Source organism: Kitasatospora sp. NPDC053308 (genome assembly GCF_055585785.1).
On record NZ_JBVJJY010000023.1, the window covers coordinates 57,672 to 111,849 of the forward strand.

General features: G+C 74.5%; 55 protein-coding genes, 1 tRNA gene and 3 pseudogenes (2 of these 59 only partly in view). 28 read left to right on the forward strand and 31 right to left on the reverse strand.

The window, feature by feature from the left end:
• The 4 genes from ACZ6Y7_RS33215 to ACZ6Y7_RS33230 all read left to right on the forward strand — a co-directional run.
• Window positions 1-1,019, forward strand: partial view of a CYTH and CHAD domain-containing protein gene (locus tag ACZ6Y7_RS33215; RefSeq protein ID WP_465761661.1) — the 3' portion only. The gene continues 640 nt to the left of window position 1, outside the view; 1,019 of the gene's 1,659 nt are visible here — the last part of the coding sequence; its start codon lies beyond the left edge, outside the window; it ends in the stop codon at window positions 1,017-1,019.
• A gap of 349 nt (window positions 1,020-1,368) precedes the next feature.
• Window positions 1,369-1,442: transfer RNA gene (locus ACZ6Y7_RS33220), tRNA-Trp, on the forward strand.
• A 49-nt stretch (window positions 1,443-1,491) separates the two neighbouring features.
• The gene (locus ACZ6Y7_RS33225) at window positions 1,492-1,620 is read left to right on the forward strand and encodes a hypothetical protein (protein WP_465761662.1); all 129 of its coding nucleotides are present in this window, start codon (window positions 1,492-1,494) and stop codon (window positions 1,618-1,620) included.
• Window positions 1,621-1,998: 378 nt separating this feature from the next.
• Entirely contained in the window at window positions 1,999-2,538 is a 540-nt protein-coding gene (locus ACZ6Y7_RS33230; RefSeq protein WP_465761663.1) for a hypothetical protein, read from the forward strand.
• A 111-nt stretch (window positions 2,539-2,649) separates the two neighbouring features.
• Here the strand turns inward: ACZ6Y7_RS33230 and ACZ6Y7_RS33235 are convergent, their stop codons facing one another.
• On the reverse strand, window positions 2,650-2,826 hold the full coding sequence (locus tag ACZ6Y7_RS33235; protein WP_465761718.1) for a tautomerase family protein: 177 nt from the start codon (window positions 2,824-2,826) through the stop codon (window positions 2,650-2,652).
• Between ACZ6Y7_RS33235 and ACZ6Y7_RS33240 the strand changes: the two are divergent.
• A pseudogene (locus tag ACZ6Y7_RS33240) lies at window positions 2,788-2,928 on the forward strand (transcriptional regulator); the annotation flags it as partial. The gene ACZ6Y7_RS33235 and the pseudogene ACZ6Y7_RS33240 sit on opposite strands and share 39 nt — an antisense overlap.
• 69 nt (window positions 2,929-2,997) lie before the next feature.
• On the opposite strand, the gene ACZ6Y7_RS33245 reads toward ACZ6Y7_RS33240, so the two are convergent.
• The 12 genes from ACZ6Y7_RS33245 to ACZ6Y7_RS33300 form a co-directional block, all read right to left on the reverse strand.
• Window positions 2,998-3,183 (reverse strand): hypothetical protein, encoded by a 186-nt coding sequence (locus ACZ6Y7_RS33245; RefSeq protein WP_465761664.1) that lies wholly within the window; start codon window positions 3,181-3,183, stop codon window positions 2,998-3,000.
• A 53-nt stretch (window positions 3,184-3,236) separates the two neighbouring features.
• Window positions 3,237-3,788: a TetR/AcrR family transcriptional regulator gene (locus tag ACZ6Y7_RS33250; protein WP_465761665.1), complete on the reverse strand. Its 552-nt coding sequence runs from the start codon at window positions 3,786-3,788 to the stop codon at window positions 3,237-3,239.
• Window positions 3,789-3,856: 68 nt separating this feature from the next.
• Window positions 3,857-4,615 (reverse strand): MBL fold metallo-hydrolase, encoded by a 759-nt coding sequence (locus ACZ6Y7_RS33255; protein WP_465761666.1) that lies wholly within the window; start codon window positions 4,613-4,615, stop codon window positions 3,857-3,859.
• 8 nt (window positions 4,616-4,623) lie between these two features.
• Entirely contained in the window at window positions 4,624-6,012 is a 1,389-nt protein-coding gene (locus ACZ6Y7_RS33260; RefSeq protein ID WP_465761667.1) for an aldehyde dehydrogenase family protein, read from the reverse strand.
• A complete protein-coding gene (gene bcpA / locus ACZ6Y7_RS33265) occupies window positions 6,002-6,892 on the reverse strand; it encodes a carboxyvinyl-carboxyphosphonate phosphorylmutase (RefSeq protein ID WP_465761668.1) in 891 nt (296 codons plus the stop codon). Before bcpA ends, ACZ6Y7_RS33260 begins: the two co-directional genes overlap by 11 nt.
• Window positions 6,876-8,126: an enolase-like domain-containing protein gene (locus ACZ6Y7_RS33270; RefSeq protein ID WP_465761669.1), complete on the reverse strand. Its 1,251-nt coding sequence runs from the start codon at window positions 8,124-8,126 to the stop codon at window positions 6,876-6,878. Before ACZ6Y7_RS33270 ends, bcpA begins: the two co-directional genes overlap by 17 nt.
• Complete coding sequence (locus ACZ6Y7_RS33275; protein WP_465761670.1) at window positions 8,120-9,406, reverse strand: CMP-5'-phosphonoformate--3-phosphoglycerate phosphonoformyl transferase; 1,287 nt, start codon at window positions 9,404-9,406, stop codon at window positions 8,120-8,122. The genes ACZ6Y7_RS33270 and ACZ6Y7_RS33275 overlap by 7 nt, the downstream gene beginning before the upstream one ends.
• The gene (locus ACZ6Y7_RS33280) at window positions 9,378-9,932 is read right to left on the reverse strand and encodes an adenylyltransferase/cytidyltransferase family protein (RefSeq protein ID WP_465761671.1); all 555 of its coding nucleotides are present in this window, start codon (window positions 9,930-9,932) and stop codon (window positions 9,378-9,380) included. The genes ACZ6Y7_RS33275 and ACZ6Y7_RS33280 overlap by 29 nt, the downstream gene beginning before the upstream one ends.
• A complete protein-coding gene (gene aepY, locus ACZ6Y7_RS33285) occupies window positions 9,929-11,074 on the reverse strand; it encodes a phosphonopyruvate decarboxylase (RefSeq protein WP_465761672.1) in 1,146 nt (381 codons plus the stop codon). The genes ACZ6Y7_RS33280 and aepY overlap by 4 nt, the downstream gene beginning before the upstream one ends.
• Window positions 11,074-12,090, reverse strand: a complete 1,017-nt coding sequence (locus ACZ6Y7_RS33290; protein ID WP_465761673.1) for a C-terminal binding protein — start codon at window positions 12,088-12,090, stop codon at window positions 11,074-11,076. The genes aepY and ACZ6Y7_RS33290 overlap by 1 nt, the downstream gene beginning before the upstream one ends.
• Window positions 12,091-12,100: 10 nt before the next feature.
• Complete coding sequence (locus tag ACZ6Y7_RS33295) at window positions 12,101-13,417, reverse strand: cupin domain-containing protein (RefSeq protein ID WP_465761674.1); 1,317 nt, start codon at window positions 13,415-13,417, stop codon at window positions 12,101-12,103.
• Complete coding sequence (locus tag ACZ6Y7_RS33300; protein ID WP_465761675.1) at window positions 13,414-14,574, reverse strand: phosphonoacetaldehyde reductase; 1,161 nt, start codon at window positions 14,572-14,574, stop codon at window positions 13,414-13,416. The genes ACZ6Y7_RS33295 and ACZ6Y7_RS33300 overlap by 4 nt, the downstream gene beginning before the upstream one ends.
• A 448-nt stretch (window positions 14,575-15,022) precedes the next feature.
• Between ACZ6Y7_RS33300 and ACZ6Y7_RS33305 the strand changes: the two genes are divergently transcribed.
• The 11 genes from ACZ6Y7_RS33305 (at window position 15,023) to ACZ6Y7_RS33355 (ending at window position 26,054) form a co-directional block, all read left to right on the forward strand.
• Window positions 15,023-16,234, forward strand: coding sequence for an aminotransferase class I/II-fold pyridoxal phosphate-dependent enzyme (locus ACZ6Y7_RS33305; RefSeq protein WP_465761676.1), 1,212 nt, complete (start codon window positions 15,023-15,025; stop codon window positions 16,232-16,234).
• Window positions 16,231-17,637: an aspartate aminotransferase family protein gene (locus ACZ6Y7_RS33310; RefSeq protein WP_465761677.1), complete on the forward strand. Its 1,407-nt coding sequence runs from the start codon at window positions 16,231-16,233 to the stop codon at window positions 17,635-17,637. The genes ACZ6Y7_RS33305 and ACZ6Y7_RS33310 overlap by 4 nt, the downstream gene beginning before the upstream one ends.
• Window positions 17,609-18,463: an SDR family oxidoreductase gene (locus ACZ6Y7_RS33315; protein ID WP_465761678.1), complete on the forward strand. Its 855-nt coding sequence runs from the start codon at window positions 17,609-17,611 to the stop codon at window positions 18,461-18,463. The genes ACZ6Y7_RS33310 and ACZ6Y7_RS33315 overlap by 29 nt, the downstream gene beginning before the upstream one ends.
• A 3-nt stretch (window positions 18,464-18,466) precedes the next feature.
• Complete coding sequence (locus ACZ6Y7_RS33320; protein WP_465761679.1) at window positions 18,467-19,546, forward strand: amidohydrolase family protein; 1,080 nt, start codon at window positions 18,467-18,469, stop codon at window positions 19,544-19,546.
• A gap of 4 nt (window positions 19,547-19,550) precedes the next feature.
• The gene (locus ACZ6Y7_RS33325; protein WP_465761680.1) at window positions 19,551-19,931 is read left to right on the forward strand and encodes a Rieske (2Fe-2S) protein; all 381 of its coding nucleotides are present in this window, start codon (window positions 19,551-19,553) and stop codon (window positions 19,929-19,931) included.
• A gap of 25 nt (window positions 19,932-19,956) precedes the next feature.
• Complete coding sequence (gene aepX / locus ACZ6Y7_RS33330; protein WP_465761681.1) at window positions 19,957-20,850, forward strand: phosphoenolpyruvate mutase; 894 nt, start codon at window positions 19,957-19,959, stop codon at window positions 20,848-20,850.
• Between the two features lie 194 nt (window positions 20,851-21,044).
• Window positions 21,045-22,217: an Nramp family divalent metal transporter gene (locus ACZ6Y7_RS33335; protein WP_465761682.1), complete on the forward strand. Its 1,173-nt coding sequence runs from the start codon at window positions 21,045-21,047 to the stop codon at window positions 22,215-22,217.
• A gap of 65 nt (window positions 22,218-22,282) precedes the next feature.
• Entirely contained in the window at window positions 22,283-23,932 is a 1,650-nt protein-coding gene (locus tag ACZ6Y7_RS33340; RefSeq protein WP_465761683.1) for an AMP-binding protein, read from the forward strand.
• 42 nt (window positions 23,933-23,974) lie between these two features.
• Complete coding sequence (locus ACZ6Y7_RS33345) at window positions 23,975-24,244, forward strand: acyl carrier protein (RefSeq protein ID WP_465761684.1); 270 nt, start codon at window positions 23,975-23,977, stop codon at window positions 24,242-24,244.
• A complete protein-coding gene (locus ACZ6Y7_RS33350) occupies window positions 24,241-24,903 on the forward strand; it encodes a 4'-phosphopantetheinyl transferase superfamily protein (protein ID WP_465761685.1) in 663 nt (220 codons plus the stop codon). Before ACZ6Y7_RS33345 ends, ACZ6Y7_RS33350 begins: the two co-directional genes overlap by 4 nt.
• Window positions 24,904-24,971: 68 nt before the next feature.
• A complete protein-coding gene (locus ACZ6Y7_RS33355; protein ID WP_465761686.1) occupies window positions 24,972-26,054 on the forward strand; it encodes an NAD(P)-dependent oxidoreductase in 1,083 nt (360 codons plus the stop codon).
• 58 nt (window positions 26,055-26,112) lie between these two features.
• Here the strand turns inward: ACZ6Y7_RS33355 and ACZ6Y7_RS33360 are convergent, their stop codons facing one another.
• The 3 genes from ACZ6Y7_RS33360 to ACZ6Y7_RS33370 form a co-directional block, all read right to left on the reverse strand.
• Window positions 26,113-26,892 carry an ABC transporter permease gene (locus ACZ6Y7_RS33360; protein WP_465761687.1) on the reverse strand — a complete coding sequence of 260 codons (780 nt, stop codon included), beginning with the start codon at window positions 26,890-26,892 and terminating at the stop codon, window positions 26,113-26,115.
• The gene (locus ACZ6Y7_RS33365) at window positions 26,882-27,853 is read right to left on the reverse strand and encodes an ABC transporter ATP-binding protein (RefSeq protein WP_465761688.1); all 972 of its coding nucleotides are present in this window, start codon (window positions 27,851-27,853) and stop codon (window positions 26,882-26,884) included. Before ACZ6Y7_RS33365 ends, ACZ6Y7_RS33360 begins: the two co-directional genes overlap by 11 nt.
• Window positions 27,854-27,970: 117 nt before the next feature.
• Entirely contained in the window at window positions 27,971-28,891 is a 921-nt protein-coding gene (locus tag ACZ6Y7_RS33370; RefSeq protein WP_465761689.1) for a LysR family transcriptional regulator, read from the reverse strand.
• 382 nt (window positions 28,892-29,273) lie between these two features.
• Between ACZ6Y7_RS33370 and ACZ6Y7_RS33375 the strand changes: the two genes are divergently transcribed.
• A complete protein-coding gene (locus ACZ6Y7_RS33375; protein ID WP_465761690.1) occupies window positions 29,274-30,767 on the forward strand; it encodes an amino acid permease in 1,494 nt (497 codons plus the stop codon).
• Here ACZ6Y7_RS33375 and ACZ6Y7_RS33380 read toward each other — a convergent pair.
• The 3 genes from ACZ6Y7_RS33380 to ACZ6Y7_RS33390 form a co-directional block, all read right to left on the reverse strand.
• On the reverse strand, window positions 30,718-31,392 hold the full coding sequence (locus ACZ6Y7_RS33380; protein ID WP_465761691.1) for a TetR/AcrR family transcriptional regulator: 675 nt from the start codon (window positions 31,390-31,392) through the stop codon (window positions 30,718-30,720). The genes ACZ6Y7_RS33375 and ACZ6Y7_RS33380 overlap by 50 nt on opposite strands.
• 138 nt (window positions 31,393-31,530) lie before the next feature.
• Entirely contained in the window at window positions 31,531-32,745 is a 1,215-nt protein-coding gene (locus ACZ6Y7_RS33385) for an MFS transporter (RefSeq protein ID WP_465761692.1), read from the reverse strand.
• Complete coding sequence (locus tag ACZ6Y7_RS33390; RefSeq protein WP_465761693.1) at window positions 32,742-33,635, reverse strand: pirin family protein; 894 nt, start codon at window positions 33,633-33,635, stop codon at window positions 32,742-32,744. The genes ACZ6Y7_RS33385 and ACZ6Y7_RS33390 overlap by 4 nt, the downstream gene beginning before the upstream one ends.
• A gap of 209 nt (window positions 33,636-33,844) precedes the next feature.
• On the opposite strand from ACZ6Y7_RS33390, the gene ACZ6Y7_RS33395 reads away from it, so the two are divergent.
• Window positions 33,845-34,417: an NADPH-dependent FMN reductase gene (locus tag ACZ6Y7_RS33395; protein WP_465761694.1), complete on the forward strand. Its 573-nt coding sequence runs from the start codon at window positions 33,845-33,847 to the stop codon at window positions 34,415-34,417.
• Window positions 34,418-34,612: 195 nt separating this feature from the next.
• Here ACZ6Y7_RS33395 and ACZ6Y7_RS33400 read toward each other — a convergent pair whose 3' ends face one another.
• Window positions 34,613-35,374: a hypothetical protein gene (locus tag ACZ6Y7_RS33400; protein WP_465761695.1), complete on the reverse strand. Its 762-nt coding sequence runs from the start codon at window positions 35,372-35,374 to the stop codon at window positions 34,613-34,615.
• 438 nt (window positions 35,375-35,812) lie between these two features.
• Entirely contained in the window at window positions 35,813-36,208 is a 396-nt protein-coding gene (locus tag ACZ6Y7_RS33405) for a nuclear transport factor 2 family protein (RefSeq protein WP_465761696.1), read from the reverse strand.
• Between the two features lie 117 nt (window positions 36,209-36,325).
• Between ACZ6Y7_RS33405 and ACZ6Y7_RS33410 the strand changes: the two genes are divergently transcribed.
• The 3 genes from ACZ6Y7_RS33410 to ACZ6Y7_RS33420 all read left to right on the forward strand — a co-directional run bounded on the left by ACZ6Y7_RS33410 (window position 36,326) and on the right by ACZ6Y7_RS33420 (window position 38,610).
• The gene (locus ACZ6Y7_RS33410; protein ID WP_465761697.1) at window positions 36,326-36,781 is read left to right on the forward strand and encodes a MarR family winged helix-turn-helix transcriptional regulator; all 456 of its coding nucleotides are present in this window, start codon (window positions 36,326-36,328) and stop codon (window positions 36,779-36,781) included.
• A 110-nt stretch (window positions 36,782-36,891) separates the two neighbouring features.
• Window positions 36,892-37,128, forward strand: coding sequence for a hypothetical protein (locus ACZ6Y7_RS33415; RefSeq protein ID WP_465761698.1), 237 nt, complete (start codon window positions 36,892-36,894; stop codon window positions 37,126-37,128).
• A 117-nt stretch (window positions 37,129-37,245) separates the two neighbouring features.
• On the forward strand, window positions 37,246-38,610 hold the full coding sequence (locus tag ACZ6Y7_RS33420) for a hypothetical protein (protein ID WP_465761699.1): 1,365 nt from the start codon (window positions 37,246-37,248) through the stop codon (window positions 38,608-38,610).
• Between the two features lie 141 nt (window positions 38,611-38,751).
• Here the strand turns inward: ACZ6Y7_RS33420 and ACZ6Y7_RS33425 are convergent, their stop codons facing one another.
• The 3 genes from ACZ6Y7_RS33425 to ACZ6Y7_RS33435 form a co-directional block, all read right to left on the reverse strand.
• The gene (locus ACZ6Y7_RS33425; protein ID WP_465761700.1) at window positions 38,752-40,362 is read right to left on the reverse strand and encodes a hypothetical protein; all 1,611 of its coding nucleotides are present in this window, start codon (window positions 40,360-40,362) and stop codon (window positions 38,752-38,754) included.
• A gap of 123 nt (window positions 40,363-40,485) precedes the next feature.
• A complete protein-coding gene (locus tag ACZ6Y7_RS33430; RefSeq protein WP_465761701.1) occupies window positions 40,486-41,295 on the reverse strand; it encodes a DedA family protein in 810 nt (269 codons plus the stop codon).
• A gap of 204 nt (window positions 41,296-41,499) precedes the next feature.
• Entirely contained in the window at window positions 41,500-42,690 is a 1,191-nt protein-coding gene (locus ACZ6Y7_RS33435; RefSeq protein ID WP_465761702.1) for a glycosyltransferase, read from the reverse strand.
• A gap of 320 nt (window positions 42,691-43,010) precedes the next feature.
• Between ACZ6Y7_RS33435 and ACZ6Y7_RS33440 the strand changes: the two genes are divergently transcribed.
• A complete protein-coding gene (locus ACZ6Y7_RS33440; protein ID WP_465761703.1) occupies window positions 43,011-44,663 on the forward strand; it encodes an immunity 49 family protein in 1,653 nt (550 codons plus the stop codon).
• 49 nt (window positions 44,664-44,712) lie between these two features.
• On the opposite strand, the gene ACZ6Y7_RS33445 is transcribed toward ACZ6Y7_RS33440, so the two are convergent.
• From ACZ6Y7_RS33445 to ACZ6Y7_RS33455, 3 genes are all read right to left on the reverse strand, one after another.
• Complete coding sequence (locus ACZ6Y7_RS33445) at window positions 44,713-45,234, reverse strand: GNAT family N-acetyltransferase (protein ID WP_465761704.1); 522 nt, start codon at window positions 45,232-45,234, stop codon at window positions 44,713-44,715.
• A 170-nt stretch (window positions 45,235-45,404) separates the two neighbouring features.
• Complete coding sequence (locus tag ACZ6Y7_RS33450) at window positions 45,405-46,007, reverse strand: hypothetical protein (RefSeq protein ID WP_465761705.1); 603 nt, start codon at window positions 46,005-46,007, stop codon at window positions 45,405-45,407.
• A 74-nt stretch (window positions 46,008-46,081) separates the two neighbouring features.
• On the reverse strand, window positions 46,082-47,245 hold the full coding sequence (locus ACZ6Y7_RS33455; RefSeq protein ID WP_465761706.1) for an alpha/beta hydrolase: 1,164 nt from the start codon (window positions 47,243-47,245) through the stop codon (window positions 46,082-46,084).
• A gap of 204 nt (window positions 47,246-47,449) precedes the next feature.
• Here ACZ6Y7_RS33455 and ACZ6Y7_RS33460 point away from each other — a divergent pair.
• Both ACZ6Y7_RS33460 and ACZ6Y7_RS33465 read left to right on the forward strand, forming a co-directional pair.
• A pseudogene (locus ACZ6Y7_RS33460) lies at window positions 47,450-47,593 on the forward strand (phytanoyl-CoA dioxygenase); the annotation flags it as partial.
• A 168-nt stretch (window positions 47,594-47,761) separates the two neighbouring features.
• Window positions 47,762-48,280: a hypothetical protein gene (locus tag ACZ6Y7_RS33465; RefSeq protein ID WP_465761707.1), complete on the forward strand. Its 519-nt coding sequence runs from the start codon at window positions 47,762-47,764 to the stop codon at window positions 48,278-48,280.
• A gap of 76 nt (window positions 48,281-48,356) precedes the next feature.
• On the opposite strand, the gene ACZ6Y7_RS33470 is transcribed toward ACZ6Y7_RS33465, so the two are convergent.
• Both ACZ6Y7_RS33470 and ACZ6Y7_RS33475 read right to left on the reverse strand, forming a co-directional pair.
• Complete coding sequence (locus ACZ6Y7_RS33470) at window positions 48,357-48,827, reverse strand: rhodanese-like domain-containing protein (RefSeq protein ID WP_465761708.1); 471 nt, start codon at window positions 48,825-48,827, stop codon at window positions 48,357-48,359.
• Between the two features lie 179 nt (window positions 48,828-49,006).
• Entirely contained in the window at window positions 49,007-50,278 is a 1,272-nt protein-coding gene (locus ACZ6Y7_RS33475; protein ID WP_465761709.1) for an ATP-binding protein, read from the reverse strand.
• 377 nt (window positions 50,279-50,655) lie between these two features.
• On the opposite strand from ACZ6Y7_RS33475, the gene ACZ6Y7_RS33480 reads away from it, so the two are divergent.
• On the forward strand, window positions 50,656-51,291 hold the full coding sequence (locus ACZ6Y7_RS33480; RefSeq protein WP_465761710.1) for a dihydrofolate reductase family protein: 636 nt from the start codon (window positions 50,656-50,658) through the stop codon (window positions 51,289-51,291).
• Window positions 51,292-51,366: 75 nt separating this feature from the next.
• Here ACZ6Y7_RS33480 and ACZ6Y7_RS33485 read toward each other — a convergent pair.
• A pseudogene (locus ACZ6Y7_RS33485) lies at window positions 51,367-51,465 on the reverse strand (RidA family protein); the annotation flags it as partial.
• Between the two features lie 171 nt (window positions 51,466-51,636).
• On the opposite strand from ACZ6Y7_RS33485, the gene ACZ6Y7_RS33490 reads away from it, so the two are divergent.
• On the forward strand, window positions 51,637-52,089 hold the full coding sequence (locus ACZ6Y7_RS33490; protein ID WP_465761711.1) for an SRPBCC family protein: 453 nt from the start codon (window positions 51,637-51,639) through the stop codon (window positions 52,087-52,089).
• 48 nt (window positions 52,090-52,137) lie between these two features.
• Here the strand turns inward: ACZ6Y7_RS33490 and ACZ6Y7_RS33495 are convergent, their stop codons facing one another.
• Window positions 52,138-52,728: a GNAT family N-acetyltransferase gene (locus tag ACZ6Y7_RS33495; RefSeq protein ID WP_465761712.1), complete on the reverse strand. Its 591-nt coding sequence runs from the start codon at window positions 52,726-52,728 to the stop codon at window positions 52,138-52,140.
• A 57-nt stretch (window positions 52,729-52,785) separates the two neighbouring features.
• Between ACZ6Y7_RS33495 and ACZ6Y7_RS33500 the strand changes: the two genes are divergently transcribed.
• The gene (locus ACZ6Y7_RS33500; protein ID WP_465761713.1) at window positions 52,786-53,538 is read left to right on the forward strand and encodes a hypothetical protein; all 753 of its coding nucleotides are present in this window, start codon (window positions 52,786-52,788) and stop codon (window positions 53,536-53,538) included.
• Window positions 53,539-53,582: 44 nt separating this feature from the next.
• Window positions 53,583-54,178, forward strand: partial view of an alpha/beta fold hydrolase gene (locus ACZ6Y7_RS33505; protein WP_465761714.1) — the 5' portion only. Its footprint extends 106 nt past the window's final position; only the first 596 of its 702 coding nucleotides appear in the window; it begins with the start codon at window positions 53,583-53,585; the stop codon falls past the right edge of the window.

Below are 54,178 nucleotides of genomic sequence, written 5' to 3' on the forward strand. Positions count from 1 at the left end.
CCGACGCGGGGCTGACCCGGTCGCCGTGGCCCTCGAAGCTCTCCCGGGCCCTCGGCGAGCACCTCGTCCAGGCCCCGACCGGGTCGGCCTCCGTCCAGGCCCCGACCGGGTCGGCCCGCGCCCAGGCCCCGGGGACGGCCGGAGCCCTCGTCATGGACGGCTTCCGGGACCAGCTGGAGGCGCTCCTCGCCCTCGATGCGGCCGTACGCCGCGGCCAGGAGGACTCCGTCCACCGCATGCGGGTCACCGCACGGCGGCTGCGCAGCCTGCTCAAGGCCCACCGGCGGCTCTTCCGGGGCGGCCGGGCCGAGGCGCTGGCCGCCGAACTGCGCTGGCTCGGGCGGCTCCTGGGCGGGGCCCGCGACCAGGAGGTGCTGGGCGAGGAACTGGTGGGACAGCTGGACGCGCTGCCCGCCCACCTGCGGAGCGCTCTGCGCGGCCGGCTCACCGAGCGCTACGCCCAGGGCTACCGACGCGCTTGGCAGCGGGCGGTCGCCGAACTCGACAGCGCACGCTACTTCGCCCTGCTGGAGCGGCTCGACGCCTTCGCCGCCGACCCGCCCCTGCGCCGTCGGGCCCGCCGCAAGGCGCGCGGGTACCTGCCCGGCGTCCTGCGGCACGAGCAGCAGCGGACCGTCAAGCGGCTCGACCGCGCCCTGCGCACCCCGCCGGGCCCGCAGAGCGACCAGGCGCTGCACCGCGCCCGTAAGGCCGCCAAACGCGCCCGGTACACCGCGGACCACGCGCAGGCGCACCTCCCGCACCGCACGGCCAAGCGCGTGGCGCGGTTCGGCGCCCGGATGAGGAAACTGCACAAGGTGCTGGGCACGCACCAGGACGCCGTGGTGGCCCGGCACGAGCTGGTCGGCCTCGACGGCGAGGACACCGGCGGCGAGCGGCACGGCTTCGCGTACGGGGTGCTCTACGAACGCCAGCGGCACATCGCCGCCGCCGCGCGCGAACGCCTGCCGAAGTTGCGCCGCCGGGCGGGTCGCCGCAAGCTCACCCGGCTGCCCTGAACTCGCCGTCCCTGCCCGCCGCGCAGGCCCCGGAAGGGGAGCTCGGGCCCGTCGGCCGAACGGGCGAACGGGCGAACGGGCGAACGGGCGAACGGGCGGCGCAGCCGCCCGCGCCGGCCGCCCCGGTCCACGGCGGGGCAGTGCGGCCCCCACCGGCATCCACTGCGCGCTCGTCGCGGGAGGCCGGCGGCTCGCGGTGGTCGCGGCAGGCGCGAAAACCTGATGACCCGCAGCCGTTCCGTACGGAAGGATCAGGTCTGCGGCCGGGAGGCCGCCGGCCCGTGGCTCGGGTTGCCGGGACGCCGTCCGTTGGACGGTGCGCGCCGGTTGCCCGGCCTGTGCGGGCGCTGCGGGTGTAGCTCAACCGGCCAGAGCAGCCGTCTCCAAAACGGCAGGCTGGGGGTTCAAGTCCCTCCACCCGTGCTGCAGTTCCGGCTCCGCACCGGCCGCGGTCAGGACGACACTGCGGCTGTTGCGGACCAGCAGACCGGCCGAGGTCCGCCTCCAGTCGGCGGATCCGGGCGCCGAGCGCGGCTGGGCGATGCCGATCCGGGCGGCCGCGCGGGTGAAGCCCGACTCCCGGGCCGGCACCAGGAAGTAGCGCCACGGGTATCCGGCGGCACGCCCCCCCGGCCGATTGATGACGATTCGTTCTGAGCCCGTCCCGTACCGGTCTTTCCCCCCGCCGCGTGTCCGGGCCCAGCCTGCGGACATGGCGGTTCCGGCGGCCGCGGTGCGGGCGCCGGAAGCGGTCGATCCGCGGGTCCTTCGCGGCGTCGGACGTGTCCGACGGCCGAACGCAGGCGTCGACTGACGCGGGATGAGCCCGGGGCGGCCCCGGGCGGGGGCGGCGCGTCTTCTCCTCCCGGGCTTTCCCGCATCGGTCGTGGGCGTCCTGTCCGGGGCTGACGGCACCGGTTTGTGCCGGGTGGGGCGTCCCGGCCATGATGTGCCCCCCCTTACGAACAAAGGAACGAACGTGAACGTCCAGGTGGAGTACGACGCGGCACCTGAGGAACTCGCCGCCGCGGTGCGAGCCAATTTCCCCGCACCGCCCGTGCGCTGGGCCATCGCCGGCGCCTGGTTGCTGCTCGCGCTGCTCTGCCTCGCGGCGGGCGGTGTCCTCTTCGCGATCGCCGCGCTCATCGCCTGCCTGCTCCAGGTCCAGAACATCACCGTGGCCGCCAAGAAGATCGCGGCTCGTGCCGCCCAGCGCCAGGCCGGTCCCACCTCGGTCGCGATGACCGATCAGGAGGCCGTCGTCCGCACGGCGTCCGGCGAGCTGAGGTTCCCGTGGAGCGCGGTCGCCCGGGCCACGGACACTCCCCTGGCCTGGTCGATCCTGGTGAAGAGGCCGGCCGGAGCGCCCGTGGCCGCGACCATCCTCAAGGCGGCCTTCACCGACGCCCAGGCGGCCGAGGTCACGGCGGCGCTCACGCGGCTGACCAAGACCAAGGTCAAGGTGCGCGGTTCGAAGGCCCCCGGCGTCGCCTCCGGAGCCCCGGCCCGGGCCCGGTAGCGGGGGGCCCTTCCCCTTCGGGTCGCACCCGACGGCCCTTCGGCCGGTACGAGGTCGAGCGGGCGGCGACTCCCGCCGCCCGCTCGACCCGGCGCCGCGCGGGGGTCGGTGTCAGGCCTCGCCGTTGAGCGCGGCGGCGGTCAGGACGCGGCCGGCGACGCCCCAGCCGCCGTCCGCGACCTCGTCGACGAGGACGACGGTGGTGGGACGGGCCCGCTCACCGTAGATCTCCGCGTACAGTCCGGCCTGGTCGACTGCCTCAACCTGTTCAGTGAGGACGGCCGGCAGCGCCTGCTGTGGTTCACTCCCGTGGCCGGCACGGACAGCGCCGGCCCGCTCGACCTTCTCGCTGTCGTCGGCACCCAGGACGTCACCGAACCGGCACCGTGACGCCACGGGCGCCGTCGTGCCGGCGGTCAGGCGGGAGCCTGGGCCTGCGGCGCGCCGTCGTGCCGGCGGTCAGGCGGGAGCCTGGGCCTGCGGCGCGCCGTCGTGCGGCGCCCCGGCGGGCGCGGGTGCGGCCGGAGGCGCCACCAGGGCCTGGACCCGGGCCTCCTGGGCGGCGCGTGCCGCGAGCGGGTCGATGTCGGTGCGACGCCTCCGCTGCATGGCGGTCAGCCGGGTGACCACCGTGATCGCCGCCACCGCCGCCACCAGGCGCAGCGCCGCTGCGGCGGTCTCGACCCGCAGGGGGGTGGTCAGGGAACGAGCATCCGGCGCAGCGCGTCCGTGGCGTAGGCGAACTCGGCGTCGGCGTCGATGTTTTCGAACCGTCCGGCGGCTTCGGAGGAGGCGAATCCGAAGACGAACGTCGACAGCATCCGTTCGGCCCGCTCGACGTCCGTTTCGTCGAGGCCCGCCTCCCGCAGCGCGCTGTAGGCGGCGTCTCGCGGGCGCCGGGCGGATTCCGTCATCGCGGCGCGGGAGAACAGCAGCGGGAACAGGTCGGGGTGCGCCCGTGCCACGGTCCTTACGCCCTGGGCGAGTTGTGCCAGTCGCTCGGACCACGGCAGTTCCGGGTCCGGCAGCGGGATCTCTCCGAGCAGTCGTTCCACCAGTCCGTCCAGCAGTCCCTGTTTGTCTCCGACGTGCCGGTAGAGCGCCATCGGTGTGACGCCCAGGCGGTCGGCCACGGCGCGCATGGTGACGGCTGCCAGGCCTTTGTCGGCGGCCAGGGCCCAGGTCTCGTCGATGATGCGGGCGCGGCCCAGTGGCTGACGGCGGGGCGGGGTGGCGTTTCTCGCGGTCATGTATACATCGTAGAGAATATCGCCTGGCCGTACATCCGCCGACGGCGGGCATCAGGAGGGGCGGGGATTCACCGTACGGCCCCGGAATCCAGGTCGACGGCCATTCCGTCCCAGGCCAATTCGTATGGCAGCAGTTCTTCTTTCCCAAGGACGTCAGGTGAAGGATGGGTAAGAATCAGTCGCCCGCCGGCCACGGTCGCACGGTTGTCGATCAGGTCGACCACGTCCATGTGGCCCGGCACCCGGCGTCCCCAGGTGTAGCCCTCGCAGAGGAAGAGGTCCGCGCCCGCCGCCACGGCCGTCAGTTCCGGCGTCCAGGCGGTGTCACCGGAGAACGCCAGGATCCGGCCCTCGACGGCCAGGCGCAGGGAGAGGGCCGGTGCTCCGGCCGAGTGGTCGGCGCGGCGGGCCTCGACGCCGATTCCGTGGTCCGCGACCGGTGCGGTTCGGCCCGGTGCGATCTCGTCGACGAGGATCTGGAACCGCCGGGTCACGGCGGACGATCCGGGGAACAGGACGTCCATGGCCTCGGCGAGGCGGCGGCGGGTGCCGGGAGGGCCGATGACGGTCAGGTCCGTGGTGCGGCGGCGGAACTGACCGTCCAGGATGAGGAAGGGCAGCCCGGCGAAGTGGTCCCCGTGCAGGTGTGTGACGGCGACCAGGCCGACCCGGTTCGGGTCGAGGCCGAACGTGCGAAGGGCTGTCAGCGAGGTGGCGCCGCAGTCGACGAGGATCGCCGGCCCGTGCGACGGCTCGATGTGCGTGCAGGCCTGGAAGCGGCCGCCGCTGCCGAACGCGTCGCCGGAGCCGGCGATCGTCACGCGCATGGTGCTCCTCACACGTACGGGAGTGTCACCGTCTTGACGGAGGTCATCTCCGCTATCGCGTACCGGATGCCCTCGCGGCCCACTCCGCTGGCCTTCACACCGCCGAACGGGATGTGCGGCGAATCGTAGTGCGGCCCGGCCCCCAGGTTCACCGCGCCGACCCGCAGTCGGGCCGCGAGTTCCCAGAACACCGCGCTGTCGTTGGTGAGCACGCCGGCCTGGAGCCCGTACGGGGTGCCGTTGGCGATCCGTACGGCCGCGTCGGTGTCCGCGACGCGCAGGACCGGTGCGACCGGGCCGAACGTCTCCTCGCGGACCAGGTCGGAGCCGGGCCGTACCCGGTCGAGGACGGTGGGCGCGACGAGGGGGCCGGTGCGGGTACCGCCGACGGTCACCACCGCTCCGTCCTTCTCCGCGCCCGCGACGCGTTCGGTCACCAGGCGGGCCGCGTCCTCGCTGATCAGCGGTCCGACGTCGGTGTCCGCGGCTCGCGGGTCGCCGGCCCGTTTCGCCGCGACCGCGGCGGTGAGCAGGGGCACGAACTCGTCGGCGACGGATTCCCACACGATGATCCGCTTCACACCGCGGCAGGACTGCCCGGCGGTGGCGCAGGCTCCGTCGGCGGCCAGCCGGGCCGCGGCCGCCAGGTCGGCGTCCGGCAGGACGAACAGCGGGTCGTTGCCGCCCAGTTCGAGCAGCAGCTTGCGGCCGGCCGCGGCGGCGGCCACCGCGCGGCCGGTGGTGACGCTGCCGGTCAGCGTCACCATGGCCACCTCGGGATGGCTCACCAGGGCGGGCCCCACGCTCCCCGGATCTCCGGCGAGCACGGCCAGCCGGTCGGGTGCCAGTCCCGCCTCGACGAGGAGTTCGGCGAACCTGAAGGCGGTCAGGGGGGTCCGCTCGGAGGGCTTGAGCGCGATCGGGCAGCCGCTCGCGACGGCGGGCGCGACCTTCACGACCACCTGGTTCAGCGGCCGGTTGAAAGGGGTGACCGCCGCGACCACGCCGACCGGCTCGGGCACGGTGACGGCGAGTCGGCCCGCGCCGGGGATCGGGATCGATTCCCCGCGGATCCGCTCCGCCTCGGCGGCCGCGACCCGCAGGTTGGCCACCGCGCGCTCGACCTCCCGGGCCGACTCGGTGACGCAGATCCCGGCCTCGGCGGTGATCAGCGCCGCGAACTCCGGGGCCCGTCCGGCGACCAGGTCGGCCGCCCGGGCCAGGACCGCGGCGCGGTCGGTGGCCGACGGCGCCGGGCCGGCGCAGGACAGCACGGCCAGTGCCGCCGCGACCTGTTCGGGGCCGTCCGCCGGCAGGGTCGCGACGGCCCGGCCGGTCCAGGGGTCGGACACCGTCAGTTCGCGGTCGGTCCGGTGGATCCGGCCGTCAAGAAACATCGTCGTCCTTCACCACGACCCGCTCCTCCAGCTCCGAGATCTTGCTGTACCCGAAGACCTCGAAGAGCTCCTCGAAGGTCATCTCCATGCCGTGCCGGGGCCAGAACCCCTGGGTCGTTCCGGCGTCCCGCAGTTCGGCGAACACCTTGCGCAGGATCGAGGTCGCCGCGAACCAGCCCGACAGCGGGTAGATCGCGAGGTTGTAGCCGATCGCCTCCAGTTCGGCGGTGGTCAGCCACGGGGTCTTGCCGCCTTCGACCATGTTGGCCAGCAGCGGGGCGTCGATCTCGTCGCGGACCCGCTTCATCTCGTCGACCGACAGCATCGCCTCCAGGAAGATGCAGTCGGCTCCGGCCGCGACGTACTCCTTGGAGCGGCGGATCGCCTCGTCCAGGCCCAGCTTCTCGCGGGCGTCGGTGCGGGCGATGATGGTCCAGTCCGGGTCCCGGCGGGCCTCCACCGCCGCCTCGATCTTGCCCGCCATCTCGCGCGCGGAGATCAGCCGCTTGCCCTCCAGGTGGCCGCAGCGCTTGGGCACGACCTGGTCCTCCAGGTGCCCGCCGACGATGCCGGCCTGCTCGAACTCGCGGATGCTGCGCCAGGTGTTCATGGCGTTGCCGTAGCCGGCGTCGAGGTCCATGATCACCGGGAGGTCGACCGCCAGGCAGATGTTCTTGGCGTTCCACGCCATCTCGGTGATGGTGGCGAAGCCCAGGTCGGGCAGCCCGAGCATGGCCGCCGAGGTGCCCGAGCCGGTCATGTGGACGGCCGGGAATCCGGCCTGTTCGATGACCCTGGCGCTGAGCGCGTCGTACGCGCTCGGCACGACCAGGATCTTCGGGTCGAGCATCAGCCTCTTGAACTCACTGGCACGGGACATGCCGGTTCTCCTCGGGGTGGACGGGCGGGCGGGGAAGGCCCGCCAGCAACGGGGACTCGAGCAGGCGCAGGAAGCGGTTGTACTTGGCGATGCGGTCGCCGCGGCGCGGGCCGCCGATCTTGACGTGGTCGGCTCCGACCGCCACGGCCAGGTCGCAGATCGCGGTGTCCTCGGTCTCTCCGGAGCGGTGCGACACCACGGTGCGCAGACCGGCGGCCGCGGCCGCCGAAGCGGCGTCGAGGGTGGCCGAGATGGTTCCGGCCTGGCTGGGTTTGAGCAGGACGGCGTGGGCCAGGCCCGGTTCCACCCGTCGGGCGTCGGAGGCGAACAGGTCGTCGCCGACGACTCGGGCGCCGACCCCGCCCAGCTGCGGGGTGAAGGTGCGCCAGGCGGTGGCGTCGGCCGGGTCGAAGGGGTCCTCGACATAGCCGAGGCCGTGGTCACGGGCCAGTTCCAGCAACAGGCCGCCGAACCGGCCGGAGTCGTGGACCTCGCCCTCGAACCGGTACCCGCCGTCGGTGGCCAGGTGCTCGGCCGCCACGTCGACCCCGAGGCCGACCCGGCCCCCGAGGCCGCGGCGCTCGATGACCGAGGCGAGCAGGGTCAGCTGCTCACCGGTCGGCCGGCCGGCGGCCACGAACCCGCTCGACGCCGACAGCCTCGGCTCTTCCAGCGCCTCCTCCAGCCCGGCGTGGACGGACAGGGCCATGCGGATGTCCTCGTCCAGGCTCTCGCCGAGCGGGATCGTCATGATCTGCTGGAACGAGGCTGCGGCGCCCGGACCGTGGATCCCGCCGGAGAACGCGTTGACGAGCAGCCGGGGTACCTGCCCGGGGGGTGTGCCGGTCTGCCGGACGAGCCAGGCGAGCAGCTGCAGCCGGCCGTGCCGGGCCGCCGCGCGGGCGAACGCCAGGGACAGCGCGAGCGTGACGTCGGCGCCCAGCGCGTGTTCCTCGTCGAGGGCGAGCAGCACGGTGTCGAACTCCCGCTGCCCCGGCACCCGCCGGCCGTGGAGCGCGGCGTGCACGAGCCGGGCGGTGTCGCCCTGGTCGAGCACCGCGCCGAGGCCTCCGGTGCGCAGGCCGCGGCGCCGCTCGCGGCGTCCCGGTGCGATGGCCACCGGGCAGGACCCGCGGCCGTGGCCCTCGGCTCCGGCCAGGTGCAGGTCGGCTTCGACCGTGGGGTGCGCCCGGGAGTCCAGCACGCCGCGCAGCCGTACCCGTTCGATCAGCACGGGCGCTCCTTGAACAGCCAGTCCATCAGTTCGCAGGCTCGGGACAGCGGAAGCGAGCCGCGTTCCGACGCCCGTTCGCCGAACGCGGTGCAGCCGTCCGGTGCCACGCCGGGCCCGGCGACCGTGAGCGGCACCGGGTCGCTCGCGTGGATGCCGAGCTCGCAGGGGGTGGAGTGGTCGCAGGTCACGACGACGGTGTCGGCGGGCGTCAGGGCGGCGGCCAGTGGGCCGACCAGGTGGGCGTCGAGGTCCTCGATCGCCCGGACTTTCGCCCGGACCCGCCCGTCGTGTCCGGGTTCGTCGGGGCCCTTGACGTGGACGAACACCACCTCGGCGGGGTCGGCGAGCAGCGTCGGGACCAGGGCGCGGTAGTACGCCTCGACCGGTTCGTCCGCGCCGGGCCGGGAGCGGGTGAAGCGGGCGCCCATCAGCGCGGCGAGTCCCTGCTCGGCGGGGACCTGGCCGTACATCGACGTGGTCCGGGCCGCGGGGGCGAGGACCGGCAGGTGGTGGCCGCCGTCGCGCACCAGGATGACGTTGGCGGGCTTGCGGCCGGCGTCGGTGCGCGCGCGGTTCACGGCGCTGGCCGCCAGGACGCGGGAGCTTGCCGTGACGAAGGCGTTGACGAGGTCGGCGGTGTGCCGCGCGGCGGGGGCGTCGCGCAGCGGACGGCACGGCAGGGGGATGTCGGCGGGCTCGGCGACCGGGACGCCGAAGGCGCCGTCCTTCACGAACCCGGGATCGGTGTTGGAGACGTCGCCGGACAGTTCCCGCGTCTCGCTGGTCAGGGCGAGGATGCCCCGGTGGCGGCCCCAGCCGGTCAGCGAGAGCCGGATGCCGGGGCCGAGGTCCACGGCGGCGGTGATCTCCGCGACCAGCGTCTCCAGTTCCGGGTCGGTCAGGTCGCGGGAGGTGCGCCGGTCCAGGCGCCCGGAGGCGGTGTCGAGGCTGGCGAAGTTGATGCGGAACGCCACGGACGAGCCGCCGTCGTGCCAGTAGCCGGCGCCGAAGCCCTCGAGCGGGCCGCGTCCGGTGTAGTGGAGCAGCGGGTCGTAGCCGAGCAGGGCCATCGCGCCGGAGTCGGACTCGGGCGGGATCCCGGAGCCGATGACCTCGACCAGTGTGCCGGCGCCGCGCGTGGCGAGCGCGTCGAGGTGCGGGGTGTCGGCGGCCTCCAGGGGGGTGCGGCCGCCGAGTGAGGCGATCGGCCGGTCGGCTGCCCCGCACAGGGCGAGGACGTAGACCTTGGGGTCAGCCGTGGACGGCACGGATGCGGTCATCGATGCCACGCTCCCTGATGACGGCGGACACGGAGTCCGGGACCAGTGCGGGCCAGTCGGCCCGGCCCAGGGCGATCGCGCGGCGTACCCGCGTGCCGCTGATCGGTTTGTCGGTGCGCCTCCACATGACCTCGGTGCGCAGGCCCAGTTCGCGGAAGCGGTGGAGCTTGGCGTCCCCCCAGTCGTCGTAGACGGTGAGGTAGTAGACGGCCTCCTCGGGTGCGTAGTGCCGCAGCCGTTCGGGGAAGGAGTGGGGGAACGGGACGATGCGCAGGCGGCCCGGGTGGACTCCGGCCTCGGTCAGCGCGCCGTGGACCATCAGGTGGCGTTCGTAGTACGTGCACGGGTTCGATTCCGGGAGCCCGCGCTCGACGTCGGTGGGTTCGTGGGCCGTCTGGTGGGGATCGGGGTTGGTGATGCCGACCACGAGGGTCTCGCAGCGCTGGGCGCCGGCGAGCAGGTACTCGAGGTGGCCGAGGTGCAGGGGCTGGAAGCGGCCGTGGATCACGCCGACCGGATGGGTCATCGCGCACCTCCTGTGACGAACTCGCGGAAACGGCGGGCCACGTCGGCCGGGCCGATGGTCGGCCGGCCGAGCGTGCGCAGGGAGCCCGGGGTGACGGCCAGGCGGATCAGCGTCGGTCCGCCGCCGGCCAGGGCGCCGCGCAGCGCGGTGGTGAACGACGGGAGGCCGGGGCAGTCGTGGACGGCGCGGTAGCCGCAGGCCGCGGCGATGGCGGGGAAGTCCGCCTGTGCGGAGAGGGTCAGCTGGCCGCCGGTCGAGTCGTGGACCCCGTTGTCCAGCAGGATGTGGACGAAGCGGGCGCTGCCGTGCCGTCCGACGGCGGCGAAGGCGCCGAGTCGCATCAGGGCCGCGCCGTCGCCGTCGACGACGACCACCGGCCGGTCGGTGTACCGGGCGGCGCCGAGGCCCACCGCGGTGGCCGAGCCCATGGCGCCGACGAGGTAGAAGTGCTGCGGGCGGTCGGCGAGGGTGAACAGTTCGCGGCTGGACTTGCCGGTCGTGCACACCACGGCGGCCGTGTCGGGCAGCAGCGACAGCAGTTCCTCCAGTGCCGCGATCCGGGTGGGTGGCGCGTGCGGTGGTTCGTGCCGCACCACGGTCGGCCGCGGCGGTGCGGGCGGCTGCGGTTCGCGCAGCGGTTCGTCGGCCAGGACGCCCTGGCGCAGGACGAAGGCGTGCGGCAGGGCGGAGTCCTCCATCTCCTTCCAGCCGTGCGCGACGGAGTCGGTCATGGCGCCGGCGGTGTCGGGCAGCAGCGTGTGGCCGACCTCGATGACGTCCAGCAGGTCGTGCATGATGCGGCCCATCAGGGCGTGCTGCGGCTCGTCCGGGCGTCCGGGCTCGCCGCGCCAGGTCACCACCAGGGGGACCGGGATGCGGGCCGGGTGGTTGAGGGAGGTCAGGGGGTTGACCATGTTGCCCAGGCCGGAGTTCTGCGCGATCACACAGGCGCTCGCGCCGGCCAGCCAGGCGCCGGTGGCGAGCGCCACCGCCTCCCCCTCGTGCGTCACCGGGAGGTAGGCGGCCCGTGAGCCGGAGGCGGTGCGGTTGATGAGGGGTGTCAGGTAGGAGCAGGGGACGCCGGTGACGTCGACGACTCCCCGGTCGGCCAGCAGGTCCAGCAGGTGGGCGGCCGGGACCATCAGGCCACCCGTCCCGAGCGCGGCGGCTCGCCGGTGCGCAGCACGTGCAGGACGTCTTCGGCGATCCGGCGGCGCAGGCTGGCCTCGGCCTGCGTGGACAGGAACGCCCGGTGCGAACTGACGACCACGTCGTCGCGTTTGAGCAGTTCCGCGGCCACGGGGTCGCGGTTCGGGTCCTCCGGCGAGAACACGTCGGAGGCGAACCCGCCCAGTCGGCCGTCGGCGAGGGCGGCGGCGACTGCCGGCAGTTCGACGAGGGCGCCGCGGGCCGCGTTGACCAGCAGGCTGCCCGGCTTGAAGGCGCGGGCGGAGCGGGCGTTGACCAACCCCCGGCTCTGCGGGGTGAGTTCGGCGTGCAGGAGCACGGCGTCCGAGGCCGCGAGCAGTTCCTCCAGCTCCGCGCAGCGGGTGACGCCGTGGCCGGCCATCAGGTCGCCGGGGACGTGGGGGTCGTAGGCGAGGACGCGGCCGTAGAAGGCCTGGAGTTTGCGGGCGACCGCGCGGCCGATGCGGCCGAAGCCGACGATCCCGGCCGTCGCCGTGGCGGTGCGGCGTGGGACGCCGCCCCGGTAGATGCCCCAGTTGTCGGACTTCACCGCCTCGTTCTGCACGCACACGCCGCGTTCGAGGGACAGGAGCAGGGCCATGGCGTGGGTGCTCACCTCGTCGCCGCAGTAGTCGGGGACGTGGAAGCCGAAGCGCCCGGTGTGCCTCAGCAGCGGGATGTTCAGGTTGTCCAGGCCCACGCCCTGGCGTGCCACGACCCGGCAGTCGTCGCCGGCGGCGGTGAGCAGCTCCGGGGTGACCTGGCAGCGGTAGACCACGATCGCGTCGGCGCCGGCGGCGCGGGCGTGCAGTTCCTCGCCGTCGAGCGCGTAGCCCGCCGCGCCGCGCGAGCCGAACCGGATCTCGACCTCGTCGCCGTAGACGTCGCGCTCGATGGTCGCCAGGGCGGGGTCCAGGCGGCCGGTGGAGTCGACGGCCCAGGCGGGGTCGGTGTAGAAGACGCTGGGCATGGGTTCTCCTCTAGGTGCCGCTGCCGGGCTCGTAGCCCCAGCCGCTTGCGTCCTGCCGGCCGCGCCGCAGGGTGGCGGCCGGGTCGAAGGTGTTGGTGAGTTCGAGGTGGTCGAGGTAGCCCAGGTGTTCGCCGCTGCCGAGTTTGATGACCGAGCCGTGCCCGGACCACGAGTGCGCGACGAACGGTGCGAGCCACGCGGTGCCGTCCGGTCCGATGGCCGCGGCCGCGACCGTGCCGTCCGGTTCCTGCCAGCGCAGCGTCAGGTCCCCTTCGGTGACCAGGTAGTGGTTCTCCCCGTGGTCGGCCAGGTCGAGGCTCGGGGCCTCACCGTGGACGGTGAGGAAGGTGCCCACGAGGTCCGGCAGTTCGGGGGTCATGGCCAGGGATGCGGCGGTGTAGCCGGCGAAGCTGCGGGCGCCGGCCCGGCTTTCCGCGGCCGTCAGGTGGGTCTTGCCCAGCGCGTCGCGCCGGCGGGCGGGCTCGATCAGCGTCCGGAAGTCGAAGCCCAGTCCCCGGCCGAGGTCGCGCAGTTCGTCCAGTGCGAGGCTGTCCGTCTTGCCGTCGCAGAACGCCAGGACCCGTCCGGCGTCGATGCCGCAGGCCCGGCCCGCGCTGTCGGCGTCGAATCCGCGTCGGCGCAGGGCCGCGCGCAGGACCGCCGACACGGCCGGGACGGCGTCCAGGTCGGCGAGCATCGTCGCGGCCGCCTGGTCGCTCCAGGCGTTGGCCTCGTCCAGCAGGCGGGCCAGGTTGGAGGCGCCGGTGTAGGAGACGATCCTGGCCGGGGTGGCGTCCACGAGCGAGTAGGAGTGCGGGCGGTACGAGGACTCGACGTAGGAGTCGCCCGGCTCCAGCACCCGCCACGTCGTGGTGTCGAGTTCGCTCCCCCAGCGCCCGTGGATGCGCCCGGGCCCCAGGTTGACCGTGATGGCGGGTTCCAGGTGGCCGTTGTTGAGCTCGGGGAGGGTGCCGGCGGGGCAGAGGATGTCCAGGATGACCGGTGCGACCCGGCCCTCGGGCGCCGCCATCGTGTAGTAGTCGTAGAAGTGGATGCCGGCTCGCCGGATGGGTCGGCGGGTGGCGTGCAGTCGGTCGGCGCTCTGCACGACCGCGGCCGCGGTGGTGTCCTGGCGTGCGGTGATCTGTTCCGGTGCGACGCGCAGTGCCGCGCACAGGGCGGTGAACTGCGCCTCGGACATGTCCGTGCGGGTGCCGTCCAGGACGGCGGCGAGCACCGCCGTGTCGACGCCGTCGGCGCCGAGCAGCTCCGGGGTGGTCTTGCGGGCGTTCATCCAGTGCATCAGCCTGAACCGGTCGGGTGTCATCGCTCGCTCCGCGGTGAGGAGGACTGGCGCAGTTCGGCGAGCAGCGACCCGAGGCGGTCGCGGTCGATCCTGCGCGGGTTGTTGTCGGCCCGGTCGTAGCGCATCGCCTCGGCTGCCAGGTGCCGGTCGTCGAAGTCGTGCGCGCCGTAGCCGGTCAGCCCCGTCGCGGCCAGCAGGCGGTCCAGCCGGTGGGCGGCCGAGGCGGGGTCGTCGCAGCGCAGTGCGTGGAGGATGCGGGCGACGACGTCGCGCACGCCGCGCGCGCCGGCCGGATGCTGGCAGTCGGCGTCGGTGGTGGCGGCGTTGTAGCCGAGGACCGCGCCGAGGGTCAGGCCGCAGGCGTGGCCGTGGGCCACGCCGTACCGCAGGGTGATGGGGTAGGACAGGGCGTGGCAGGCGGTCGTGCGGGCCACGGCGATGGCGCGTCCGGAGTACAGGCCGGCCAGGCTGATCGCGCTGCGCGCGGCCAGGTCGTCGGGGTCGGCCAGGAGCCGCTCCAGGTTGGCGCCGGCCAGGGCGACCGCGCCGATGCCGTGGGCCACGGTCTCGGGCGTCGAGCCCGCCGACCACGCGCCCTCCATGCCTTGGGCGAGGGTGTCGAACACCATGCTGCCGAGTGCTTCGGCGGTGAGGGTCCGGGTCAGTTCCGGGTCGACGACCACGGCGTCCGGTGCCACGCCGGTGCCGGAGAAGGAGTCCTTGCGTCCGCCGGTGAAGTCCCACACCGTCGCGAACGGCGTCACCTCGGCGCCGGTGCCGGGTGTGGTGGGTACGGCCGTGACCGGGCGGCGTGCGGTGCCGGCGGCCTCGGCGGCGCGAGCCGAGGCGACCTTGGCGGTGTCCACGACGCTGCCGCCGCCGATGGCCACGATCGGGCCGGTGTCCAGACGGGCCATCAGGTCCGCGATCCGGTCGATCTTCGCCCAGGTCGGGTAGCCGCTGGGGACGGTGGCGAAGACGTGTACCGGCAGGGTGCCGCGGAGGTCGGCGAGCCAGGTGCGGCCTCCCGAGCCGTGGCCCGCCAGTACCAGCGGCGGGCGTTCGTCGCCGAAGCGGGCCAGGACCTGCGGCAGGCCCAGGACCGATCCGGGGCCGAAGACGACGTAGGGGTGGGCGGGCCGTGCCTGGGGCGAGGGGCGTGGCGGGGCTGTCGTCATGGGTCCTCGGTGTTTCGGTCGCTGGCGGGCCCGGTCCGGTCGAGCGGCCGGTCCGGACCATGGGGGTGGTGCCGGTCATCCGGTGCGTTCCGCCGTGCGGGGGCGGGTGCGGTGGTGCCGACGACGCCGGGGTACCGGTGGGTGCGGCCGGTGTGCCGTGGGGGCGTGGCCGCGGACGGTACGGCGGCGCGGTGCGGGGGACACCGCACCGCCGGTCCGCCGGACACGCACAGGCAACCAGTGGTCCACCGGGCGGCCAACGTCGATTAGCGGGCCCGGGACGATCGATAAGCGTCCGCCGGCCGTGGCGGCTCCGTGATGTATCAGGCATCCCTTATCGGTCGATCAGCGACGACCGCGTGCGTTGACCGGCCTCGCGCTCGCTGCCTAGCTTCTCGCTTCACCGCGCCCACCGAACCGGTGTGCGATCGTTTGGAGGGGACCGCCGATGGACCTGTTCGCGAAGACGAAACCCGTGGAGGGAACGCTCGGCGCCTGGGCCGAGCGCACCCACGGGCTGTGCGCATTCCCCAAGCTGCGGGGCGAGATCTCGAACCGGATGACCTTCGGCGGGCGCGAGTGCGTCGTGTGGAGCATCAACAACTACCTCGGTCTGGCCAACGACCCGCAGGTGCGGGCCGTCGACGCCAAGGCCGCCGCCGACTACGGCCTGGCGGCGCCGATGGGCTCGCGGATGATGTCCGGCGAGACCGATGAACTCGAGCACCTGGAACGCGAACTGGCCGACTACGCGGCCAAACCCGCCGCGTTCTTCATGAACTTCGGCTACCCCGGCATGTCGTCGATGATCGACGCGCTCACCAGCCGGCACGACGTGATCATCTACGACGCGCAGTGCCACGCCTGCATCATGGACGGCGTCGTGCTGCACCAGGGCAAGCACTTCGCCTTCCCGCACAACGACATCGCCGCGCTGACCGACCTGCTGGAGCGGGTCACCTCGCAACTTCCCCCCCACGGCGGCGTCCTGGTCGTCACCGAAGGGGTGTTCGGGATGTCCGGGGGCCTCGGCCGGCTGGACGAGATCGTCCGTCTCAAGGAGCGGTTCGACTTCCGGCTCCTGGTCGACGACGCCCACGGCTTCGGCGTCACCGGCCCCCAGGGCGGCGGCACCGGTGAGCACTTCGGCGTCCAGGACGGCATCGACCTCTACTTCGGCACCTTCGCCAAGGCCGGGGCCAGCGTCGGGGCCTTCGTCGCCGGAGGGTCCGAGGTCATCTCCTACCTCCGCTACAACACCCGCTCGCAGATCTTCTCCAAGGGCCTGCCGATGCCGGTGGTCGTCGGCAACCGGACCCGCCTGCGGCTGATCCGCGAGCGTTCCGAGGCCCGCGAGGCGCTGTGGAGCGTCTCGGCCCTGCTGCAGGCGGAGTTGCGCGCCCGCGGCCTGGAGGTCGGGGCCACCGAGAGCCCGGTCACCCCCGTCTACCTGGACATGGACACCGGACGCGCGATCGAGTTCATCCGGCGGCTGCGCGACGAGCACGGCGTCTTCGCGAGCCTGGTCACCTACCCGGTGGTGCCCAAGGGCGTGGTGCAGCTGCGGCTGACACCGACCGCCCTGCACACCGCCGACGACGTCGCGCAGACCGTCGAGGCGATCGAGAAGGTCCACCACGCGCTGACGGGCCGGCCGTGAAGGCGGCAGAGGTCCGCGAGCGCCAGGCCGCGCTCGCCGCGGCACCGCTGAGGGAACCCGACCCGCAGCGCTTGGAGGCCGAACACGGGCTCTTCCTGCGCCGTACCCGTGCCTCGGCCGGCCTCGGCGCCCGCGCGGCCCGGGTGCTCCCCCGCGGAGTCGAGCACGTCGACCCGCTGTCCTACCCGTACCCGCTGTTCATGCGCGCCGGCCTGGGCAGCAGGGTGACCGACGCCGACGGCAACGAGTACGTGGACTGTGTCCTGGCCGGCGGCGCCCTCAGCCTCGGGCACAACGACCCCGAACTCACCGCGGCCCTGCGCGAAGTCGTCGGCGGGCGCACGAACTTCCACGGCTACATGGACGAGTTCGAGATCCTCGCCGCGCAGCGGATCGTGGAGACCTTCCCCTCCGTCGAGGCCGTCCGCTTCACCTCCTCCGGCGCGGAGGCCAACCTCGCCGCGATGCGCATGGCCCGCGCCTTCACCGGCCGCCGCAAGGTGATCAAGTTCCGCGGCGCCTACCACGGCTGGGGCGACCAGTTCATGACCGACCTGGAGGTGCCGGGCTCCGGGACGATCCTGGCCGGCGGGGTGCCCCCGGAGGCGCTGAGCACCACGGTCCTCGTCCCCCAGAACGACCTGGACGCCCTCGAAGCCGCGCTCGGCGAGGCCGAGCCGGCCGGCGGCGTGGCGGCGGTGATCTGCGAGCCCCTCGGGGCCGAGTCCGGCCTGGTGCCCTTCGACGAGGACTTCCACCGCCAGGCGATCGAACTGGTCCACCGCCACGGCGCGCTGTACGTCTTCGACGAAGTGGTGACGGGTGTCCGGGCGGCCCGCGGCGGCGCCCAGACCCGGTTCGGCGTCAGCCCGGACCTCACCACCCTCGGCAAGGGCCTGATGAACGGCTACCCGTCCTGCGGAGCGGTCGGCGGCCGCCGCGAGATCGTCGACACCGCGCACATCGGCGTCCCCGACGGACGCCCGACCACCTACATCGGCGGCACCCTGTCCGGCAACGTCCTCTCGGCCGCCGCCGCCTACCACACCCTCGGCCTCATCGGCCGCAGCGGGGTGTTCGAACGGGCCGAAGCCGTCGCCGCCGACCTCGTACGCCGCCTCAACGAGCTCTTCGCCACACGCGGATTCGACTTCTTCGCCTACCACTTCGGGACCGTGGTGCGCATCGAGCTGACCGCGCCGCACGCCGTCGCCCTGCGCGGCCCCGCCGACTTCGACGAAGTCCTGCGCCGCCGCGAGATCCTCGGCCGCTACATGCTGCCGGTCCAGAACGCCGGCGTGCTGTCCCGGATGGGCCGCGACATGCTCACCACCGCCCACACGACCGCCGACAACGACAAGGTGGTGACGGCCTATGACCGTCTCCTCGACCTCCTCCGCTAGCCCCTCCCCCCGCACGGCCCTGGTCACCGGCGCCTCCAGCGGACTGGGCCGGGAGATCGCCCGGTTCCTGACCGCACGCGGCGTCACCGTGTTCGGCACCTGCCGCGACCCCGAACGGCTCGCACCCGCCGAGCGCCTCCCCGGCGTGGAGTACCTCCCGCTGGAGGTGACCGACCCGACGAGCGTGGCCGCGTGCGTGAAGCTGACCGGCCCGGTGGACATCCTGGTGAACAACGCCGGGATGAGCCAGCTCGGGCCGCTGGAAGACCTCGACGACGACGCGATCGCCCGCCTCTTCGCGGTGAACGTGTTCGGGCCGGTGCGGCTGGCCCGCGCGTACCTGCCCGGCATGCGCGCCGTCGGCCGCGGGAGCATCGTCATGGTCGGCTCGCTGATGGCCGAGTTCCCGCTGCCCTACCAGTCCGCCTACGCCGCCTCCAAGTCGGCCCTCCAGAGCTTCACCCGCTCGCTGCGCTACGAGGTCTCGCCGTTCGGGGTCCGCGTCAGCATCGTGCAGCCGAGCTACTACCGCTCCGACATCAGCCGAAGCCGCGAACGGGTGCTGCTCCCCGGCTCCGCCTACGCCCCCGCGCTCGCCGCGGCCTCGGCCACCCTCGACGCCTCGCACGCCGGGGCCGGCGACCCCGCGGAGGTGTCGCGGCTGGTGTGGCGGATCGTCAACGCCCCCGATCCGGCGCCGGTGTACTCCATCGGCGCGCATGTCCCCCTGCAGCTGTTCGTCAAGCGGATCCTCCCCGGCCGACTCGTCGAGCGCCTCATCGCCAGGCGCTACCCCCGGGCCGTCCGCACTCCCGGAAAGGCATGAGACGTGGCACCGAGCGAAGACACCGCACCGCACGCGGACATCCCCGTGATCGACGCGGACGTGCACGAGATGATCGGCAACCCGCTGGAGTTCGTGCAGTACGTCGACGAGCCCTGGCGCAGCCGCATCCACCCCGACAACTGGATGGGCGTCTCCATCCCCTACTCCTGGCCCACCACCGGCGGCCTGGCCCGGCCCGACGCCAACCCCCGCAACGGCCACCGGGCCGGCAGCGACCTGGGGCTGATGCAGCGCCAGCACCTCGACGAGTTCCGCATCGGCAAGGCCGTCCTGACCGGCCTGCTGTACCCCAGCGAGTTCAAGACGCAGCCCGAGTTCGCCTGCGGCATCGCCAAGGCCTACAACGACTGGCTGATCGCCTGCTGGCTCGACAAGGACCCGCGGCTGCTCGGCTCGGTGTGCGTGGCCGCGCAGAAGCCCGAGGAGGCGGCCCGCGAGATCGACCGGATCGGCCAGCACCCGCAGATCGTCCAGGTCATCCTGCCGGTCATCTCCCACGACGTGCTCGGCCAGGAGAAGTACCACCCGGTCTACGCCGCGGCGCAGCGCAACAACCTGGCGGTCGGCTTCCACCAGGGCGCCACGGTCGAGACCGCGGTGGGCCTGCCGCCCTACTACATCGAGTGGCACACCGCGATCGAGCAGGCGTGGCAGTCCCAGCTCATCGGACTCGTCGTGCACGGGGTCTTCGACAAGTACCCCGACCTGCGCGTGGCGATGATCGAGTCGAGCTGGACCTGGCTGCCGCACCTCATGTGGCGCTTCGACCACAACTACCGGAGCCTGCGCCGCGAGATCCCGTGGGTCACCCGGCTGCCCTCCGACATCATCCGCGAGCGGGTCAAGTTCACCACCCAGCCGATGGAGATCGCCGAGCACCCCGCGCACCTGCTCCAGATGTTCGAGATGGTCGGCAACGACGAGTTCCTCATGTTCTCGTCCGACTACCCGCACTGGGACTTCGACTCCCCGACCCGCGCGCTGCCGACCAGCTTCTCCCACGAGCTGCGCCGCAAGATCCTCCACGACAACGCGGCCTCCTTCTACGGGATCGAGGTGTGAGGCGATGACCACCGAGCACAAGCGCGAACGCAGGCGGCACGTGGTCTGCGCCCTGGACGAACTCGCCCCCGGCACCAGCCGCCTCGTCGAGCTCGGACGCCGGCGGATCCTCGTGGTCCGCGACGGGGACGGCCACCTGCACGCCCTCTCGGACGTGTGCCCCCACCAGGGCGGACCGCTGTCCGGCGGCTCCGTCGAGCGGATGTGGGTCGCGGAGCGGCCCGGCGAGCACCAGCGCTCCAAGGACCGGACCGTGGCGGTCTGCCCCTGGCACAACTTCGAGACCGACGTCTCGACCGGATGCTCCGTGTGGGAGCCGCGGCCGCTGCGCGCGGCCACCTACCGGGCCGAGGTCGAGGACGGCGATGTCGTCCTCTACGTCTGACGCACCGACCCAGGAAACGAGACGCATGTTCACTCACTCACGCAACGCCCGCCTCCGTGCCCTGCTCGAGGCGCCGGAGCTGTTCTTCCTCATGGAGGCGCACGACGGGCTGTCCGCCCGGATCGCCGACGCCGCCGGATTCCCGGCTATCTGGGCGTCCGGGCTGTCCATCTCCACCGCCCTCGGCGTCCGCGACAGCTCCGAGGCCTCCTGGTCGCAGATCCTCGACGTCACGGCCCGGATCGTGGACGCCTCCGGCGTACCGGTCATGGTCGACGGCGACACCGGCCACGGCGACTTCAACAGCGCGCGCCGCTTCACCCGCCAGGCCGAGCGGATCGGCGCCTCGGCGGTGTGCCTGGAGGACAAGGTCTTCCCCAAGATGAACTCCTTCGTCGGGAACGGCCACCAACTGGCGCCCGTCGGGGAGTTCTGCGGCAAGCTGCGCGCCTGCGTCGACGCGCGCGGCGACGAGGACTTCCGCATCGTCGCGCGCACCGAGACGCTGATCGCCGGAGGAACCGTCACCGAAGCCCTCGACCGCGCCCACGCCTACGCCGAGGCCGGCGCGCACGCCCTCTTCATCCACTCACGCCGCAAGACCGCCGAGCAGATCGCGGAGTTCGTCCGGGCCTGGCAGGAGCGGCTGCCCCTGGTCATCGCACCCACGACGTACGCGGACACCCCGGCCGACGAGTTCCGCTCCCTGGGCATCACGGGCGTGATCTGGGCGAACCAGAACATGCGCGCCGCGTTCGCCGCCATGAGCAAGGTGTCGCGGGACATCCTCGCCACCGAGGGCGTGACCCGGGTCGAAGGACACCTGGCGCCCCTGTCGGAAGTGTTCGGCCTGCTCGGCTACGACGACCTGGCGCAGGACGAGCGGAGGTACACGGACGCCGAACCGGGGACCCGGTGAACCCGGTACGGCGCGCGGCCCGGCCCACGACGGCCGGCGGCGACACGGTGACGGTCGTCGGCGGCCGCGGGCCGACGACCCGCCCGGCCGCGCCGGGCGGCCGCGCCGCGGTGCCGTCCCCGGCCGCCGGGACCGCGGGGACGCCTCCCGCCGGCGGGCCCGTGCCGGCCACCCGCACCGCGGCCCTCCTGCGTATGCTCGGGCCGGCGTTCGTCGCCGCGATCGCCTATGTCGACCCCGGCAACTTCGCCACCAACGTCTCCGGCGGTGCGGCCAAGGGATACGGCTTGATCTGGGTCGTGGTCGCGGCCAGCGGCACGGCCGCGCTGATCCAGTCCCTGGCCGGCCGCCTCGGCCTGGCCACCGGCCGCGACCTGTGCACCGTGGTCCGCGAACGCGCCCGGCCCTGGCAGGTCGCGGTGATGTGGGTGCAGGCCGAACTCGTCTGCATGGCCACCGACCTGGCCGAGATCGTCGGCGCGGCCGTGGCCGCGAACCTCCTGTTCGGCCTGCCGCCCCTGCTCGGAGGACTCCTCGCCGTCGGACTGTCCTACGCCGCCACCGCCCTCGCCGACCGGCGGCAGCCACGCTTCGAACGGCTGATGGCACTCGCCCTGGGCGCCATGCTGGTGGCCTTCGTCCTCGCCTGCGCGCTGGCCGGGGTGAGCCCCGGCCCGGCCGCGGCCGGTCTCCTGCCGTCCGCGGCGGACCTCGACGGCACCTACCTGACCCTCGCCATCGCCATCGTCGGCGCCACCGTCATGCCGCACGCCGTCTACCTCCATTCCGCCCTGACCGCGCGCCTGCACGGCACGGCGCCGGGCACGGCCGCCCGCGGCCAGCGCACCGACGTCGGCCTCGCCATGGCCCTGGCCACCCTCGGCAACCTCGCCCTGCTCGGAGTCGCCGCCGCCCTCCTGCACGGCCGCTCCGGACTTCCCGACGACGCCACGCTCGCCGACGCGCACCACGCGTTCGCCGACGTTTCCCCGGCCCTCGGCGTGGTCTTCCTCATCGCCCTGCTCCTGTCCGGCCTCGCGGCCTCCGGCGTCGGCACCTACGCCGGCCAGGTCGTCATGCGCGGCCTGCTGCGCCGCTCGGTGCCGGCCGTCCTGCGCCGGGGGCTCACCGCCCTGCCGGCCCTCGTCGTGCTGTGCCTGGGAGTGGAACCCACCCGGGCGCTGGTCGCCAGCCAGATCGTGCTGTCCTTCGGCATCCCCTTCGCGCTCGTTCCCCTGATCCGCTACGTGCGGCGGGTGGACCTGATGGGCGACTGGGCCGTCGGCCGGACGACCGTCCTCGCGGCATCCGCCTGCGCGGCGGTCATCGTCTCGCTCAACTGCCTGCTCCTCGTCCGGCTCCTGTGACCCCCGGGACCGTGGAGAGCCGGAACCCGTGGAAGCCCCAACCCGTGGAAAGGGGGTGCACCGCCATGGAAGACACGCTCATCGCCCGCCTGGAGGACCGCGCACGCCGGTCCGACCCGACCACCATCCGCCTGCCCGGAGAAGGCGGGCAGACGGACCTGCGCGACCTGCTGGACCGCGCCCGGTTCCTCGCCGGCGACCTGCACGAGGCCGGCGTCCGCCCCGGCGACGTCGCCGGCATCGTGCTGCAGAACGGCACCGGCTTCCTGACCGCCCTGTTCGGCCTGATGTACGCCGGCGCCGTCCCGGCACCGCTGGCCCTGCCCAACTCGCTCGGCGGCCTGGACGCCTACGGCCGCCACCTGGCCGCCGTCGCACAGGACTGCGACATGCGCTTCATCGTCACCGACAGCGGGCTCCGACGCCTGCGCGACCGGCTCACCGGAACCCTCCAGGGCGGCACCGCCGTCCTCGACCTCGGCGCGCTCCCCCACGTCGAATCCCGGCTGTGCCTGCCCCTCTCCCCCGACCGCCCCGGCTTCATCCAGTACACCTCCGGAAGCACCTCGGCGCCCAAGGGCGTGGTGCTCAGCCAACGCGCGATGGCCGCAGGCGTCGAGGCGATCGTCGGCGCGGCCCGGATCACCCGCGCCGACACCATCGGCCTGTGGCTGCCCCTCTTCCACGACATGGGACTGGTGTCCGTCCTGGTCGGCCTGCTCGCGGCCGGGAAACTGGCGCTGTGGCGCCCGGGAGACTTCATCCGCCGCCCCGCCCAGTGGCTCACCGCCTTCGCCGAGGAACGCTGCACCGTCTGCACGGCACCCAACTTCTTCTACGACCACCTCATCGGCGTCGCCGACCGCTTCGACACCACCCCGCTCGACCTCTCCGCCTGGCGGGTGGCCTGCAACGGCGCCGAACCCGTGCAGAGCCGCACCGTCGAGGAGTTCACCCGCAGGTTCGCCCCCCACGGCTTCGTCGCCGGCGCCGTGTGCCCGGTCTACGGGATGGCCGAAGCCACGCTCGCCGTGACGTTCAGTGAGACCGGCAAGGGCGCCCGGACCATCTGGCGGGACCGCACCCGGCTGCGCACCACCGGGCACGCCGTACCCGCCGAACCCGGCTCGGCCACCGCCCGGCCCCTGGTGAGCGTCGGACGGCCGGTCCCCGGGATGCGGGTGCGGATCGCCGCCCCCGGAGCCCCGGACGCCGAGGCTCCCGCCGGACAGGTCGGCGAGATCCAGATCATGGGGCCGGCCGTCACCTCCGGCTACCACCGCCGCCCACGCGCGGAGGCGTTCACCCCCGACGGGTGGCTGCGCACCGGCGACCTCGGCTTCCTGGACGGGGGCGAACTCTTCGTCACCGGACGCGAGAAGAGCATGGTCGTCGTCCGCGGCGAGAACTTCTACGCGGAGGACGCCGAGGCGATCGTCCGCGACCTGCCCGGCGTGTACCGCAACCGGTGCGTCGCGGTCCCCTGGACCGGCCCCGACGGCGCCGAGACCCTGGCGCTCGTCGGCGAGACCGCCCTGACCGACGCCGAGGACCGCGCCGACCTGGAACGCCGGGTCGCCGCGGCACTGACCGCCGGGCTCGGCCTGAGCGGAGTGCGGGTGCGCCTCGTCGAGCCGCACTGGCTGCCGCAGACCAGCAGCGGCAAGGTCCAGCGCAACCGCGTCCGGGCCGCCCTCGCCACGGCGACCGGCTGACCGGCCGTCCTCCCACCGCCCGACACGAAACGGAGAACCACCATGGACGAGACCACCGAGAACGTCGGCGAAGCCGTCCGCTCGGCGTTCGCCTCGGAGCTGTTCCTGCCGTCCGACCAGGTCACCGCCGACTCGCCGCTGGCCGGACTCGCCGGAATGGACTCCGTCACCCTGCTGCGCATCATCGCCGCGCTGGAGACGAAGTACTGGGTGGCGCTCGACGACGAGCGGCTGTACGACCTCGTCACCGTCGGGGACGTCACCGCGCTCGTGGACGAAGCCCTGCGGGCCCGGGCCGTCTCCGGCGGGTGAGCGCCGCCGGCACCGCCGCGCTCGCCCCGGACCGGACCGTGACCCTGCGGCCCGGCCGTGGCGTCGTGGTCTGCCTGACGGGCCCGGACGTCGAGCAGGCACGGCACCACCCGGCCGAAGCCCGGTGGGCGGCCGCCCTGCCCGCTGCCCGCCGCGCCGACTTCCTGGCCGGCCGCCGCGCCGCGGGGCAGGCGCTCGCCGCCCTGGGCCGTGAAGGGCCCGTGGCGCGCGCCCCGGACGGCCGGCCGCTGTTCCCGGACGGCCTGGCGGGTTCGATCAGCCACTGCGACGGCTACGGGGCCTGTGCCGCGGCCCTCGGTGCGTTCGCCCTGGGAGTGGACCTGGAGCGCGAGGGCCGGGTGCCCGCCGCCGGCCTGCGGCACATCGCGACGGAGGCCGAACGCGCGTGGATCGCGCGCTCCCGCGACCCGGATCCGGCCGGGTACCGGACGACCGCGCTGTTCTGCGCGAAGGAGGCGGTCTACAAGGCACGCGGTGGCGGCGCCGCCCACGGCCATCTGACGGTGGAACTGCTGCCCCGGCGGGGCGGCTTCCTGACCTCCGGGCCCGGTGCGCTGACCGTCGCCACGTACCGCCTGTCCGGACCCGACGCAGACCACTACGTCCTCGCAACGGCTTGGGAGGTGGCTCCGCAGTGAACGGCGTGCCAGGGGCAGAGGAAGGCGGACGGAGGCTCGTACGAGCCGGAAGGACGCGCGGGCCGGCCGTGGCGGTGGCGTCCTTCCGGCGCTCCCCGGACCAGTGCGGCGCGCACCGGCACCGGGTCGTGGTGTCGCACTGGATCCACCCGGAGGCCGTCGACTACCTGCGCCGGTTCAGCGATCCGGTGGTGCCGGTCGATTCCGACGTGCTCGGCCGCGAGCAGTGCCTGGAACTGGCTGCCGACGCCGACGCCCTGATCATGTGCACAGCCGACAGCGTCGACGACGACTTCCTCGCGCGGTGCCCGCGGCTGCGGGTGATCAGCACCGTGGTCAAGGGGCACGGCAACTTCGACGCCGAGGCCTGCGCCCGGCGCGGGGTGTGGCTCACGGTGCTGCCGGACCTGCTGACCGCGCCGACGGCCGAACTCGCGGTGGCGCTGGCCGTCGCCCTGGGCCGTCGGGTCCGCGAGGGCGACGCGCTGGTGCGCTCGGGCCGGTTCGACGGCTGGCGGCCGGTGCTCTACGGCAAAGGGCTGTACCGCGCCCGGGTCGGGGTGGTCGGCATGGGCCGGCTCGGACGGGCGGTGGCACGGCGCCTGAGCGGGTTCGAACCGTCCGAGGTGCTCTACTACGACCGGCAGCGGCTCGCCGCGCACGAGGAGCGGCGGCTCGGGGTGCGGGCGGCCGGACTGGGCGAGCTGATGGGCAGCTGCGAGGTCGTCCTGCTGCTGCTCCCGCTGAGCGCGGACACGCGCCATCTGATCGGCCGTGAGACCCTCGGTCGGGCGCGGCCGGGGCAGCTGCTGGTGAACGTCGGACGCGGCTCGGTGGTCGACGAGGAGGCGGTGGCCTCGGCCTTGGAGGACGGCGCGCTCGGCGGCTACGCGGCCGACGTGTTCGCCTTCGAGGACCGGGCGCTGCCGGCCCGCGCCCGCAGGGTTCCCCGCAGGCTGCTCGCGCATCCCGCGACACTGCTGACCCCGCACCTGGGATCCGCCGTGGAGTCGGTCCGCAAGGACATGGAGATCGCCGCGGTGCGACAGGTCGAACAGGCGCTCGGCGGACGGGTTCCGGACCACGACGTCACCGCCGGACCGCTCCGGGAGCGGTCCGGCGGTGACCCGGCGCGGGGACGGCACCGGTGACGGGACCCCTGGCCCCGATCACAGGACCTGGCCGCGGTGACCGGACCGGGCCCGCTCCTCAGCGTGCCGCGCGGGGGGCGCGGACGGCCGCGACGCCCAGGGCGAGCAGGCTGACGGCGAGCGTGATGCCGAGCGCTTCGACGAAGACGGAGCGCTCCCCGGTCACGGCGGCCTGGAACCCCCGGGAGGCCCAGTACCCGGGGCTGAACCGGGCCACGTCGCTCACCCAGTGCGGCAGGACGAACAGCGGGACCAGGCAGCCGCTCAGGCAGGTGACGCCCAGCGCCCCGATGTCGGAGACGGCGGCGAGCTGTCCCTGTGTCCGGACCCACGCGCCGAGGGCCAGCCCGCAGCAGGACACGCACAGCGCCCAGGCCAGCACCATGACGGCCAGTCGCCAGGAGCCGGCCGCCAGGTCGAAGTCGAAGGCGGCCGCGGCGAACCCGAACGTCACGGCCTGCTGGAGGGCGAAGACCGCGGTCAGCGGCAGCGCCTTGCCGAGCAGGACGGCCGCCGGCCCGGCAGGGCTGGTGCGCAGCCGGTCCCAGGTGCGCCAGGTGCGTTCGGAGAGCAGGGTCTGCCCGGCCATGTCGAGCGCGAGCAGCGTGAACATCACGGCCAGGCCCGCGGCCTGCTGGTTGATGGCCGGTCCGTCCGGGCTGCCGAGGCGCTCGTAGACCGGCCGCAGGACGGTCATCAGCACGATCGACATGACGGCGTAGGCGATGACGGTGCCCGGCTCGCGCATCAGGAGCACCGCGGCGTGGCGGGCGATGACGGCGGTGCGCCTGGGTGCGGCCCACCCGGACAGGGGTGGGGTGGCGGTGTCAGTGGCCATGGTCGGTCGCCTCCGCGGGGGTCGGGTGGGCCGGGACGCGGCGGTCCCGGCGGTCGGTTCGCCGGTCCGGCCCGTCGGCCGCGAACGCGGGGTCGAGCAGGTGCCGGTAGAGGTCGTCTAGCGTCGGTTCGCTGATCTGGACGGTGCGCACCCGGTCGGCCTCCGGCCCCAGGTCGCCGAGCAGCCTGGCCAGCGCCTCGGTCGGGCGGGCGGCGGTGAACCACAGCCCGCCGTCGGGTGACGTGCCGTCGGCGCGTGCGGCCAGCCGCTGCGGCGCGGGGCCGGCGAAGGCGATGCCGACCCGCCCCGGCAGTCCGGCCAGCAGGTCCCGGCGGTCCCCGCGTGCCACGACCCGGCCGGCTTCGGCGACCGCGAGCGTGGCGCCCAGGTCCTCGAGCTCCGGCAGGTAGTGGGTGGTGTAGACGACCGCGGCCCCTTCGTCGGCCCTGGCCCGCACCAGGGCGAGCAGGGCCTGACGGGTCACCGGGTCGGCCCCGACGGTGGGTTCGTCCAGCAGCATGACCGCGGGGCGGTGCAGCAGCGCGGTGGCGGCCTGGGCCCGGCGCTGTTGCCCTCCGGACAGCTGCTCGACGACCTGGTCCAGCCGGCCCTCCAGTTCGACGGCGGCGGTGATCTCCTCGACCGCGCGGCTCAGCGCCTTGCCCCGCAGTCCCGCGAGCCCGCCGTGGAACTCCAGGTTCCGGCGCAGGGTCACCGTCGGGTACAGCGCGATCTCCTGCGGCGCCAGGCCGACGCGGGCCCGTGCCCGGCCGGGCGCGGTGGCGAGGTCGATCCCGTCGATCACCACCCGGCCGCGGTCGGGGCGTTCCAGTCCGGCGCACACCCGGGCGAAAGTCGTCTTGCCGGCGCCGTTGTGGCCCATGAGGCCGCAGATTTCTCCCGGTGCCACGGCCAGGTCGAAGCCGTCCAGGGCGCGGACGGCGCCCCAGCTCTTGTGCAAATCCCGAACGTCTAACACGGTGCGCTCCCGAGTGAGGAGTATATCTCGTATACTTGCGGTCCGAATAATAGCCGCGCCGTCCCCGGACGGAAAGCCGGGGCGGCGCGGCCGGGTTTTTCAGGCGGTACGGGCCTCGCGCAGTCTGTCGTGCGCCAGGGCGATCTCCCGGGACGCCTCCTGGACCACGCGGTGGAGCCTGCGCACGAGCGGCGAGCTCTGGCCGCGGTGCAGCACGAACGCCAGGTCCAGCACGTGCGTCGCCGGGGAGAGGTCGCGCACCGCCACGCCGGGGTGCTGCCCGACGCCGGCCCCGGGCAGGATCGCCACGCCCATGCGGTTGGCCACCATCGAGATCGTGGTCTCGATCCCGTTGGTCTCGATGTCGACCCGCGGGGTGAAGCCGCCGTGCCGGGCCAGCATTCCGACGGCGTCGGCGTAGGCGGGGCACTGCAGGCGGACGCCGATGAAGGGCTCCTCCTCCAGCCGCCGGATGTCGACGAACCGCTCCTTGGCGCACGGGTGGTTGCCCGGCAAGGCCACCACCAGCCGGTCGCGCCGCACCACCAGCGGCGTCAGGTTCGACTCCAGGACCGGCAGGTGCATGAAGCCGACGTCCAGCGCGCCCTCGCGGATGGCCGTCGCCTGCTTGTCGCAGGGCACGTCGGTGAGCTCGATGCGGATGCCCGGGCAGCAGTGCGCTATCCGGCGCAGGAACGGCGTCAAGACGGTGGTCGACTCGCCGCGCGGGAAGCCGATGCGCAGAAGCCCGCCGTCTCCGGGCGGGGGCCGGTGCGCGACCGCGCGGGCCTCCTCGTAGGCGGCCACGCAGCGGCGCAACGGCTCCAGGGCGTCGTGCCCGGCCTCGGTGAGCGAGATCGTGCGGCTGGTCCGCTCGATCAGGGTGGCGCCCAATTCGGACTCCAGCTTGTTGACCTGCTGACTCAGCGCGGGCTGGGTTATTCCAAGGCGTTCGGCCGCCCGACCGAAATGTAGATCTTCGGCAACGGCAAGAAAATAGCGCAGTCGACGCAGGTCCATACGCTCCCCCCGGTGCGGATATGGAGACTCGCAAGGCGCAGCACGATCTATACATCGTATATTCGGTTTCTCGGAGACGTCAAGCCGCTTGTGCTCGGTGCGTCGGCCCGGGCCCCGGGAGTCGACCTGCGCACCCAACGCCCCTGATGGGGGCCGCTGTACCGTCCCCGGCAGCGTCGACGGTGGATCCCGGTGGGTGGTGCGGCTGGAGCCGGAAGCGACGCCCGGAGGCCCGGGACGCGGTCAGCGGCGGCTTCCGCGCGGGGTGTGGGCGAGGGCGCCGGGCGGATCCCGAATGGCGCCGGAGCGGCCGGAGGACTTGATCACGACGGGTGGTCGGGGCCAGGATCTCCCCGGTTGGAGCACAACGGGGGGAGCCGTGATGTCCGAGGACCGGTCGGTCGGTCGTGGGTTGAGACAGCGACACATCGCCATGATCGCGCTGGGCGGGGCGATCGGAGCCGGGCTGTTCGTCGGCTCCGGCGTCGGGATCGCCGCGGCGGGGCCGGGGATCGTGGTGTCGTACGTGGTGGCCGGGGTGCTCACGGTGCTGGTCATGCGGATGCTCGGCGAGATGTCCGCCGCGCACCCCGGCTCCGGGTCGTTCTCGGCGCACGCCACCCGGGCCTGGGGGCCGTGGGCCGGGCTGCTGTCCGGCTGGATGTACTGGGCGCTGCTGGTGGTGAGCGTGGCCGCGGAGGCGATCGGGGCCTCCCGGATCGTGGCGGGGTGGCTGCCGCAGGTACCGGCCTGGGTGTGGGTGGCCGTGTTCATGGCCGTGTTCACCGGGACGAACCTGGCGGGCGTGCGGCACTTCGGCGAGCTGGAGTTCTGGTTCGCCGGGGTGAAGGCCGCCTCGATCTGCGCGTTCATCCTGCTCGGCGCCGCCGTCGTGTTCGCCGGCCGCACGCCGGCGGTGGAGAACCTGACCGCGCACGGCGGCCTGCTGCCGCACGGCTGGCACGGGGTGGCGGTGGGCACCGTCGCGGCGGTCTTCGCGTACGGCGGGCTGGAGACGGTGACCCTCGCCGCCGCCGAGTGCGAGGACCCGGTGGCCGCGGTGCGCCGGGCGGTGCGCACGGTGCTGTGGCGGGTGGCGGTGTTCTACATCGGCTCGATGGCGGTGATCGTCGCCGTGGTGCCGTGGGACGATCCGGCGGTCGCCGGCGGCCCGTACGCGGCGGCGATCGGCCGGATCGGGGTGCCGGGCGCGGCGCAGCTGATGAACGCCGTCGTGCTGGTGGCCCTGCTGTCGGCGATGAACGCCAACATCTACGGCTCCTCGCGGATGCTGCACGCCCTCGCCGCCCGCGGTGACGCCCCCCGCCTGCTGACCCGGGGCGGCCGGGGCGGTGTGGGCACCGGCCGTGCCGTGCTCGCCTCGGCGGCGTTCGGCTTCGCGTCGGTGGTGCTCAGCCTGCTGTGGCCGCGGACCGTCTTCCCGTTCCTGCTGAACTCGATCGGGACGGCGATCCTGGTGGTCTGGATCCTGATCGTCGCCTCCCACCTGCGGCTGGCCGGCCGGCACCGGCGCGAAGGGCGGGGGGAGGCCCCGATGCGGGGCGCGCCGTACCCGGGTTACCTGGCGTTGACGGCGATGGCCGGGGTGCTGGTGTTCATGGTGGTGGATCCGGGCAGCCGCCCCCAGGTGCTCTGCACCGGAGCGTGGACGGCGGCGCTGCTGCTGGTGGCGGGGCTGCGGCGGCGCCGTCGCGGGCGGGACGCCGGTCCGGCCGCGGGAGCGGCGCCCGCTGCTGCGGACGGGACGGCGGGCCCGGCGGCCGGGCCCGCCGTCGCCGCGGCCCCCGGCGCCGTCGCCGCCTCGGTCAGTGCTCCCGGGCGTACCGCGCCAGGAACAGGTCGACCCCGGAGCTGATCATCCGGTGCAGCCCGGCCTCGTCCAGTTCGGTGTCCGGGCCGAACGTGCGGATCAGCTGCGGCACGCCGACCGTGCAGGCGACCAGCTGCTGCACGGCCAGCGCCGGGTCCTCCACGGCGAGCACGCCGCGGCGGTCCAGTTCGGTGAAGGCCTCGATCAGCGGGCCGTTGTTCATGTCGTAGCTGACCCGGTACCAGAGCTGGCCCAGCTGGGGGAAGCGGTCGATCTCGCCGATCACCAGGCGGCGCAGCGACATGATGTCGGGGCGCAGCAGGATGCGGGTCCAGTCGAGGGTGAGGGTGATCAGCGCGGAGCGCAGGTCCTCGGCCTCGGCGATGGTGGAGTTCCACGGCTTGAGGTCCTCGTAGGTGGTGGGCAGGATGCCGCCGATCACCGCGAGGAAGAGCCGTTCCTTGCTCCCGAAGTGCTTGTAGATGGTCGCCTTGGAGACGCCGGAGCGGGTGGTGATGGCGTCCATCGAGGCGGCCGAGTAGCCCTCCTTGAGGAACTCGGCGAGCGCGGCGTCGATGATCGCCTGCCGGCGCCGCTGGGCGGCGTCGGTGGGCCCCGGGATGATCGGGATGCCGAACTCGTCGGTCGGCTGGGGGCTTTCGGCGGCCATCGGGTGCTCCTCGGGGGTGCTGGGTGCTCGTGCTCGGGGGAGACGGTACGGGCCAGTATAGAAAACTGAACGGTTCGGTTGGTACACGGCGCGGTGGGCGCGTCCGCCGTCCGGGCCGGTCAGCGTGCCGGGCCCGGGTCAGCGCAGCAGCGAGGCGAGGTACGGGCCCAGCCCGGCGATCCGCCCGCCGGACGCCGCCAGCTGCGGGCCGAGCGCCGCGCCGAGCAGGAACACCAGGTTGAACAGCCCGATCGCCTCCGCCCGTCGGTGCGGCGCCACGGCCTCGGCCGCGGCGCCGGTCAGGACGCCCTGGCCGCCGGCGTTGACGCAGGCGCCGGCCCCGGCGCCCAGCAGCACCAGCGGCGCCCAGGGGCCGAGCGCGGCGAGCGCCAGGGCGGCGAAGGAGACGCCGAGCAGCAGGCCGGTGGTGCGCCGCGGGCCCAGCCGGGGCGCGGCGCGCACCAGTGCCCAGGAGAGCAGTGCGCCGCTCAGGGTGGCGAGCGAGCCGACGGCGCCGGTCTGGACGGCGCTCCAGCCGGTCAGCGCGGCGACCCGCCGCGGGGCGCCGTAGACCAGGCCGAAGTTGACGGTCGCCAGGATCAGCATCACCGCCGCGACGGCCCGGAAGCGGGGCACCGCCAGGACGTCCAGGCCGAGGAACGAGCGGTGCGCCGTCCTCGCCCCCGCGCCCCGCGCCGGCGCCGGTTCAAAGCCGCCCCCCGGGCCCGCGGCCGCTCCGGCGCACCCGCGCAGGGCGGCCGGCAGCACCGCCAGGGTCAGCACCGGCAGCACCAGGCAGGCCCGCCAGTCCAGCGCGGCCGCCACCGCCGCGCCGACGAACAGCCCGGCGGTGCCGCCCGCCGCGCTGCCGATCGCGACGACCCCCGAGGCGCGTCCGTCGGGTTGGCGCGCGGCCAATTGGAAGGCGGCCACGTTGAATCCGGCCGCACCGACCGCCAGGAGCACGCGCCCGGCGACCAGCGGGCCGAGGGCCGTCCCGGCGGCGAGTGCGACCAGGACGCCGAGCAGCAGCGCCCCCGCGGAGGCGATCAGCAGCGCCCGGGGGCCGCGCCGCCCGGCGGTGCCGGTGAGCAGCGGAGTGCCGAGCATCATGCCGAGCCCGTAGCCGCTCATCAGCCAGGTCGCGGGGCCGGGGCCGGTGTGCAGCTCCCGCGCGATGGCGGGCAGGACGAGGCTGGGACTGGAGAGTCCGGCCGCGCCGGGGGCGGCGACCGCCGCGAGCAGGAGACCGGTCCGGAGCGACCCCCGTGCGCCCCGGCCGGTGTCCGCTGTCGGCGTCTGCGCCCGGGGCGCGGCCGCCCGTGCCGCCGTGTTCAGCGCTTCCGGACTCATTCCGGGATGCTCCCGAACTTTCCGTTCGCGAAGTCGAGTTGGGCCTGCCGCAGTTCGGCCGCGGTGTTCATCACGAACGGGCCGCCGCGGGCCACCGGCTCGCCGATCGGCTCGCCGGCCAGGACCAGGACCTCGGCCGGACCGTCCGGCGCGGCGACGGCGATCCGCTCCCCGTCGTGCGCCAGCACCGCGAGCTGGCCGTCCGCCAGCGACGCGTCGGGCAGTTCGGCGGCGCCGGAGAGCACGTAGACGGCGGCGTTGTGGCCGGCCGGCACGGTGAATTCGGTCCGTCCGCCGGCGGCCAGCACGGCGTGCGCGAGCAGGATCGGCAGGTGCGTCTCGAAGGGGCCGGCCACGCCGTGGCTGCGGCCCGCGATGACCTTGACCCGGCTGCCGTCCCCGGTGGGCACCACCGGAATGGTGTCGGGCCCCTGGTTCTGGCTGCGGGCCGGGAGATCCTTCAGCCGGGCGGGCAGGTTCACCCAGATCTGGAGGAGGTGCTGGCGGCCGCCGTGGGCGAGCAGTTCCGCGGTCGGCTCGTTGGAGTGGACGATGCCGGCGCCGGCGGTGAGCCACTCGACCTCCCCGGCCACGCTGGTGCCGCGCCGGCCGGTGGAGTCGGCCCAGTCCATCGCGCCCTCGATGAGGTAGGAGACCGCCTCGAATCCCCGGTGCGGGTGCGAGGGGGCGCCCTTGGCCTCACCGGGGGCGAGCAGCAGCGGACCCGTCTGGTCGACCATCAGGAACGGGTCGAGCATCGGGAGTTCGGCCACCGGGAACGGGCGGCGGACGGGGAAGCCGGCGCCCTCGAAGGTGTGCACGGGGTCGATGACGGTGGTGGTCGAGCGGAGGGGGGCGGCCTGGGCCGCGGCGAGCTGAGTCGTCGTCATGCCGAAAACTGAACTACACGACTCAGTTCAGAGTCAAGACTGAACTGTCTGGTTGACGCATTGAACTGAACCGTTTAGATTTTCGGCGTCGGAACGGCCGGCCGGCACGTCGCCCGTGCCCCTCCCCCATGAGGCCCGCGCCACACCCGCCGGACCCGCCGACCCCAGGCAGCCAGAAACCCGCACCCACCACCGCAAGGAGCACCGACATGAGCGCGTCCAAGGTCTTCGCCATCTCCGGCTCGCTGCGCGCCGACTCGCACAACACCGCGCTCCTGCGCGCCGCCCGGACGTTCAACCCGGCCGGCATGGAGATCGAGATCTACGACGGCCTGCGCGACATCCCGCCCTACGACTACGACCTGGACCACCCGGGCGTGCGGCCGGCCGTCGTCGAGGAGCTGCGCCGCAAGGTCTCCGAGGCGGACGGCCTGCTGATCGCCACCCCCGAGTTCAACTACTCGATCCCCGGCGTGCTGAAGAACGCCCTGGACTGGCTGAGCACCGACTGGAGCAAGACCGAGGGCCTGCCGCTGCACCGCAAGCCCACCGCGATCATGGGCGCCGCGCCCACCAACTTCGGCTCCGTCCGGGCCCAGCTGGCGCTGCGCCAGGTCTTCGTCTGGACCGACAGCGACGTGGTGGTCAAGCCCGAGCTGGTCGCCTTCCGCTCGCACGAGCGCTTCGACGACCGGGGCGACCTGATCGACGAGGGCACCATCGGCATCCTCAAGGACCTGCTCACCGCCCTGCAGGGCAAGATCGACGCCGCCCGCCCCTGACCCCGGCACCGACCCCGCGGCGCCCGCACCCCGACACCCCGGCACCCCGGCACCCCGACCCGAACATGGCACGAGGCCCCACCGAGCTCGGTGGGGCCTCGTGCCGCGTTGGCCTCGTGCCGCGTGGGGCCGGTCGCCCGTCGGCCGCCCGCCGGCCACGGACGGCCGACGGCGCCCGCGGGCGGGTTCCGTGGGTCAGGCCTTGGCCTTGAGCCCGGAGACGAGCCGGCCGCTCAGCTTCTTGGCGGTGGCCGCGCCGTTGTCGCCGCCGTCGTTGGCGAGCACGGTGACCACGGAGGTGCCGACCCGGGCCGCGATCAGCGTGTCGCCGTTCTGCCAGGCCGGGTCGGTCACCGTGATGGCGTACGCCTCGTCCCCCAGGCCGGCCAGGGGCGCCTCGGTGACCTTGGTCTTGCTGCTGGTCTGGGCGTCGGCGAAGGACGGGCAGGCCTGGGCGAGCTTGCCCAGTGCGCCCATCACCGTCTGCGCGGTGGTGCCCTGGTAGACGTCGATCTCCTGGGCGATCTCCGCGGAGGCGTTCTTGTCGACGTAGTCGTTCTGGGCGAACGACACACCGGTGATCCCGGTGATGCCGGTCCAGGACGTGCCGCTCAGTCGGGTGCAGTCCGGCGTGGGCACGTCGGCGACGGTCGGCTGGACGTAGGTGTCGCCGGTGTCGCGCGAGCCGGCCGCGTCGAGGTCGAAGCCGGACGGGAAGAAGGAGGCGGGCGCCAGCAGGGCCTTCAGCTGGGCACCCGTCAGCAGGCCGGCGTTCGGGCCCGCAGCCTTCGTCGCGGTCGGCGAGGGGGCGGCGGTCGTCGTCGCGGCGGGCGAGGAGTCGGCCGCCGCGGAAGGGGCGGCCGGGGCCGCGGACTTGGCGGAGGTGGGCCCACAGGCCGTCAGGGCGAGCGGCAGGGTGAGGGTGGAGAGCAGTCTGACGGCGGGAGAGAGACGCATGGGAGCCTGATCCAGGGAGTACACGGGGGCGCGGCGCGACACCGTGGCCGCCCCGCAGCGGGGCCTGGCCCATCGCCAGATCCTGAGCGGGGACGATAACCAGCCAAGATCACTGGACGGGCACATTTCGGCCACGGAACGTTTGGGGCGGGAGTCCCCACCGAACCCACCCGACCCCGGCACGGTCGGACCACAGAGGGGCCACACCCACCACACACCTTCCGGAACGGTCCGGCCCTGGTGCGCTCCGGCGCGTTCGCCGTCGACCTCGACCCACCCCGCAGCCTGCACCGCCCTCGCCGAACGGGGACGAGCGCGTGGCCGAAATCCGACCGTCCGCCAAGGCTCCCCCCGCGGTCACCCCCGCAGGGCCCGCCCGGCCCGGCCGCAGCCCCGCGAGGGAGCCGCGGCCGGGCCGGGGTTCCTTGCCGGCGCCGGTCAGCTGCGGGCGCTGCCGAGGTTCCGGTCGGCGTCGGCGCCCGCGAGCAGGAGGGTGGTCTCCTCGATGCGGCGGAAGCGGCCGTCGGGGGCGAACTCGCCGAAGAGGTAGACCTCCATGCGGACGGTGGAGCCGTCGGTCTTGACGATCTCCATGGTGTGGCGGTCGGCGTACCGGTCGCCGCCGGCGAGCTCGTCGTGGACCTCGACCGAGCCGCCGGCGACGACGGTGCGCAGGTGGGCGATGTGCTCCAGGAACTCGGTGCGGTCGGCCCAGTCGCCGTCGGTGCGCTGGCGGTAGTCGGGGGCGAAGTGCCGGTCCGCGGCCTCGTCCAGGGACAGGCCCGGGGTGAGGAGCAGGTCGGTCAGGGCGGCGCGGACGTCGGTGTGGGTCATGGGAGTTCCTCGGGTGTGATGACGGAGTCCCGCACGACCGGTGCGGGAGATGCGTGCTTCGAGCACGCTAATGACCGTAGCAGAGAAAGCGTGCTTCAAGCACGCTAAACTTCGGGCATGACGAACACGACCGGCCACGACATCGCCTACGCCCTCGGACTGCTCCTGCGGCGCAGCACCCGCGCCCGCATCTACGCCCGCCTGACCGAGGGCCTGGCCGAGGCGGTCGACGACCTCACCTACCCGGTCCTCAGCGGCCTCGCCCGCACCGGCCCCGTCAGCGCCGCCGACCTCGGCCGCGAGATCGGGCTCGACCGCACCACCGTCACCCGCCGCGCCGACCGCCTCGAACAGGGCGGCCTGCTGCGGCGCCAGCCCGACCCGGCCGACGGCCGCGCCACCCTCCTCGCCCTCACCGACGACGGCCACGCCGCCGTGGCCGCCACCCGGCAGCGGCTGGCGGACGCCATCGAGGACTCGCTCGCCGCCTGGCCCGAGGCCGACGCCCGGGACTTCGCCCGCCACCTGCGCCGCTTCGTCGACGAGGGGCCGTTCACCGCGGACCGCGACTGACCGCCACCGGGCCACGGCCCCGCCCGCCCGGCTGGTAGCGTCGCGGCGGTTCCGGCGCCGTCCCTCGGACGACTCCCTCCCCCCTTGTACGACAGCGAGGTTCGGCAGCCATGCGCAGGGCGACCCCTTTCACGGCCTGGCGCAACCCCCTGCTCGGCCCCGGGCAGTTGCTCGGGGCCGAGCTCGGCGGGCGGACGGCGGTCATCCGGCCGGTCTTCGCCCCGGCCCGGGGCTTCGCCGCGCAGGACGCCGAACACGGTGCCCTGCCAAGGGAGTTCCGGCGCGGCCCGGGATCCGCCGGCGCGGAACGGTCCGCCGAACCGCGGTCGCAGCGAAGGCAGTTGTAGCGGCGGCAGGCCACGGGCTCCTCCGCCCGGGCCGCCGGTGGAAAACCCGGTTGCCCGGCCGGCGGTCGGTCGAGGATCATCCTCGCGTTCTGACATCCCCCGACCCACCGGAGACACATGGCCACCGAACTGTCCGAAGCCCGGGAGCTCTACGAGTCCGGCGACCCGCAGGGATCGATGCGGGTGCTGCGCGCCGCCGCGGACCGGCTCCCGCCCGCCGACGTCGCGCCGCTGGTGGCCAGGCTGGCCGAAGGCGCCGGTTTCGAGGACCTGGCGGAGGCTTCGACAGCACTGGCGGCCGCGCCCGGGCAGGCCGAGCGGCTCTACGCCTACGGCTACGCCTGCGTCGAGCGCGGCATCGACGCGGTGGCCGTCCCCGCGCTGCGGGAGGCGCTGCGCCTGGTCCAGGCGCCGCCCGCCGCCCCGGCGCGCACCGGCCTGTTCCGCCGCAAGCCCGAGCCGCAGGCCGCCCGGGGGCTCGATCCGCGTCAGGTGCTGCTGGAGCTGGTCTCCGCGCTGGAGGGCTGCGAGCGGCACGAGGAGGCACTGGCCGTGCTGCGCGAGCACGACGCCCGGCTCGACGACTGGCCTGGCCGGTACCTGACGGTCTACAACGCGCTGATGGCCGGCCGGATCTCCCTGGCCCGGGAGGTGTACGAGGCGCTGTCGGCCCCCGAGGGCGTCTGGGTCGGCCCGGCCCGGCGGGTCGGGCGGATGCTGGAGCGGGCCGCGGCCCTGCCGCCGGCCGACGACCGGGACCTGCGCGGCTGGCACTACGTGCTCACCGGCGGCCTGCTCACCACCCTCTCCCCGCACGGGTTCGACCAGGGCATGACGGGCCGCTGGGCCTACCTGCAGGACGACTTCGAGCACTGCCGGTACGGCCTGGAGCGGCTGCGCGCCGTGCTGGCCGCCACCGGCCGCAAGCCCGCCTCGGTCGCCCTGCTGCCCGACCGGGGCAGCCGGGCGCTCGGCCTGGCGGCGGCGCGGCTGTTCGGCGTGCCGGCGGCGCCGTACCGGCCGGAGGCGTCGGAGGCGTCGGAGGCGTCGGACGTGCTGGTGGTCGCGTACGACCTGAACGCGTGCGATCCCGCCGTGGTGGCGCGGCTGCGCGAACGGGCCGAGGGCCAGCTGCTGTTCGAGCACGCCACCTGCTGGACCGACACACCGGCCGTGACGGCCGACGTCTCGACCCTGCTGGGGCAGATCGTGAACGCCCCGTGGGACCCCCACCTGCAGTTCGGCGAGGACGGCGAGCCCCAGGAGGCCGCGCCCGACGAGCGCTCGGCCGAGGAACTCGCCGAGGCGATCCTGGCCGCCGACCCGACCGCCCCGGAGGGCGACGGCCTGACCCCGCCCGACCCGGACGACACCCTCGCGACCTTCGCCGCCCGCGCGGCCGACACGGCCGGCTGGCCCGCCGCGGGGCCGCGCGACCGCATCCGCTCCGCGGGCCCGGTGCGCAGCTCCCGCTTCGCCTGACGGCCCGCCGGCTCCACCGGTCCTGCTCCGGCTCCGTCCGGTCCTGGCGGGTGCGCGGCGCGGGCTCGTCCCCGGGGAACGGCACCCGTGCGGCCGAGGGCCCGCCCGGTGGGACGGGCCCTCGGTCGCCGGGAGCCGGGGTCAGCGCAGGGTGCCGAGGTCCTTCGGGGCGGTGGTGCCGTTGAAGGTCAGCAGGTGCCGGTCGGCGGTGACGGCGTACAGGTCGGGTTGCCCGTCGCCGTCGCCGTCGCCCGAGCTGCCGAGCGTCGGGTACGCGGCGACCGGGAAGTCGCCGATCACGGTGCCCGTCGTCGGGTCGGCCAGCGCGGTGACGTCGTACCGGCCGTCGGCGCCCTTGGCGATCGGGTGCGTCCGCAGTTCGCCGGTGGCGCGGTCGCGCGACCAGAGGGCGAGCGTGCCGTCGGCCGCCTTGCCCGGGGCGATCAGGTCGTACCCGGCCCAGGCGCCCGTGGTGGAGATCCTCACGAACGTCTGGTAGCCGTACAGGAAGCCGGGGTCGGTGGAGAGCCAGAGGTCGCCGTCCTCGACCGTGAGGATCGAGGTCCGCTGGTCCGTTCCGAGCGCGCCCAGGGGCACCAGCTGGGTGGCCTTCGACCAGCCGGGGGTGAAGCCCTCCGGGACGGCCGGCGGGTCGAACGGGTTCACGTCCCGCCCGAAGGAGATCACGCCGCGGGCGAAGGCGCCCATGTCGAAGTTGCGGTAGAGGGAGATGGACGCGTCGCCCGGCCGGTGGGCCATCAGGTCGTCCACGGGCGCGTGCGACCGGTCCCAGCCGCGGTGCAGCAGTTGCACGCCGTTCCACCCCGCGCCGCCTGGGGCGCGGACGGCGGCGACGGTCGAGGTCGGCGCGGTGGTGGTGGCGTCCGCGCTGATGATCTGGAGGTTGCCGGCCGTGTCGGGCAGCAGGATGTCCGGAACGCCGTCGCCGTTGACGTCGCCCGGGGCGACGGGCGGGTTCGGGTTCGAGGGCGCGTAGAAGGTGTAGGTGACCGGCGCGGTGGTGTTGCCCGCGTTGTCGACGGCCTGCACGGTGAGGACGTTGGTGCCCCACTGGGCGGGCTTCAGCCGGAACGTCGCGCTGCCGTCGGCCCCGGCCACCACGGTGCCCCCGCCCTGGCACGGCGAGCCGACGCTCGGCGTGCCGTTCAGGACGTACTGGTAGCAGGCCACGCCCGAGCCCTGGTCGGTGCCCTTGACGGTGAAGGTGCCGCTCTGGCCGGCGTACTTGAGCGGGGTCGCCCCGCTGTCGGACGCCGGGAAGTCGGTGGACTCGACGGTGAACTGCGGGGCGGTGGCGTCGACGCCGAAGTGGCAGGCCGCGGTGGGCTTCCCGCCGCCCGGGCCGTAGTCGGGCCAGACCTGCCAGGAGTAGCCGGCCGCCTCGGCCAGGCCCGTGGGCCGGACCTGGACGGTGCCGTCGGCGGCCGTCCGCGCGCTCTGGTCGAAGACCTTGGCACCGGTCGCGTCCCACACCTTGAAGCGCGCACCGGGCGCGGTGGTGCGGGCGGTGAGCGTGGGCTCGGTGGTGCTGATCCAGCCCGGCGTCGTGGTGTCGTCGCAGGCGTCGGTGGACACCCGGGTGGTGACCGAGCCCGGGCTCGGGACGGCCTTGGGGTCGGTCACGGCCGACTGCCCGCTCTCGGCCGTGGCCGTGGGCACTCCCACGGTCATCAGGACGACGGCGGTGGCGCCCAGCGTGGCGGCCAGGCGCCCGCCGATGGTGGCTGACATGCGGTTTCCCCCTGTTTCGAACGCGTTCGATCTCGCGGCGGGAGCACTCTGTCAGCGGGCCGACCCGACGTCAACCGGGTTCGGGCGCGTCGGGGGGCCGCAGGACGCGGGGCCGGTGGGGGGTCAGTGCTTCCGGCCGTCGGTGTCGGTGGTGTCGCCGGTTCCGCCGTCGGAGGCGTCCGAGGCGTCGGAGCCGTCGGAGCCGTCGGAGCCGTCGGAGGCGTCGGCGGCGTCGGAGGCGTCGGAGGCGTCGGAGGCGTCGGCGTCGGTGTTGCCGGCGGCGTCGGTGTTGCCGGAGCCGTCGCCGTGGCCGTCGTTCGGGGGGTCGCTCCGCCGCGCGCGGTGGCGGCGGACGTACCAGACCAGCAGGGCGGCGGCGACGAGCGCGGCGATGGCGATCGCGGCGACCCGCCCGACCGTGCCCTCCACCCTGCTGTAGGCGGCTCCGGCGAAGTAGCCGAGGAGGGTGAAGCCGACGCCCCAGGCGAGTCCGCCGAGGGCGTTGTAGAGCAGGAAGCGGCGGTAGGGCATCCGGGACGTCCCGGCCAGCGAGGGCGCCAGCGGGCGGAAGAAGGCGACGAAGCGGCCGACGAACACGGCGGCCGGCCCGCGCCGGCGGATCAGGTCCTGCGCCGTTGCGACCCGCTCGGCGTGGCGCCGCAGCGGGCGGGTGCGCAGGATCGCCGGGCCGAGGTGGCGGCCGATCTCGTAGCCGGCGGTGTCGCCGAGGACGGCCGCGCAGACCACCACCAGGACCATCCAGCCGAGGGAGACCCGGCCCTGGTGGGCGAGGAAGCCGCCGAGGACGGCGGCGGTCTCGCCGGGGATGAAGAAGCTGAAGAACAGGGCGTCCTCGGTGAGGACCATGGCACCGACGACCGCGTACACGACCGGGCCGGACAGGCCGCGCAGCCAGTCGGTGATCGCGTGCATCGGCCACGCCCCGTCGACGATCGGGGCCCTTTCCGCCCTAAATATAACGATTGTCCGCACAGCGGCCGGTGCCTTCGGCGGCCGGGGACCCGGGCCTCCCCCGGCCCCTCTCCCCCGGCCGCCGGTCCCCGTCCGCCCGGTCCCCGGCCGCTCCGCCCCGCCTGCGACCGCCGGACAGCGGTCGCAGGCGGGGCGGAGCGGCCGTCAGCCGTTGCGGGCCGCCCCGGAGGAGCCCAGGGCTTCGAAGTTCGCGACGAGGTCGGCGGGGGACGGGAGGGCGTCGATCTCCGCCTTCACGTCCGCGGCCGCCTTGCGCAGGGAGTCGTCCGTGACCAGCCGCTCCAGCAGGTCGGTGTCGACGGTGTCCAGGCCGGAGGTCAGCGCGAAGCCGGCGGCCCGGGCGGCGGCGGCGTTGGCGAAGTTGTCGGCGCCCTGGGGCAGGATCAGCTGGGGGACGCCCAGCGCGGCGGCGGTCATCATGCTGCCCGAGCCGCCGTGGTGGACCACGCCGTCGACGGCCTGGAGCAGCTGGCTCAGCGGCACCCAGGGCAGCGGCCGGACGTTGGCGGGCAGCGTGCCGAGCGGGGCGAGGTCCTCGTCGCCGACGGCGAGCAGGACCTCGGCGTCGAGCGCCCCCGCCTGCTCGATCAGCCGGGAGACGGGCGCGATGCCCTCCCACTCGGTGAACACCGTGCCCAGCGTCACCGCGATCCGCGGCGTGCCGCCGCGGCCGATCAGGTCGGCGGGGACCGTCCCGCCGCCGTTGTAGGGCACGTACCGCACCCGCCAGCCCCCGCCGTCCCCTCCGAGCGAGGCCGGCACGACGTCCACGACGCCGGCGGGAGCGGTCGGCTCGACGCCGTGCGCCCGGTAGTCGCCGGCGAGCAGGCGGCGCAGGCGGGCCGCCGCCCCGCCCGAGGTCACCCCGAAGTTGTGCGCCACGGCGGGTATGCCGAGCTTGGCGGCCACCAGCGGGGCGGCGCCCTGGAAGGACTCGTGCACGATGACGTCCGGCCGCCAGCGCCGCCCGACCTCCAGCAGGCCGTCGATGGTCGAGCGGCCGAACTCGGCGAAGCCGAGCGCGCTCAGCTCGTGCGTCTCCTCCTCCGTCCGCTCCGCGTCGGCGAAGCGGACGTCCTTCGGCAGGGCGCGGGCGAAGGCCTCCCTGAGCGGGCTGCCGTCGCCGACCTCGACGACGGGCAGTCCGGTGTTGCGCAGGATCGCGAGCGGGCGCTGGCCGGCGAACAGGACGTCGTGGCCGGCCGCCCGCAGGGCCAGCGCGGTGGGGATCACGGGGAAGATGTGGCCGACCGCCCCGGGGGCGGTGAACAGGACGCGCACGGTGGTCCTCCTGATGCGAACGGGTTGCTCGTGGTCGAGCTCGGCTGTGGCCACGTCGCCCCTGGTGAGCCGGTGGCCGCCCCCCGGCGGCCACTGCCCGGAAGCCTGTCACGGCCCGCACCGGCCGGGCAGTTGTCGTTTGTGACGAACGTTCACCTGAGGGACGATCGGGTTTCCTCCTACTCGCCAGGTCCCGTTCCCTTGCCACGCCGCCACGGGTGTGTCCCGACGGCCGGGCCGGCGGCGGTCCCGCCCGCGGCCCCGGTGGTCGGGCCGGCGACGGTCCCGCCCGCGGCCCCGGCGGCCCCGCGGCCCGGGTTGTCCGACCCCCCGCCTAGGCTGGGGGCCCAGTCGATGATCAAGGGGGCAGGACCGTGCGGATCGAACGTCACCGGGTGGACGGGGCGCGGGTGGCACAGGCCGGCGAGGACTTCGTGAACCGGATCGGGCGGCAGGTCCACTCCTACGCGCGCGCCGACCTGATGACCACCACCGAGTGGCAGCTGATCGCCGACTCCTTCCTCGACTACCTCGGCGCCCTGTCCACCACCCGGCCCGCCCTGGACACCCCCGAGGCCAAGGCCGTCCTCAAGGACGCCACCGAGGCCGCAGTGGGCGCCGTCTCCTTCGCCGCCTACTACCCGCACGACGGGTTCCACGTCTTCCTCGACTACCCGAACTTCGGGATGAGCTACCGGCGCGAGGAGGGGCTCGAACGCGATCCCCGCCACCGGGTCGGCGCCACGGAGTGGCTCGACGCGTTCTGCCTCGCGATCCTCTCCGACCGGGTCTCCCCGCACGGCGAGGCCTTCTGCTGGGCCCGGCAGCTGATGCCCGACGAGCCGCTCACCCCCGCCCTCGAACTCGTCGACGGCTTCGCGGCCCACTTCTTCGAGGGGTTCGACGCGCCCACCGGCACGCAGCCCGGCCTGCGCGCGCTGCGCGCCCTCACCGACGGGGACCGCGGGGCCTTCGACGCCGCGCTGCTCGCGCTGCTCCAGGACGTCCCGCACGGCCCCCGGCCCGCCGGCCTCCTGCCGCTCGTCCCGATCGCCCTCGCCGCGCTCGCGTACCGCACGTACGGCTGGCTGCCGGCCGTCGACACGGACTACCTCCCCCACGCCCTGGTCACCGGCTTCGAGAGCCCCGGCCCGCGCGTCCTCGGCCTGGGCCGCGGCCGGCGCGCCGACGCCGTGGCCCGGCTCGCCGCCGGGCCCGTCGACGTCGACCGTCCGAGCCCCGCCCGCGTCCTCGGCCCGGACGGCGAGGCCCGCTTCGAGCGGCGCACCCTGGAGGCCCTCACGCCGAAGGACGGCCGGCCGCTGGACGCGTGGGACCTCACCAGCGCCCTGCGGTACCAGACCTGGCTCCTGTCGGCACGCGCCTCGCAGTCCGCCGACGCCACCGACGCCCAGCTCGCCAACCTGCGGCTCGGCTCCCGGCTGGGAGCCGCGGCGTTCCGGGCCGCCCTCGCCGAACCGGGCACCGAGGCCGAGGTGACGGTCGACGGCCGGACGCTGCGCTTCCCCGCCTGCAGGGACGAGGACTTCGGCCCGCTGTTCTGGGAGACGGCCCTGTCCTACGCCCTGATCACCGGCGACCCCGAGGACCTCGAACCGCTCCTCCTGGCCGGCCCCACGATCGCCGCCGAGGACCGCACCCCGTTCGCCCCGTACCGCACCGCCCTGCACGACCACCTCCGCGGCGCCGACCCGCTCCCGGCCACCGAACGGGCCCTGAAGGAGGCGGAGCGCATCCGGGACCAGGGCTACCTCCCGCCCCCGGTCGTGCTGTTCTCCCAGCTCGTCGAGGGCGACGAGACCAGCTTCAACCTCGCCCTGCTGGACGCCCTGGAAGCCCACCGGGACCACCACAGCGTCGCCGACCGCGCCACCGACACCGGCGCCCCGCTCAACCTGGGCATCCTCGCCCTCGCCTGCCACGCCCGCCGCAGTCGCGGCTGGGCCGTGCACGTCCGCTCCCCCTATCTCCCGCCGCGCCTGCTGGCGGCGGCGGGGCGCGCCTGACGCGCCGGCCCGCGGCCGCCGCCGGCGGGACGTCCCGCCGGGACAGGGCCTACGGCCTGGGATCGGTGCGCAGCAGGCCGTACACGACGGAGTCGCGCCATTCGCCGGCGCGGAAGGTCATGGCGCGATGGACGCCTTCGCGGGTGAAGCCGACCTTCTCCAGGGCGCGCTGCTCGGCGAGGTTGCCGGTCTCGGTGTCCGCCTCCACGCGCATCACCGGCGTGCAGGCGAACAGGTAGTCGACCAGGAGGCGTTGGGCCCGTGTCCCGATCCCGCGCCCACGTGCGTGCGGGGCCAGTTGGATCCCGATGTTCCAGTACGGCATGGTGGGCAGCAGGCCCACCCGGTCGGCGGCGACGAAGCCGCAGAACTCGTCGCCGAGGACGACCGCGAAGATCCACTGGTCGTCGCCGAGCAGCCCGTGCTCCTCCCAGCGGCGCCGGAACCGCTCGGGATCCCGCCAGCCGTGCCACTGGAACTCGCCGGTCGCTTCCGGGTCGTTGACCAGTCGGCCGAGGGCGGGGAGGTCGGCTTCGGCTATCGGGCGCAGGGAGACCGCTTCATCGCTCACCCGGTCACCCTAACCACCCGCAGCGCCGCGCTCCCTGACGCCCCGTCGCCTACCTCGTGCGGCTCGACGCGCCTCGCCCGCCTCGCGCGGCCCGACCCGCGGACCGGCGCCGGGTGCGGGTGCGGGTGCGGGTGCGGGTGCGGTGACGGCTCGGGCGCGCGGGAGGGCGGTCAGGTCCCGTCGGTGCCGAAGAGCGGGTCGAGGGGCTCGCCCTCGTGGCCGAGGACGAGGCACGCGGTGGCGATCGGGCTGCGGGAGAGTTCCGCGAGCCGGGCGAGGGCTGCCGCCTCGGAGGGGAGCTCGGCGGGGTCGAGACCGAGCGCCCGGGCCGCGCGGTGGCGGCGCTCGTCGAGGTCGGGGGTGTCCTCGCGGTACTGGTCGGCGATGGTCCGGAGCTGTTCGGCGGTCCGCCCGGGGGCGTCCCGCCACCACGGCGCCGCCAGGCACAGCCGCACCAGCTCGGGCAGTCCGACCGCGAGCGGCCCGGCCTGGCCGTCGAGGCTCACGTACACCACCGGGCGTTCCTCGCCGCCCTCGCCGACGAAGCAGAACGCGTCCCCCGTGCCCGCCCGCGCGAACTGCTCAAGCCGGGCTCCGGAGGCGAGCCGGACGCCCTCCTCGAGTTCGGGGTCGGCCGGGCTCGTCGCGTCGAGGTCGGCGACCACGGCGAAGAACGCGACGACGTCCCCGTCGTCGGCCAGGAGGGGCAGCAGGGCGTCGGGCCGGGGCGGGGCGCCGGGGCCGCCGGTCGGGGCGGTTGTCGATCCGTTCACCGCTCCACCGTAACCGGGGCCCCGGCGCCCCCGGGCCCGGGGGCGCCGGGGGCGGGCGGGTGCGGCTCGGGGTGTCAGCGGGCCGGGATGATGCCGCTCAGCCAGGTGAAGGTCGGCACGACCAGGGGCTTCCAGGTGCTGGTCAGGTGCGCGCCGGTGGTCTCGAAGGGGGTGACGGTGGTCGGGCTCTTCGCCGCCTGCTGCAGGGCGGTCGCGTCCTCCAGTCCGTCGCCGCGCTTGCCGGTCACGTAGAGCGCGACGTTCGGCGGGGTCGCGGCGTGCGTGAGGATGTGCAGCGGGTTGGCGCTGTCGCGCAGCTTCGGGTCCTTGGCGGTCAGTGAATTCGGTTCGCCGGCCGGGTCGTTGTAGCCGGACATGCTGATCGCGGCGCGGTACCGGTTGGGGTGGGAGAGCGCGAGGCGCAGGGCGCAGTGGGCGCCGGCCGAGTAGCCGGACAGGGCCCAGCGGTCCGCGGTGGCGTCGGCCCGGAAGTTGTCGACGATCATCTGGGGGACGTCCCGGGAGAGCCAGGTCTCGGCGTTCACCTTGCCCGGGATGTCGGCGCACCCGGTGTCGGTCGTGCCGAGCAGGGTGACCCGCGGGGCGACCAGGATGAAGGGCGTGACCCGGCCGGACTTCATCAGCGGTTCGAGCTGCTTGGTCGCTTCCATGGCGTCGCCGAACCAGGCGCTGGAGGATCCGGGGTACCCGACGAGCAGTTCGACCACCGGGAAGGTCTTGTCCTGGTAGGCCGGGTCGTCGTACTGCGGCGGCGTCCAGACCAGCACCTCGCCGTCGACTCCGGAGAGCCGGCCCTTGAGGTCGGCCTGCTTCACGTTCCTGGGCACCGCGTCCGAGTCGGGCACGTGGAAGGCCTGCGGCACCTTCGGGGCGGGGCTGCCGGACGGGCCGGCGGGCCGGTCGCCGGCCAGGCCCTCGTCCTTCGGGGGCACGGGCACGGCCCGGACGTGGCTGGAGTTGCCCAGCAGGTCGCCCCAGCTGTCGTAGAGCTGGTTCTCGTTGTTGACGATCACGAAGACCAGCGCCACGGCGGTGAACTGACAGAGCAGCACGGTGCCGAGGTAGGAGAGCGCGCGCAGCGGTCTGCGCCGCCCTTCCGCGGTGCGGGCCGGACCGAGGAGGGCTCCGCCGCCCAGCCATTGCGCCATGGCCAGGGCCAGCGAGGCCGCGAACAGGACGACGGTGAGGACGAGGAAGGGCGTGCCGGTCAGTTTCATCGCGTGCGTGCCTGGTTTTCTGTGCCGTCCGGGTCCGTGTGCCCGGGGTCTCCTGGGAGACAGCGTGGAACTGCCGTTCGGTTGCCCGTTTCCGAGAGTTTCCTGGGAATCGTGGGAGGCGGGTCCGCTCACGCGCCGTCGGCCCGACAGCGGAGGTACGGAAGGTGTCGGGGGGCCGGGGCCCGGCGTCACCGCAGGATGGGCGTGGATGACGGGACTCCGGCATCCCGGTTCCCGGACGACGGCTTCGTGAAGCCGGCGGGCGCCGTCGCGCCACGGGTGGCCGCGGACTGCGCGCGGCTGCTGCGGCGGGAGACGGGCTGCGACCGACGCGCGGACAGTCCCGCCCGGGACGCCGGGGGAGTCCCGCTCGTAGGGCGCGAGGCGGCTGCGGCCGTGCGAGGAACGGGTGGCCGGCGACGGCGCCTGACGGGACGCCGGGCGGGAGCCGAACCCCGGCTAGGCTGAAACCCGCACGTCAATGGCCGTGCACGGCGGCCGGGGAGGGTTCTGGCAGTGGAGACGATGGGCGAGCTGGACGAGCTGCGGGCACGGGTGGAGGCCCTGGAGGCGGAGGTCGGCCGACTGCGCGAGCAGTCGGCGCCGACCCGTGAGAAGGCGACGCACGTGAAGGCGCGGCCCGCGCGGACGAGGCGCACGACGACGACGGCACCGGCCGCACCGGCCGCACCGGCGACGCCGGCCGGTCGCGACGGCGCCGGTGCCGGTGCCGGTGAGGGTGAGGGTGACGGCACGACAGCCCCCTCCGCCGACGTCTCCCCCGTGGGCGACCGCCGGCGGCTGCCCGACCCCCTCCCCGCGAGCCGGGTCGAGCCGCGCGGGACGATGACCGACCTCGCGGACGCCCTCGGCGTGATGGTCTCCGACCAGGCCGAGCAGACCCGGGTGCTGCGGGCCCACGCCCGGACCCTGGAGACCCAGAGCAGCACGCTCGCCCGGCACGGCCGGTTCCTGGAGAGCCTCCTGGCCGGCCAGGCCGTCCTCCACCAGGAGCTGCGCCGCGAGAGCCGCTGAGCGGCACGGCGGCGCGGCCCAGACCGCGGGTCCCGGTGAGTGGGGTGGGGTGGGTGGAGACGGGGCCGTTCGGCGGTCAGCAGGCGCAGGAGATGCCTGAACGGGGGGCGGTGAGGTCGTCGACGGGGCGCCGGCCGGGGCCGGCGGCGGTGTCGTAGGCGAAGCCCTCGCGGGCCCAGTACTCGAAGCCGCCGAGCATCTCCTTGACCTGGTAGCCGAGGCGGGCGAAGGCCAGGGCCGCGCGGGTCGCGCCGTTGCAGCCGGGTCCCCAGCAGTAGGTGACCACCGTGCGGGCCGGGTCGATGAGCTGCGGTGCCAGGTCGGCGATCCGCGCGGTGGGGAGGTGGAGGGCGCCGGGGATGCGGCCCTGGTCCCAGGCCTCCCGGCTGCGGGTGTCGACCACCACGATGCCGGGTGCGCCGGAGGCCAGGTCGGCGTGGACGTCGGAGACGTCCGCCTCGAAGGCGAGCCGGGCGGCGTAGTGGGCGGCGGCCTCGGCCGGGGTGGCGGCGGGCACGCTCAGGACGGCGCTGGAGGTGGCGGGCATCGGGGTACCTCGTGTTCTGGCGGGATCGGGGCGGGTCCGGCGGGCCGGCGGGCCGGGTTCCCCCGGCCGGCCGTTGGCTCCATCCTCGGTTCACCGGCCCCGCCGGACGAGTGGCGTGAACGCCTGGAGCCGCCAAGATCCCGCCAGGCGCACGGGGTGTCGTGTCGTCGTGCCCGCCGTCACAGCCGGGCGTGGGCGCCGATGTCGGCGCGGAAGGCCTCGACCATGGCGGCCGTCACCGTGGGGCGGCTCGCGCCGATCGCGGCGAGGTGGTCGGCGGTGGTCGCTCCGGGGACGGCGTCGTCGCGTTCGAAGGCGCTCTGGGCCGCCAGGCGCGCGGCGTGTTCGATGTCGGCGGGCGAGAAGCGCTCGCTCGCGGCGACCAGGGCGGCGATGTCCACGTCGGCGCGGTCGGTGCCGAGGGCGTAGCGCGACCAGATCGCGGTGCGGGCCTCCGCGTCGGGCGGGCCGATCGGGATGACGTAGTCGAAGCGGCCGGTGCGCAGGAAGGCCGGGTCGAGCGAGCGCACGGAGTTGGTGGCGCACACCAGCAGCCGGCCGTCGCGTTCGCGGAAGCCGGGGATCAGCTTGAGCAGTTCGTTGGTCACCCCGTGCATCGCGCCGGTGTGGCCGGCCTCGCCGCGCACCGGGGCGATCTCCTCCACCTCGTCGATGAAGACCAGCACCCGTTCCAGTTCGCCGATCCGCGCGAACGCGCTGCGCAGGGCCGCGGCGAGGTTGCCCTCGTCGGCGAGGCGGGAGGGCAGCAGTTCGACGAACGGCCAGCCCAGGCGGGAGGCGATGGCCCGGGCGAAGGTGGTCTTCCCGGTGCCGGGCGGGCCGAACAGGGTGATGGCGCGCGGCGGACGCACCCCGTGGCGGGCGGCGCGCTCGGGCTCGGCGAGCGGCAGGACGATCCGGCGCTCGATGAGGTCCTTCTCGGCGGTCATCCCGGCCACCTCCTCCCACAGGCCTCCGCTCAGCAGCCGCCCGCCGAGCTCGTCGAGGGTCCCGGGCGCGGAGCCGGCGGCGGGCTCGGTCTTCTCGAAGTACGCGGCGGCGGGCCGCCGTTGGTAGCCGGCGTTGTGCAGCCCCTCGCCGAGCAGTTCCTCCTCGGGCAGCACGTAGGCGATCCGCCGCACCCGGGCCTCGACCAGGCGCCGCTCCAGTTCCCGCAGGAGCGCGCTGGCCAGGCCCCGGCCGCGCCAGGCCGGGGCGATCGCCACCCGCATCACCCACGCCCGCTCGCCCGCCCCGGCGACCTGGGCGAGCGCGGCCCCGATCGGCGTGCCGCGGTGGACCGCGACGACGGCGGGCTGGCGCGCGGTGAGCGCGGCGATGCACTCGGCGAGCGAGAACACGGATTCCTGCCCGAGCCCGGCGGTGCTGTCGATGAGGTGGACGACGGGGGCCAGGTCGTCCTCCCGGTAGTCGTGGATCAGCCAGTTCACGTGCGTCGCTCCCTGAGGTCGCCGGTGCCGGTGGTGCGGACCGCGGATCGCGGATCGCGGATCGCGGATCGGATGGCGGCGAAGGTAGGCGCGCCAGGCGGGGGCCGTCGCGTGCCGGCCGGGACAACGCGGCGTGGACGAACCGGACGGTGCGGCGTCTTGCCCCGGGCCCGGCGGGCCTGCGGTGGCGGGCGGGGCCACCTGCGCGCCCGCACCGTCCGACCTCCACCGCTCGACCCGCGCGACGCGCTGCGGACGGCCGGGCCGGGCCGGGGCCGGTGCCCTATCGTGAGCCGGAGTGCCGGCGCGGCGATGAGTTTTCGGGCCCCGGCCGGTCTACATCTCGACCGGGATCACCGACTCATCGGGAGTACGTCATGGGCCACATCGAGATCGAGCTGTTCGCGACCCTGGACCTCGTCGGGCAGGCGCCCGGCGGTCCGGACGAGGATCCGGTCGGGTTCCCGTTCGGCGGCTGGCAGGCGCCGCTGATCGACGAGGCCACCGGGGCGCAGATCCTCGCCGCGTACGAGGGCACGGACGCCCTGCTGCTGGGCCGTCGGACGTACGACATCTTCGCCGCCTACTGGCCGCAGCAGAAGGAGGGCGAGATCGCCGAGCTGTTCAACCGCGTCCCCAAGTACGTGGCCTCCCGGGGCGAGCCGGAGCTGCCCTGGGCCGGGTCCGTGCGGCTCGGCCCGGACCTGGCCGCGGCGGTGCGGGAGGTCCGCGACCGGCACGAGCACGTGAAGGTGGTCGGAAGCCTGGACCTGGTGCAGAGCCTGCTGCGGGAGAGGCTCTTCGACCGCATCGACCTCTGGGTGCACCCGATCATGCTCGGCGTCGGGAAGAAGGTGTTCGAGGGCGGCGCGGTGCCCACCAACCTCACGCTCCTCCAGCCCCCGGCCGTCGGCACCCAGGGCACCGTGTTCCTGCGCTACGGGCTCGCCGACGGCACGCCCCGGACGGGCGACATGAGCGCGCCCGACCGCGGCCTCGGCGGCGACAGCTGACGGCCGGCGGCCCCGCCGGGGGGCGGTCCTGCGGGCGGCGGTGCCCCGGGTTCCGCCCCTCCCCCGGGCGACGGCTCAGTCGAGCAGCGCGGTCGCCTCGACCTCGACCAGCACGTCCGACTCGAAGAGCTGCTCGACGCCGATGAGGGAGACCGGGGGCATCGGCAGGGACAGCGTCCGTACGGCCCGGGCCCGGCGCTCCGCGCTCGGACGGGGCGCGGCACCCGGGCGGGTGCCGGGCCTCGTCCGCGTCGCGCGGCGTTCGCGCCGCGTTCCCGGAGTTGCCGCCGCCCGGCGGACGGCGCAGATTGGCGGGAGCGCCGTCGACGTGGGAGAGGTGCGGTGATGAGCACGGTGGTGGAGTCCATCGACGTGGACGTGCCCGTCCGCGCCGTCTACGCGCGGTGGGCGACCTTCGAGGAGTTCCCGCGGTTCATGGACGGCGTGGAGGAGGTGCGGCAGCTGGACGACCGCCGGGCCCACTGGCGGACCAGGATCGCCGGGCTGTCCCGGGAGTTCGAGACCGAGGTCGTCGAGCGGGTGCCCGATGAGCGGGTCGCCTGGCGCACCACCGGCGAGAGCGTGAAGCACACCGGCACGGTCGGCTTCGAGCCGCTCGGCCCGGGCCGGACCCGGGTGACGATGACCATGGTGTTCCGGCCCACCGGCCTGGCCGAGCGGGCCGCCGACCGGCTGGGCGTGCTCGGCGTCCAGGTGCGCGGCGACCTGCGCCGCTTCAAGCGGTACGTCGAGGAAGCCGCCGGCGACTCCTCCGGGGGCACCTCCGGGGCCGAATAGGCCACCGTCCGGCCGTCTCCGGCCCGGCGGGGGCGCTCTGACGGAGCGTCAGGACCGGCGCAGGTCCAGCATGGCGAACACCTTGTCGTACCGGCGTTCCCCGACCGCGACGTAGTCCGGCAGCCGCCCGTACTCGGTGAAGCCGAGCGAGAAGTAGAGGTGCAGCGCGTCGGCGTTGTCGCCGCGGGCGTCCAGGGTGAGCACCTCGATGCCCGCGGCCCTCGCGTCCGCGATCAGCGCCGCGGTGAGCGCCCGCCCGATGCCCCGGCCCTGGGCGGCGGCGGAGACCGCGAGCTTCTCCAGGTCCGCGTGCGGGCGGTGGGTCGGGCGCCGGTGGCGCAGCCAGTAGCCGAAGCCGACCAGCCGCCCGTCCAGGTACGCCGCCCGCAGCGCGCCGTCCCCGGCCCGCGAGTGGGCCAGCACCTGCGCGACCAGGGCCGCGACCTCCTCGGCCGAGGGCGGCTCCAGCCACCCCAGCGCGGCGCCAGCCGCCACCAGCTCGGCCAGGATCCGGTGCGCGGCGGCCGCGAACTCCCCCGCGCTGGCCTCCCAAGCCGCCCCCGCCCGCTCGGCCACCGCCGCGGCGTCGAGGACGACGAGGTCGGGAGAGGTCACGGCGGCGGGATCGTTGTGGATCATGCCCGGAAGCCTATCCTCCGCGGCGGCGGCCGCCGTGCGGGTCGCTAGCCTGACGGGGTGACAGGAGTACTGGCGTTCGGTGCACTGCTGGCCCGGCTGATGGAGCACCGGGCGCTCGACGCCGCCGCGCTCTCGGCGGCAGCCGGGGCCGGCCAGCGGGAGCTGCGGGCCGTGCTCGACGGGCGGGCGCCGACCGGGCGGCTGCTCAGGGCCCTCGGGCCTGCGCTCGGGCTGCACGCCGCCGACCTGTTCGTCCTGGCCGGGCAGCCGGTGCCCGACGACCTCACGCCGGTCACCCGCAACCCGCACTGGAGTGTCCGCGGCCTGGTCTACGACACCGCGCAGATGTCCGCCGCGAACCGGCGCCTGCTGCTGGCGGCGATGCGGGCGCAGCCCCCGGTGCTGCGGGAGGGCCGGGGCGGGGTCGACCGGCCTTACCACCGGTACGGGCCGGGCTTCGGCGCGGTGCTCGTGCGGCTGACGCACAACCGGAACCTGGGTTGGCTGTGCACGGCGCAGGCCCTGTACGCGGTGACCGACGGGCGGATCTACCTGTCGGCGGCCACGATCGGCGGGGTGGCCGGCGCCGTCGTGGAGGCGACGCCCGAGCTGGTGGCCGGCTTCGCGGGGGTGCTGGGCATCCCCGCCGCCGACCTGGCGGCGCTCGGCGGCGTCGAGCTGCCGGACGGCCTGCCGCCGCTCCACCCCCGGGCCGTCGACGTGGCCGCGGTCGTCTGGGAGGCCCGCCGCCTGACCACCGCCCGGCTGGCGCAGGTCGGCCTCACCGCCCGCCGCCTGGCCGGGCGGTAGCGTCGACGCACACGTGGGCGGCCGCCCACGGGAGGAGGACGAGGATGGCGACCTTCACGCTCGTTCCCGGCGCCGACGGGCGGGCGTGGTTCTGGCACCGGCTGGTGCCCGAGCTGCGGGCCCGGGGGCACGACGTGGTGACGATGGACCTGCCGAGCGAGGCCTCCGCGGATCTGGAGGAGTGCGCGCGGGCCGTCGTCTCGGCGGTGGAGCGGCAGGCCGGCCTGAGCGGGCCGCTGGTGCTGGTGGCGCAGTCGCTCGGGGGGTTCACCGCTCCGCTGGTGTGCGGGCGGCTGCCGGTGCCCGTGGCGGAGCTGGTGCTGCTCAACGCCATGGTCCCGGTGCCCGGGGAGACGGCCGGGCAGTGGTGGGCGAACACCGGGCAGGCCGAGGCCCGTTCGCAGTACGCGGCGGCCACCGGGCGGGGCGCCGATCCCGCGTTCGACCCGCTGGTCGACTTCTTCCACGACGTCCCGGCCGAGGTGACCGAGGAGGCGTTCGCCCTCGGCGCATCCGAGCCGCCGGCCGCGATGTTCGCCCAGCCGTGGCCGCTGACCCGCTGGCCGGAGGTGCCGACCCGGTTCCTCCAGGCCCGGGAGGACCGCATCTTCCCGCTGGAGTTCCAGCGCCGGATCGTCCG

Coding starts and splice junctions, on each gene's coding strand:
- ACZ6Y7_RS33490 (WP_465761711.1), top strand. CDS start 51,637: ATGAGCACGGTGGTGGAGTCCATCGACGTGGACGTGCCCGTCCGCGCC.
- ACZ6Y7_RS33345 (WP_465761684.1), top strand. CDS start 23,975: ATGGACGAGACCACCGAGAACGTCGGCGAAGCCGTCCGCTCGGCGTTC.
- ACZ6Y7_RS33255 (WP_465761666.1), bottom strand. CDS start 4,615: ATGCGCGTGACGATCGCCGGCTCCGGCGACGCGTTCGGCAGCGGCGGC.
- ACZ6Y7_RS33455 (WP_465761706.1), bottom strand. CDS start 47,245: ATGAAACTGACCGGCACGCCCTTCCTCGTCCTCACCGTCGTCCTGTTC.
- ACZ6Y7_RS33495 (WP_465761712.1), bottom strand. CDS start 52,728: ATGATCCACAACGATCCCGCCGCCGTGACCTCTCCCGACCTCGTCGTC.
- ACZ6Y7_RS33300 (WP_465761675.1), bottom strand. CDS start 14,574: ATGACGACAGCCCCGCCACGCCCCTCGCCCCAGGCACGGCCCGCCCAC.
- ACZ6Y7_RS33325 (WP_465761680.1), top strand. CDS start 19,551: ATGACCACCGAGCACAAGCGCGAACGCAGGCGGCACGTGGTCTGCGCC.
- ACZ6Y7_RS33275 (WP_465761670.1), bottom strand. CDS start 9,406: ATGACCGCATCCGTGCCGTCCACGGCTGACCCCAAGGTCTACGTCCTC.
- ACZ6Y7_RS33380 (WP_465761691.1), bottom strand. CDS start 31,392: ATGGCCGCCGAAAGCCCCCAGCCGACCGACGAGTTCGGCATCCCGATC.
- ACZ6Y7_RS33360 (WP_465761687.1), bottom strand. CDS start 26,892: ATGGCCACTGACACCGCCACCCCACCCCTGTCCGGGTGGGCCGCACCC.
- ACZ6Y7_RS33430 (WP_465761701.1), bottom strand. CDS start 41,295: ATGCACGCGATCACCGACTGGCTGCGCGGCCTGTCCGGCCCGGTCGTG.
- ACZ6Y7_RS33250 (WP_465761665.1), bottom strand. CDS start 3,788: ATGACCGCGAGAAACGCCACCCCGCCCCGCCGTCAGCCACTGGGCCGC.
- ACZ6Y7_RS33375 (WP_465761690.1), top strand. CDS start 29,274: ATGTCCGAGGACCGGTCGGTCGGTCGTGGGTTGAGACAGCGACACATC.
- ACZ6Y7_RS33280 (WP_465761671.1), bottom strand. CDS start 9,932: ATGACCCATCCGGTCGGCGTGATCCACGGCCGCTTCCAGCCCCTGCAC.
- aepX (WP_465761681.1), top strand. CDS start 19,957: ATGTTCACTCACTCACGCAACGCCCGCCTCCGTGCCCTGCTCGAGGCG.
- ACZ6Y7_RS33420 (WP_465761699.1), top strand. CDS start 37,246: ATGGCCACCGAACTGTCCGAAGCCCGGGAGCTCTACGAGTCCGGCGAC.
- ACZ6Y7_RS33260 (WP_465761667.1), bottom strand. CDS start 6,012: ATGTTTCTTGACGGCCGGATCCACCGGACCGACCGCGAACTGACGGTG.
- ACZ6Y7_RS33400 (WP_465761695.1), bottom strand. CDS start 35,374: ATGCGTCTCTCTCCCGCCGTCAGACTGCTCTCCACCCTCACCCTGCCG.
- ACZ6Y7_RS33415 (WP_465761698.1), top strand. CDS start 36,892: ATGCGCAGGGCGACCCCTTTCACGGCCTGGCGCAACCCCCTGCTCGGC.
- aepY (WP_465761672.1), bottom strand. CDS start 11,074: ATGGTCCCGGCCGCCCACCTGCTGGACCTGCTGGCCGACCGGGGAGTC.
- ACZ6Y7_RS33480 (WP_465761710.1), top strand. CDS start 50,656: ATGGGCCACATCGAGATCGAGCTGTTCGCGACCCTGGACCTCGTCGGG.
- ACZ6Y7_RS33470 (WP_465761708.1), bottom strand. CDS start 48,827: ATGCCCGCCACCTCCAGCGCCGTCCTGAGCGTGCCCGCCGCCACCCCG.
- ACZ6Y7_RS33295 (WP_465761674.1), bottom strand. CDS start 13,417: ATGACACCCGACCGGTTCAGGCTGATGCACTGGATGAACGCCCGCAAG.
- ACZ6Y7_RS33385 (WP_465761692.1), bottom strand. CDS start 32,745: ATGAGTCCGGAAGCGCTGAACACGGCGGCACGGGCGGCCGCGCCCCGG.
- ACZ6Y7_RS33290 (WP_465761673.1), bottom strand. CDS start 12,090: ATGCCCAGCGTCTTCTACACCGACCCCGCCTGGGCCGTCGACTCCACC.
- ACZ6Y7_RS33405 (WP_465761696.1), bottom strand. CDS start 36,208: ATGACCCACACCGACGTCCGCGCCGCCCTGACCGACCTGCTCCTCACC.
- ACZ6Y7_RS33395 (WP_465761694.1), top strand. CDS start 33,845: ATGAGCGCGTCCAAGGTCTTCGCCATCTCCGGCTCGCTGCGCGCCGAC.
- ACZ6Y7_RS33335 (WP_465761682.1), top strand. CDS start 21,045: ATGCTCGGGCCGGCGTTCGTCGCCGCGATCGCCTATGTCGACCCCGGC.
- ACZ6Y7_RS33370 (WP_465761689.1), bottom strand. CDS start 28,891: ATGGACCTGCGTCGACTGCGCTATTTTCTTGCCGTTGCCGAAGATCTA.
- bcpA (WP_465761668.1), bottom strand. CDS start 6,892: ATGTCCCGTGCCAGTGAGTTCAAGAGGCTGATGCTCGACCCGAAGATC.
- ACZ6Y7_RS33305 (WP_465761676.1), top strand. CDS start 15,023: ATGGACCTGTTCGCGAAGACGAAACCCGTGGAGGGAACGCTCGGCGCC.
- ACZ6Y7_RS33410 (WP_465761697.1), top strand. CDS start 36,326: ATGACGAACACGACCGGCCACGACATCGCCTACGCCCTCGGACTGCTC.
- ACZ6Y7_RS33315 (WP_465761678.1), top strand. CDS start 17,609: ATGACCGTCTCCTCGACCTCCTCCGCTAGCCCCTCCCCCCGCACGGCC.
- ACZ6Y7_RS33340 (WP_465761683.1), top strand. CDS start 22,283: ATGGAAGACACGCTCATCGCCCGCCTGGAGGACCGCGCACGCCGGTCC.
- ACZ6Y7_RS33390 (WP_465761693.1), bottom strand. CDS start 33,635: ATGACGACGACTCAGCTCGCCGCGGCCCAGGCCGCCCCCCTCCGCTCG.
- ACZ6Y7_RS33425 (WP_465761700.1), bottom strand. CDS start 40,362: ATGTCAGCCACCATCGGCGGGCGCCTGGCCGCCACGCTGGGCGCCACC.